Genomic DNA, 57671 nt, shown 5'->3' with positions numbered 1-57671 from the left:
TCATGTCGACAAGCGCAATGGATGCTGCCGTGCCGACCGGAAGCGTTATGCGCTGAGGTGCATCCACTGACCATACTGCCAGGGTAATGTCCGTCCCGGTCTGAAAAAAGTATCCGTAGATGTCGGAGCCGAACCAGGGCAGATCACCGATCGGCGCCGAACCTTCCAGCTGATCGATGCATACCGCCAAGGCCGGTGCCGCTGCCTTGGGCATGACCGCCTGCGGTCTGAAGGAACGCGCGGGGTCCAAGGTGTACGTAAGCCCCCAGCTCTCCTTGTCGTTCATATAATCGAATCCGTAGAAGGGAAAATATACTCTGAGGCCCTCGCCTTTCAGCATGATCGCCGTTCGGACATGCCACTGCGCATGATCTTTACTGCGATCGGTCGGACCATAGAGCGAACGATAGCCGAGCTCGGAACAATACATATCCATGTCTTTTCCATCATTGTACGTACGGATAAGCTCGCGCAATTTTCTGATCTCTTCCGGGAACCTGCTTTTTTCCGGGGGCGGAGCGTTGTATCCGTGGAAGTTGAAACCATCGAGATACTTTCCTATACCCAAACGAAACAGCTCCGCGGTCCAGCTGTATGCCCCGAGACCGGATGCGCATGGCCCAAGCAGTTTCGCTCCCGGTTCGGCCTGCCGCAGGAATGGATGCATTCGCCGGTAAATATCGATCACATCGGACGGCATATACATCGGCTTATGCTCCGCCATTTCCGGGCTGTTCAGATTTATCTCCCAGGCGACATCATACAGATGCGTTTTCTGATGCGGATGACGATGCTTCTCGACGGTAATCTCATCGCGGAAATATGCTTCAAAGTCCTGCCATGGATAATCGGAGGCGGTGTTTGTTACCGCCCACGCGGGGTTGAATTGTTCAAGATTCACGCTGAAGTTTATCATGTTGAAATTCCAAAGCGGCTCCGGCGGTTGATTGAGCGCATTGGTCACCCAGGGTGATACGCCAGCGCGGTCGGGGCGTACCGGCTCTCTGCCACGCCACCGATTCCCTGAAACCTGCCACGTTACGCCGAGCGAGTCGCCGAGGTCCGCGTAACCGCCGTGCAGGCCGAAAAATGCCGCTTCACCGAGCTTCGCTGACCGCTCATGGTTCTCCGCAATCGTGCGGGGCATGACCGCAAAGGTCGCTTTTCCCTGCGGCTGACTGCCGGATGCTGCAATGCAGGAATCAGGCATCATCTTTCGGCCTTGCGTATCCATCGGCCATGCCTCTACCTCATAGTAGCCAGCGGGCAGCGAAGGGAATGCAAGCGTGAACTTCCGGTCGGATACAGCCGCATCTGCCTGTATCTGGCAATTGCTTATTACGCGGTCGAAATAATCGGTTACCCTGACCGACAAAGCTGCCGGCTCTGCCTTCGTGTTGCTTACCGTTACGAACGACAGCAGCACCGGGCTTCCTTTATCAAAGATCGCGGTTCTCGGTCTGTTGCAGGAAAATAATACCTGCACCGGCTGTTCATTGCGTTTGTTGAGCACGGTATCCGTGGTCAAGCGTATATCGTCAAAATAAAGAACGGTATCACTTTTCGGTTTAATGCCCCAGCCGCCGCTTGAAAAATGGAACCACGTGATATTATTCCATCCCCGGGGATTCCCCTTTCGGATGAATTCGCTGAAGGGAATGATCACTTCGTACCATCCCTGCCATTCGACTTTTATGACCTTGAAATAGCAATTGCCATAATCATCACCCTTGCCTTTCTCGTTCGATGCCCCGATCGCGACGGCGATCTGTGCACCGTTATTCACTCCCGAATACATCCAGAATGCGAGAGCATTATAGGACGACCAGTCCGGCACCATCAGCTTCGGCGCCGGGAACGAATTCGCGTTCGCGCTTTTCCAATGGGCGGCCGCTTTCCCGCTCTTCACAAAAGCGGCATCGGCAGTTACGGTGAATGCGCTCCAATTCTGTATGGACTCTTCTTCATCAAGCAGCATCAACGGCTCCGCTGCCCGCGACGGAACGGTGAGCATGAAAAGCATACTTGCGATAATGATCACCACAGCATTGCGCCGGATATCCATGTCGACATCTCCTTGCGGGTTCTTTCCCTGCACGGTATGAACAATAGTATAACCGAAAACGAAAAATATTGCGTTTAATAATTAATCGCCGTAAAATATCGCACATGCCGGCATCCTCAACGAACTATCAGCGCGGCATCAGTGTCTATCTCGGCCGCCGCAGACGACCGGCACTGGTGCTCGCCGATTGGACATTCCCCAAAGCGGTCGCCCCGCGCGAAACGCATGCACATGCGCATCACATCGAGATACACTACACGGTCCGTGGAACACAGCGATATGAGATCCCCGGCAGAATGTACGATCTCAAGGCAGGGGATATATTCATCGCCATGCCGGGTGAGCGGCACGGCACCGGAAAGCACATGCTCGAAAAACGCCGCGATTATTTTATCCGTATCGACATATCAGGACGCGGCCGCCTGCTCGGCCTGCACCCGTCGCTCGGAAGACCGATCTTCCGCGCAATGCGCGGCTTGCGCAGCGGAAAATATTCGATAGGCACCGCAGCCGCGGCGCCGCTCAAGGAATTCTTTTCCCGGCACATCGATGACAAGGACATAAGGGAAGCGCTCGCTGTCGGCGCATGCATACAGTTTCTTTCTGAAATGCTTGCCGCGATCAAAAAGCAGCGCATGGATCCGCCTGCGGATCTTTCACCAATCCTTTCCCACATAGAAACATCGCACGAACGCATCCTGCCGATAACAGATCTTGCCGGTCGCGCGGGTCTGTCCATATCCCGCTTCCGCGAAGTGTTCCGCACGGTCGTCGGCATGCCGGTGCATGATTATATAATGCGCCGGAGGGTGGAGCGATCGAAGCGTCTTCTTGCTGAAAAGGGAAGATCAATAACGGATATTTCGTATCAACTTGGCTTCTCATCAAGCCAGTATTTCAGCACGGTGTTCAAACGTTATACAGGACGTTCTCCCGGCGACTATCGGAGAAAGAAGATGACGCATGCCCGAACACACGAGTAACGCGATTTATAGCTGATCGACCACAAGATTATCGCGGTGGATCACTTCTTCATACGGGGCCTCGCCGAGCACCTCACGAATATCGCCTGAGCGCTTACCTTTAATCTTCTGTATCTCGGCACTGCTGTAATTCACAATGCCGCGCGCGATGACTCGTTTTGATGCATCCGCGACATTCACCGCGTCACCAAGCGAGAACTTTCCGCTCACGGATACTATGCCCCCGGGAAGAAGACTTTTATCATTCTCCACGAGCGCTTTTGCAGCACCCGCATCGACAGTGATGGTCCCTTTTGTTTTTAAATTCACATTGCCGAGTATCCACCGCTTGCGCTGCGAGGCCGCCCCCCCGGGGAGAAATACCGTGCCGACATGCTCACCCGAGGCGATACGGCCGAGCACGTTCGTATCGGCGCCGTTCGCGATGACGCCGGTAATACCCGAATGCATGGTCAATTCCATAGCGCGCATCTTGCTCGCCATGCCGCCCGTGGAGAACTTCGATGTCTTCCCGGAAACCTCTTTCTTTATCGCAGCATCGATACGCTCAACGACGCCGATAAGTTCGCGTTTTTGTGCATCGTCATAATTGCGGTAGAGCCCGTCGGTGTCGGTGAGTATCACATAGATGTCCGCTTCGGCAAGGCAGGCGACGACGGCTCCGAGATAATCATTGTCGCCGAATTTCAGCTCCTCGGTGGCGATGGTGTCGTTCTCGTTTATCACGGGAATGATGCCGTTGTTAAGGAGCTCATGTATCGTATTACGCGCGTTGAGATAGCTCACACGGTCGCGGAGCACGTATTCGGAAAGGAGTATCTGGCCGATGCGCACACCGAGCGCTGCGAACGCCTCGAAATATCTGTGCATGAGCGTTATCTGCCCGACGCTCGCGGCAGCCTGCTTCTTGGGTATGGTGTCGGGCTTCTTTCCGTCGAATATCACCGCACTCCCGGCCGCCACTGCTCCTGAGGTTACGAGGATGATGCGTTTTCCCCTGCGCATAGCGGATACCATGGATGCTGCGAATGCGCGTATGCGGTCCTCGGAAAGCCCGCGTTCGTCAGTAAGCTGCGCTGTGCCGAGCTTTATGACGATGGTCGCTGCACGAGAGAGGATATCGGTTATTGTATCGGCCATGCGGTCATTCTATCACGGTATGCGCTGTGAGGCAATCGTGCCCCGTATCATTTCCGAGCGAAATACGCGGCATAGCTCACTGCATCTTCCTGCCCCAGGTCGGAGAGCGTGAATGCATATACTTTTTCCTTCGGGCAATACGAATAGAGCTGGTATTCAGCGCGGCTTTTGGTGACACCCTGTTCCACCTGCGCTATAAGAAGATCGAGGTATCCGTCCTTCGTTATATCGACGAATATGCTTTCCATGGTCGTCGTGTACACTCCGCGCTTCGTACGTATCTCGTCATAGAACTGCACTACGGTAATGAGCGATATGCCGTCCGTATCGATGCGGAAGAGATGACAGTCCGCATGACGCCGGTCGGGCTTTTCGGTAAGCACATAATATTTCAGCACGCGGAATTCGTTCGTCGCATCACGATGCCCCGAAAGCTCCATCGCAGAGGATACGGCGGTCGTGCCGCTCGGCGTATAGCTGAATACCGTGCTGCCGTTCGTCGCATGGATGGAGAATCCCTCGCGGCCGTCGTTCTTAAGCGCTACGATCTCGTTCCCCGCTTCGGGGAGCACATCGGCGATGAACACCGCGCGCACACGAGCACTCTTCGCGATCGAATCGCGCAGCGCCGCAGCGCGGGCATATTCGGAGGCGTTCACCCGCTGGCTGTTGTAATAGGCGACCGCCCCGCTCTTATAGGAAAAGAGCACATTGATGTTCGTCTCTCCGCACAAGGCGAGCGCGGCGAGCGAAAGTATTATCACGTATCGCATGGATACACCTCGACAATAGATTCTCTCCTATTTATCGGTATTCCACGCGGGAATGTTATGATAAAATCAGAACTTGTATTCCGTCTTCGTGAGCTCTTTCAGCTTCCACTTTTTCCGCGTTTCATTGAGATTCTTCAGCGTAAGCGGGGTGCAGCCGGCATCTTTTGCGATCGTCTGCCCGATGCTTGAAAGTATAAGATCAAGCGCCTCTTTCAGAAGCTTGTTTGACGACGTGCCGGAGGTCGAATTATTTATCATGATCTCATCGCCCCATGCAAAGATCGACCTCGAGCCGTCTTTGAAAATTTCGATATGGACAGCCGGGCTGACGCTCGATTCAAGTTTATCAACATCGCGCTGCGGGAGCATGGGCCCGATAGCAAGCATTTCATTGTCGATCTTGTCCTTGAATTCGCTTTCATCGATCACTTCTGCTTTCGCCTCGATCTTCTTGACCTTCTTCATGTATGCCGCGGCCCATTTCTCAGCAATACCGCTGTAATCCTTCGTGCAGCGGAACGTGAAAAGATCATCATACGTCTCCTCTTCTGCGAACGATACCCCGGCAACGGTGACCGCGAGAAGTGCAGCGAAAGCGAGCAGTGTCTTGTGCATACGATACCTCCGAATTTTATGCCGTTTTGAGCGGGGCAGCAAACCCGTGTGAGAGGACAGTATAATAAACTATTCAATTAATGTCAATTGTCTTAGTAGGAATTTGCACTTTGCGCCTATCGGGACGGATTACTTGAAAAAATCGTCCTTTATAACGGCGGCCGTATGCCGGCTCATATGCACCGACGACGAATACGGCTTTTCACCCTCGCCGGAAAAATCGATGCTGTCGATGATATTCCATTGGCCATTGTTGGTGTAGGTCAGCGCCGAACGCATGATGAGCTTCTTCTCGAACCAGTATTCCCCGCGCATGATGAGCGAATTCGTCTTATCGATGAACAGATAGGCAAATCCCGCATCTTCCTTAAGATCGCGCACTTTCACGCGCCACATATCGGCGGCGTCATCAACGGACGCTATCGCGAATCGTGCAAGGAAGCCTTTATAATCGCGCTGTTCCACGATAGCGAACGGTCCGAGGAACATGAGATGCGGCACGAACCGCGAGAACATCGTCTCATAGAACGAGGACACGCCCGTGAGGACGAGCTTTGGCTTGAACCCCTGCTTCACATACAGGGTGAGTTTCGCCTTGCCCTTTCCCGTCGTCTGGCTTTTGGGTATCGTACCGACCTGCTTATCGATGATGTCGCCGGCAATGTCCGCGGTGAAACTTGCCGGCATGCTTTTCTTGTATGACGCACTGACGGCTGCATAGAGATCGGCCGCGGTAGGAATTTGTGCGTATACGGACGCAGTGACAAGCAGCAGCAGGAGAAGTCTCATCGGGCGGTATGATATCGCCGCTTACTGTTTTCTGCAACTATGAAAGGAGTTTTTATCCGCCACCATCGTTCCACACACACAGCGGCTCTGCCGCCTGGTATCAGTGAGCGCAAAACAAGTGCGCGAACATGCGCCAAGGATGTCGCAGCGAATTCCTCTACGTAGTGTGCATCATCCGATATCGGATGATAGAATACCATCACGCTTTCGTCCGAACTTTTATCGTGCGCGGTATCTGCCCGGTCAGCCGCTTGAACACGGTGGAAAAATACTGGCTTGAGGAAAAGCCCATCGTGAACGCAGCATCGGTGACCGATGATCCGTCATAAAGAAGCGTCTTCGCCTGCGCTATCTTCTGCCGCACGATGTATTCGTTCGGCGCAAGGCCCACGGTCTCACGGAACACATGACGAAAGCGCGGCACCGACAGATGCGCGAGTGCTGCAAGCGTGCCGATGCCGATATCCTCCCGCGCGTGCGCATCGATGTAGCGCAATACCGAACGCATGACGGCGGATCGCCGCGGACGATTCGCCCGCTCGGCAGTGATGATGCGAAGCACTACCTCCCTGAGATGCTGCTGCATCGAAAGGCGCGCCAACGCATCGCGCGAGTGCGCATCATCGACAATGGCGTGGAACAACGTTTCGATCCCCGGCACTATCACATGCCGGTTCGTAATGCCGGTGAAACGGCGATGGAGCAGCCGCGAATCGTCCCCGCTGAGCCCGAGAAAACCATCGGGTCGCGTGATATCGATCCAGAGCATATATGATGTGACCGTTTCATTCGGGTGGCCGGCGCTGCTGTGCCTGTCCTCGGGGAACGTTATGAGCATCTCTCCTGCGTGAAGCGGTGCCGGATAGCCGTTCACCTCGAAGAACTGCTCGCCGCGGCTTACATAATAGAGCTCAGCAAAGCCGGCATGCGTATGCGGCGGTGTCGGCGGACGTATCTGCCGTGCCCGCGTCGCATAGAAATTGAGAAGACCCGCACCTGCCATGCCGCTGAGGTCAAGCTGGAATTTGCCGGACAATCGTCGTCGAACCATGTATAGTATTTTATCGCGGCAAGGGAATGAAAGCAAACATCCCGCAGATGATATATACTTATGATATATCATTGAGGAGCATAGCATGAAGCGATCGACATCCTTTCCGGTATTCATCATCCTTACGGCAATGATCGCGAGTATGCTCGCTGCCGAGGTCCGTACCGGCACCGAAGACCTCCCGATCGATAATTTCGATGCGTATGTCGGTGCACTTCCGCCGCATCCCTGGACGCGGCTCGGTAAGATCGAAAGCGGTGTCGATGTTTCACTGCGCACGAACGGGGAATCGCCGTTCATCAACAACCTGGTCACCGGCAAGGGGATGGTCGTCAGCGATGCATCGGCATCCGCTGGTCCCGGCGCCGGGATCGGCACCGCATTCACGCCGCCCCCGGCGGGCGACCTCTATCTCGGGTTCGACTTCAGGTACCGGACGAACGCAACGGATAAGGGTCTTGATCAATGCTGTGAATTCAAGGATGCCGCAGGGAAAGGATTATCGATCTTTTTCGGCGATGGCGACTCGCTTTCCCTATCATCCGGCGGTGAACGGACACGGCTATTCGCGCTCACTCCCGGCACGTGGTATCACTTCGCTGTTCTGATAACGACGAACGACGGGACCATAATCACGCTCACCGACTTTCCCGCCAAACGTGTGCAGAGTAATACATCGTTCGCCGCTTCGTTCCTCGCCTATTCTCAGCTCAACTTTCTGAGCGCGGGGAGCCGTGAACGCACCGGCGAATGGACCGTGGACAATGTGATGATAGCCGGACGCGTCGACGCACCGCGTACCGCGTGGTGGCCGTTCAAACAGGCGCCGATCGAAACGCTCACACGCACGAAACGGAAAGTCTTCACGTACTATTATCCTATTTTCACCGCCGGCATGAGCGATGAAGACCCGGCATTGCACTGGTATTCGCGTACCGTCCTGAATCCCTCTGCCAATAATAAAAAAGACCGCATCGATGCAGGCACCGAGCTTCTGCTGCGCCCGCTCCCCCGCACACCGCTGCGCGGTTTCGGCACGAACAAGACCGAAATGCTCATCGTCGCGATGATGGAGGAAGTGCGGCTCGCCCGTGCGCAGGGCAATGACGGATTCCTCCTCGACTTCAATTCCGCGCCGACTGCGGCAGGCGGCGGGACCACGTTCAGTATGCGCTCGTTCTGCATGCTTGATGCGGCATCGCGCGTTGATCCCTCATTCAAGATCGTCCCTGCCGTCTATTCGCCGGCAAAGAAAAGCGGCATTAACGGTGAATCCGATGAAGGCGTCGATCCTATCGCCTACGCACGTTCACCGTATGTCAAGCGCATCATCGAACATCCTGCGACGATGAAGCTGTCCGACGGGCGCACGGTGTTCAGCATGTGGCTCACCGAACGGCACAGCACCAACTGGTGGCACAGAGCGATGACCGAGCTTTCCAATCTGGGCATGCCCATCGCGCTCGTTGCGCAGTTCAACAGCTACATTCAGATCACGAACTTTTCACCGCTCTGCTACGGCATGGCACATTGGGGTCCGCGCTCACCGGGGGCATTCGACTGGGTATCGCGCGTCCGCGATCTTACCACCGTGGCGGTCTTTCCCATCGCAGCGCAGGATGTGCGCACACGGGGCTGCTGGCTCTTCGAAGCGTGCAACAGCGAGGCGCTCAGGTCCTACTGGAATTCCGCGATCAACGACAATGCCGACTGGGCTTTCATCAACACCTGGTCGGATTACAGTGAACAGCCGATGGAACCTTCCACCGCTATCGGCTTCGGACCGTATGATATGAACGCATACTACATACAGTGGTTCAAGACCGGCGAGCAGCCGAAGATAACCCGTGATGTGCTTCATTACGTGTACCGCCGTCATCACACCGACATCGATCCCGGAAAAGGAGTGAAATGGACATTCCGCGGACGGGAAGCGGAGAACAGCATCGAAGTAGTCGGCTTTCTCACCGCACCGGGCAGGTTGCGCATAACGATAAACGGTACGATGCAGGAAACCAATTCAGACGCAGGCGTCACATCATTCAAAGTGCCGATGCCGGTAAAGACTGCTTTCGTCCCGCAATTCACTTTGCTTCGCAGCGGTGTACCCGTTGTCGACGGCAAGGGACGCTATGCTGTCGTCGATGCGGTGGAATATCCGAACCTGGTGTACTGCTACGGCGTACTTGCAGATACGAAATAAGTTGCTTGGGAAAATGTGATGCATCACGGGATTCCGCCGACAAATGAAAATACCCTGTTCGGAACGGTTTTCAGGCGATACCAGCGAACGATAAAGAGACAATGGAACTATACGCAGGATACGGTCTTTCCCGTATACACCGATCCATAGCATGCGTTCATCACCCGCACCGCGGCAAGTCCGTCCTCGCCGGTGCTCTCTACGCTCCGGAAACCCCTCACCGCGGCATAAAAACTGCCGAAGCGGCTTTCGGTCACGAATCGCGAAGCGCTCACCACGGGCGGGATGAATCCCTGTGAGATACGCCCCGCACCCTCGAATATGAGACGGTTGGGCGATGGATGCTCCGCGCCAAGCACATACGCCGGTTTATGCCAGTAATCAGCCGCCATGAACGACTTCTCTCCGTAGGCCTTGATGAGCACCTCGAGCGATTTCGGCCAGTAGAGGCGCCGCGTATCGCATTGCTCTTCCAGATGCGAATACGACGGATTGATGAACACTGCAGTGCCGTCGGTGAGCTCGCCGGTAATGGCGATGTGATCTTCGACAAGCAGCTGCGAGCGCATGTTCTTCCCGGAAACCGCGAACACTTTCTTGAATTCCTTTCCCGTCAGCCAGCGTATGATATCGAAAGGATGCGGATGGTCAGTGATCGCCCCGCCGCGGCATACCGATTCGCCCGGACGTATCGATACTTTTTTCCCATACGAAAGCACCGGATCGCCCCAGTTGGGATAATACGTTATCGGCGACTGCGAGATATTGCTCACATAAAGCAATGAAAGTTTTCCAAGCTTACCGCTCCGTATCGCCTCGCGCATGGCGCGGTACTGCGCATTGAAGTGCAGCTCAAGCTCCACCTGCAGCACCACTTTTGCTTTGCGGCAGGCGGCTATCATCTCCTCGCACTGCTTTTCATCCATGGAGAGTACTTTCATGCTGTACACGTGCTTCCCCATTGCGGCGGCGGCAAGCGTCTGTTCATGGTGATGGAAGTTATCGCTTCCGACGACTACCGCCTCCACATCGCGGTGTTTCTCGAGCATGAGCTTCCAATCGGTATAGAATTTCACGGGCAGGTTTTTCTTGCGGAAGAAATCCTCGGCATATTCCATTCGCGCCGGGTCGGTCTCGGTTATCGCTTCAAGTTTGAAAAGTTCAGTATGCGAGAGGTCCTCATAGTAGAATTTCACATGCGGGTTCGCCGATGAGGTGACCACTATCGATAACGGTTTCATCGTGTACCCCTTTTTTTTACGATCGCTGTGCCGGGGCCGGAGCGTTTTCTCTTGAGCCGTGCGCGTATCGATGCCTGCCGGCGCTGTACTTTGTCCATAAGCCGTTTTGCATTGCGATAAAAAATATTATCCGCTTCAAGCGACCATGAATGATTGTATGCGAGATACTTGAAGAAGAGCCTCCACGCCTCACGTTTTTCTTTTCCCCACAGTTCCGAATTCTTATTGCCGATGAAAAGGTCGGTTGCAAGGAGAAGCTTTTCGTGGAAAAATCGTGCGCCGCCGAGGTATGCGCATGCACGTCTTTCGAGCACCGACATGAGCCATTCGAGCGATACATAGCCCGATATATCATGGTGTATGTTCGGGTAATAATACAGATTGTTCTCGGTCTGCTCCGTATACGGGAAACCCATATGCCCGCCGATGAGCTCAAGTGAAGGGAACATATCCGCTATTGTTGCGAGGAACGCGGGCTCCATGTTCGCAGGGCCATAGCCGCGCCGCAGGGGTTCCTTTACAGTGTCGTTGGAGTGCGCGATGATACCCGTGTGGAACAGTATGGGCATTGCGAAATGCGCCGCCGCCTCATAGATGGGAAGGTATGCATTATCGTTATACGGCTTGGGGGGCACTATGGCCTTAAGCCCCGTAAAGCCGGCACGAAAGTACGCCTCCACCTGGCGTTCATCGGCACCCCACTGTATCATCGCAAAAGGGATTATCCTGCCGGGCATATCGTGTGCCGCACGGAGTATCGTTTTCCTGTCGGCATTCTTTGTGTTCAATTGCGGGTGAGAGATATCCATCACCCAGTACTGCGCAACACCGCTTTCGCGGATACGCCGCTTCGTCGCCGCATCCCAGGCGTCCATGTGCACATGCGCTTCGATGTATTGTTCGCTCATTGTGCACCGCCTATCGCGGCCGCTTCACCGGTGCGCAGCGCTTCTTCCGCCGCCGTTCGGTATCGCAGAGCATTCCCGCCGCACGGCATCCCATACGTGCCGCCGAGTATAAGTCCTATCATCCTGAAATAAAGATCGTCGATCTCATCGGTACCGCCCCAATCCATATGCTCATTGACCTCATGGCGAGCATGCTTGTCGTCGGCGATGAGTACTCCTTCATCGTTCTCGAACCCGTAGAGCGGCATGTTCGATACTACACCGGAAGTGAAATAGGTATGCAAGAACCGCACCGGCGCAAGAGAATTCGGGAGCATGTCGTTCACGGTCAGCTCGGCGACGATATTGCCCTCTAGCGTGATAAGCCCGAACACGCCGTTCGTTCCCGCTTGCTGCAGCTGTACGGACACGGCAGGAACGCCGGCAATATATGCGGCAATGTCAATGAACTCGGGCAGCCGCTCAGCGAAGGACGTTCTCCCTTTCGCATATGTCTTCGGCATTTCCCAGAATATACGCATCGATGTCATATCGCCGGGGATGTTCGCGGTCATATACTGCTTCACTTTTTCCACGATGCCCCAGGCGCGGAGCGGATGCGCCTCGACATAGTGCGATGTGTTCTCGCCGGAAGCGGCAAGCTGTGCGCCGACGGCGGGCGATACGATGACCGTCTTGACCTGTTGTGCAAATGCGCGGGCGAGCTGCACATCATCCGACGCGCTGACATCGGCGATATCCGCATCCTCAGGTGTATCGGTAACGGCAGTGTCAGTGTCGAAGAACGCGAACACCTTCGATTTCATAGCACGTTCTTTATCCCGGGTCAGTACGACAGCACGCTTTCTAGCCACGATCGCTTCCATGGAAGTATCCTTCCGTCAAAATTCTTCTATTCTATCACGATATCGGCGTTTACGCTTCGCTTCGCATCCCCCGAAACGATATCCTTTATCGCCGCGGCATCGAGCACCGATGAATACACGCGTATATCCGCGATAAGCCCGTCCTGGTGATAATTCCTGCCGCTCGTCGTCCAGAACATGGCGCCGGGGTAGATATCGGTCTCGCTCGCGACGAACGCTTTTGCGCCTTCTTTCGCCGGGGCTTTTTCGGTGAGCGCCCCGTTCACATACACGCATATCGCGCCGTTGGCGAAGGTGACAGCAAGATGCTGCCATTTTCCGACGCCAAGCCGGACCGCGTTCTTCACCGCGCCGGTTTTCGTGTCCGTGCTCGATTTCATGAACCCCTGCCATACGCCCTTTTCATCCTTCCATTTCAGCTCCGGATATCCATAATTGATGGATAGTGCGTACTGGATGGCTTCCGGGTTCCTGCTTCTATCGCCCTTGAAAAGCACGGTCTGGAAATTCTCATCGACGGTCTTGAGCGCGATCCATGCGGTGATGGCAATCTCGGTTGTCATCGCGTTCAATGCCGCTGACGTCTTTACCGTGCAGTCATTCCCTTTTTTGCTCCGGAACGCGCCGTCCGCTATCGATGCCCCTTTGACGATGACAGCATTGCCGGCCTTATCAGTGCAATCACCCGTAACACCGGTAAAGTCGACCCACAATGCGGGGTTCTGCGCACAAAGCGCCGCAGACGCGAGAATGAAGAATACGATGCGTTCCATACGAATGCTCCTTTCGATTATTTCGTGATCGTTTCGATCATGCGTGCGACCTTTTCGCGGTACGCGCCGAGCACGGCCGGTTCTTTCGTCCAATCACTTGTAGATTTGATCACCTCGTCCGGCATCGCCACGAGCGCTTCTATCTCCTTCACGCGCGAAGCGAATGCCGGGCGCTTACCGCTTTTTATCTCCGCCAAAAGCAACTTGAGCATTGCGCAATAATCGTAATCCTCGATGCCGTCGCGCATATTCTCGAACCGGAGCGACGGCCATATGCGTCCCTCGGGGCCGGGATAGACCATATTGCCCTGCCCGCACTGCGCGTTCGCCCCGCCGGTGATCACATTGACGTACCGACCGTCCCATTCACCATCGACCCATGTTGCTGCATTCTTCACATTGTCCGACCACTCGCGATTTATGCTCCAGTAGAGACAGCCTTCAATATTGTATTTGAAACCGAGAAGCATGAGCATGCGCGAATTGTGCATCGGGAAACCGAGATCGAAACTGGGGAACGGATCGGGCGCGCTTACCCAATACCACCAGAGTTCATTGTCGGCGGTGCGATACTCCGGCTTCATGAGTTCGAATACCTCGAATGGCGGCACCCACACATTGAAATATTTGTCAAAGGGCGGCGCCGGCACGGATGTCTGCATCAGCTTTATGCCGGGGTGGTCCCTGCGAAGCCGTTCGCAGAACATGCGTGCCGAATCGCGATCGTACATCGTTTGTACACCGAACTCGTCGTAGCAATAAAGGTATGCGTCCTTTTCTGCGACTCCCGCGGCTTTCAATGCAGCAAGCTTTTCGCCGTATTCCTGCGATAGTTTCGTCAGTTCTTCATCTGACAGCGGTTTTTTTGACGCGAAATAACCGAGCGTACAGAAATTCGCGGCCGGCAGTTTCGACAGCATATCAACGGACGGGGATACATCCTTGCTGTAAATATTGTTCGGCGTGATGCGGTACTTCATCAGGAACTGATAGACGGAAAGCTGCTGTTCCTCGGAAAGCGCAGTATACCCGTACCAATTCCTGTAGAAGTGCTCGAAAAAACTGAACGCGACCTTGAGCGCGCTCTTCTGCGGAAGCGTGAAGTCGTACACGGTCACCTCTACCGCCACCGTGCGTGAAAAACCGCCTTTTACCGCTGTGATAGTCCCGCGATAGAGCCCGGCTTTTGTGCGCCCATCGGCGTGGATACGGACATACGCGCAAAGCGGTGACTTCGCAGGAATGGCATAGGTTTCGACCCCGTCCTTGATGATATCATACACCGGCCCGCGGTATCGAACTGCTGCTTTGCTTGTACTGTTGTCTATCGTTTTCATGGGAGCAATAGCGATATCCGTAAGCGTCCCTGAACCCGTGCTGTGCGTGAATGCACCAACCGTCATCGTCACTCCATCGACAGAACCGCCGCCGGGGTTGGGGGCCAGGAGCAGCTGAAATCCCTCGTATTCATTCCGGGCAAGTGTGATGACCGCTTTCTCAGGAACGTCGGTAAGGGAACCAAGTATATCCGGCGTTCGAAGAATGGTCACGCCCGAGTGGACCGGCAGCATTGCGAACAGCGCCTCCGCATCGAAATACCGCGACTCACGGACCGTGCGCTTTGTCTGCAGAAGCCAGTCACGGTATGACGAATGAAATGCTGATACGGATGTGCGGATCGTTTCATCAGATTCAAATATCTTCGCGGCTGCGTCCGATGCGTTATCCGCATGAGATGAGAACGATCGTGCGATGGACGCCGCAGCAGAAGAAAGGTCTTTCGTTCGGGCTGAGAACGCTTCTGCATACACCGCCAAGTCCTCGAGCGATGCCTTCACTGTGCGCACATCTGCTTGCGTTGGCAGCGATACAGCGGGAGGTACCTGCACACCGGCCGACTTTGCTATCGCGGAAAGATCATTCGCGCTGAATTCATTGATCGCTGAAAGTGATGCAACACAATTCCCCCTCACTGATGATGCTCCGGAAATGACCGGGGCGGCAACACTATCCCTCAAAGCCTTATAACGCTCCATTTCCTTTAGAACGCGTCTGCTTTCATCTGCGGCCATGCGCATGTCCTGGCTGCTTTCACGGAGCGTATCGGCAAGAATGGTCGCGGCAAGCACCGGTATACGCGCCATCTCCGCGTCGATATCGGTGCCGTTCCGTATCATGATCTCATCGATCAGTCCGCGGAAATTATACGCCGGCGAGCCTCCTGCCCCCTGCGCGGTGCCGAAATAGAGCGGGTGATCGCATGCGACCAGTTCCGAGAGTCCCCCGGCAGTATCGGGAGGGATATTTGTCTTTCGCTTTACGCCATTGACGTAGATAACGCATATGCCGTCCTTGAATGTCATGGTTATTGCCGCCCAACGTTCAGGGTAGGTGCACACATCGACAGTGACCCATGACACCCAGCTGCCGTCGGTTTTTTTTGCTTTGAACTCGACCTTGCCGTCGCGCAGATTGAGATAGTACTGCACCGCCTCCGGCTTTTTCCTGCGGTCGCCTTTCCAGAAAATGGTCCGATATCCTGCGACGTCGAAGGGTTTTATTACGCACGAAAAGGTGAAATCGTTCACGACCGATATCCCGGGAGCGGAGGGCACTTCGACGTAGACCTTACCCTCGTCAAATTGATACGCATTCCCGTCAATACCCTTTTCTATCACCAGTGCATCGATAAAACCGACGATGCTCCCGTTGTGTTTTCCGGTCGTATCGTGCACCGTGAGATTCTCGCGCGTATCGAATGTCCAGCGTGCGATGATATCCGCGGCATTACCGGTCATGGTCAAAACGGCCAATACCGCGATGAGCGTATATGCTTTTTTCACTATCGTACTCCCGCATGTCGCGTGCGACTTCATTCCTTTCTGAAACACCATCCATGCCTAAAGACTCTTGATCCGTGAATTATACTTCTCGATAAGCTTCGCATTGTACGCGTCGCCGCCCGGCACGTTCGCGCTCTTCCACATCGGCGGCTCTATGCCCGCGGCAAGAAGTATCTTCACCGTTTCTATCTCCAGCCGATGCGCGATATAGAAATCAACAATGTTCGATACCGGCGCGATGGGAATGTCCATCTGATCGAATTTCACGACAGCGTCACCCAATGGATTATAATCGTCGATGCATATATCCGCAAGCTCGAAAAGATTCTTCTTGCTCGAGTGCCGTAGGAAATGATCCTTCGGAAGACCGTTCTGCCAATGGCTCGATGATATGGCGATGACCTTCGCGCCCGCCTTCTTCGCCTCAAGCACCGCATCGATGGTCGTCGGGTTCACGCCGATGTTATGGAAGATGATGAACACATCGTCCTTCTTGAGCCGATAGTAGCGCACGAGGCTCGCTCCGTAATTCTCGGTACGCTCCATCTCAAGATATTTAAGCGCATTGTTCCAGGTCGATATGCCGATGTCCATGATCGGATTGATGCAGGCGAAGCCGCCCGCACGGAAGAACACTTCCGCCATGACGAGCGTAGTGTGTCCGCCGCCGCCGTAGACATGGAGGAGCCGGTCCTCCTTGATCGCGTCCGCCATCATCTGTGCGGCCTTGATGATATTGTCGATCTGCTTTTCCTCGACCTCGTAGATGTTCTTCATGATGGCATCGATGTATCGTGCATCGGTCTTTACGAGCTTTGAAAAATCGAACATGCTGTCCTCCCTATCCTATTTTCTTTTCAGTACGCGTTTATAGTTCTCACCGAGGCGATCCCAGAGTTTCAGCGCATCCGGCGCGGCAAGCGATGTGCCGTAACCGCCGCGATATGTCCAGGCAGCCAGGCGGTCGGTACCGAGCGTGGCGTAAAGATCGACGACCTCGTCCATCTGCTTAAAATCCTCCGGCTGTTTGAAATAGTTCATTATCCAGCGCTCGGACTTCTTATTGTATTTCTTCGCCGCAGCGACCGTCCGCGCGGTTATCTCGCGGAAAAAACGCATCGGCAGTTCCCACGCAATGATGGTCGTTGAGAACACATCGAAATACGGCGATGAAGCGACCATATCCCAATTATCATACCCGCGCTGCTCGGTGACATAATAGGTGTTCATCGTCGCGTGAACGCAGCAGGTTATCTCCGACTTCGGGTTGATCTGTTTTATAAGACGCGATGTATCTTCAAGGATGAAAAGCGCCTCTCGCCAGCGGAACTGCTTTACATCGTCGTTCATGATGCGCGGCATCTCATATCCGTAATACGCTTCGAATTTCTTCATGCATTCGGGGCAGCGGCAGGCCCAGTCGTCACCCGCGCCGCCGGTGATGGATGCGTAGGATTTCGGGAGGGCGTAATGCGGCTCATCCCAGAAAAAGCCGTCGGCATCGGTCTCACGGGCGAGCTTGAGACAGAAATTGCGGAAGTAATCGCGGAAGGAATTCGTGTTGAAACAGGCATGCGGGAGCGTTTCGCCGGTGAAGGCCGATACCTGCCGGTGATGGATGTTGTTCTGCAGGAAAAGACTTACCTGTTCACCCCCGAAATACTTGCCGATACCCCAGGGGTCAAGGAGCACGCGCAGCCCTTTTTTCTTCGCCGCATCGACTATCTTCGGTATCGAGGGGGACCAGAAATCGAGGTCGAATTCGGTTATGGCGAGTATCACCGTGGTGCAGCCGTGACCCACCATTTCAGCGAAATCCCGCTCGGCATGCTCTACATATGACATCCCGTAGTAACTGATCGCCGTTTCCCGGATGGCCATGGGCATCTCCTTGTGCAATATTACATATTGTATCGATACAATATAGTCATATTACCCTCAGAAGTCAAATTCCGCTGTGCCGCGAAAAGATCTCGTAAGAATGACCGCTAAGACACGAAGAAGATGAATATTTTTGCATAGGCAACAGTCTGGCAACATAACCCATCAGGGTGAACGATCATCTCGTTAATTCTCTTGGTGTCTTTGCGTCTTGGTGGTTATATTTGGTTCTTACGTAAGAAGGATTGGGTGCCAAGGGTGAACATCCAGGTGGAACCGAGGGATGCGATCATGGGCGAAGGCGATTGCCCTAACCGGGCATATAGGGTATACTGCATCTGTTACGAGACCAGAAGGAAGATTCTCCCTCGGGGGATGCAATGGAATTACCGCATGTCATCCGCGCCAATGATACCGAACTGCGCGCGTACCTTATGCACTCGTTCATCGGCTGCCTTTCCGAGAGCAAATACGAATGGAACGACATATATCAGGACAAGGACGGGAATTTCCGCGTTCTCAAGGTATTGCTCGAATGGGATGAAGTGATGTATGTACGCATTGCCAGTGGCGATGATATTGAAAAAGCGAAGCAGAACAGGCGTGAAACGGACGATTTTGGACGCAAGCGCGACCTTTCCCGCTGACCGCCGCCCATGAAGATACAGCGCATCGTTATGTACGAAGGCGCCTCACGCAACGCCCATTTCCATGACGCCTATGAATTACGTTACATCGTTTCCGGTGACTGTTCCGTGTCCATGCGCGGCACTGTCCGATCGCTGACACCCGGCAGTTCGTTCTTCACCGCACCCTATGAATCGCATACGGTCATCTATGACGAACGCCGCACGCTCGTGCAGTACCTCATACTCTTCTCGCTCGATGCGGAGGAACGCGAGCTTAAGGGACATATCGATACGCTCCTCGCAAAGCGATCGTTCGATCTCGGTGAAGGGAAGCGCTTCTTCTTTGAAACGGTGCGCATGAAGGCGTCATCATCGACACGGATGACCGCGCTCTCCGGCATCCATCTGTTCATATCGTTCCTCTACAGCCTCGGCGATGATGCATCACGGATGTTCGCCGCCGAGCCGCGCATCGAGGAAGCGCTCGCAGTACTCCACCGTTCGCTCACGCAGCGTACGAGCCTTGCCGCGCTCGCACGTCGTGCGGGTCTTGACAGTTCCTATTTCATACGCGTGTTCCGCAAGACGACCGGTCTTTCGCCGATGAAGTATTTCACGCGTTTGAAGGTCGAGGCCGCCTGCGGGCTCCTCTCCCGTACGGATATGCCGATAGCCGATATCGCGGAACGCTTCTGTTTCGCCGACCAGTATCATTTCAGCAGGACATTCAAGCAGATGATAGGCGTATCACCGCTCCATTACCGTCGCCGCGGCGGCGATATGGGCGTATAGCGCATGCCCCATGCTTCTTACCGGCTGAAGGCCTTCACCGTGCGGATCTTGAAATGTGCGCTCATTTTTCTTTTCCGGAACAGGCGGATGAAACCCCAGATTATCCCCACGCCGTATCCGGCATGTATGGCGAAGAACACGAACGGAACGGCAAGGATGCTGAAAGAAAGTTTCCGTATCGAGGGAAGTGCCGAGAACGCCGCCGCCGTGAGGAAGAGCGCATAGAGACCGAGCGGCGCGAGATAGATGAGCGCATAGGGGGAAAGCACCGTCGCGAACGGCAGCGCGGCAAGCGATGCAAGATACAGGACGAAACCGAGCGGGATGAAGAACATCACGTTCAAGATGCGCGGCGCGTGGATGAACTGCTGGAATCGCCCGCGGCCGTAATTGAGGAGCATCTTCACGAACGAGCGCATATCGGTGCGCGGGCTTCGTCTGACCGCGACACGCGGATGATAATAGAGCGCGTAACCGGCATCGCGTATGCGGTCCATGAGCTCGTTCTCCTCGTTGGGATAGAACGCTTCGTTGAACACGCCGACCGTATCGAGGACCTTTTTCCGCACGAGAAGATTACAGAGTATGAGCTCGCGGTCGGTGGTCTCGCGGACATCGCCCTCCGCGTGATAGCGGCTCCTCACCGGTCCCGCACCGAACGGCGAACAGAGACAGAACGAAAAGACCTTCTGTATCGCTGTATCGCTCTCTTTCGGTTCGGCAGGCCCGCCGACGACGGCTATGCGCTCGTCCTTCTGAAAAAGCGAAACGGCATGCGTGATGTTGCCGGCGTGCACCTCGGAATCGTTATCGAGGAAATAGACGATTTCGCCTTTCGCTTTCCGTATGCAGGCGTTCCTCTGCACCGACGGCTGATCCCCGCTCACCGCGAGCACTTCGATGCTCTTCTGCGGATGATCGAGCGCGCGTACACAGCGAAGCACATTATCGATGGATTCCGTCTCGCGATGCGGGATGATGAAGGTGACGCGGGGTGGTCGTCCAGAACGAGACGTATTCATTACGTTTTTCATCAAAGGAATTTGATCGTCGTGCCGGTGCGTGCTGATTCATACACCGCGCAGATGAGCTCCACCGCCCGTTTGCCTTCCGCCCCCGGCGTAGTAAGATGCTGCGCGTTCAGTATCGCATCGGCGAGTTCGGCTATCTGGCGCCGGTGACCTTCGTACGATATCGCCGCGGGGTCGCCCGAGCCGCCGTACATACCCTCGCCCGCAAGACCTATCCTGCGGATCTCGTCATCCCCGGGCAATTCTTTTTTGAACTGCCAGCGAATGATCTTGTCGTCCTCAAGCAGAACGCTGCCGTCGGTGCCCGAGAGCTCGACACGGCGCGGGAATCCGGGCGCACAGGCCGTGCTCGCCTCGATGGTGCCGAGCGAATTGTTCTTGAATTTGAGCATGGCGACCACTGTATCCTCGACCTCGATATTCCGGTGCAAAAGCCGCGCGATGCGTCCGGTCACTTCCGATACGTCGCCGTTGAAATAGAGCAGAAGGTCCACGGTGTGAATGCCCTGGTTCATGAGCGCACCGCCGCCGTCGAGCGCCCATGTCCCGCGCCAGGTGGCATTCCCGTAGTATTCCGGCGTACGGAACCAGCGCACGCTTGCGGCAGCGAGCACCGGCTGCCCGAAACGCCCTTCGTCCACCGCTTTGCGTATCATCTGCACCGAGCGGCTGAAGCGCGACTGGAACACCGCGGAGAGCCGTATATTGCTGCTCTCGCAGACGCGCACGAGCTCGTTGGTCTTGCTCACGGTCACTTCGAGCGGTTTCTCGCAAAGTATGTGCTTGCCGGCGCGTGCCGCGGGTATCGCCACTTCGCCGTGCAGCCCGCTCGGTGTCGCGATGGTCACCGCTTCTATCTCGGATGCGAGGAATTCCTCATATTCTGCAACCGCGCGGCAGCCGTGCTGTGCGGCGAATGCTGCTGCGCGCTCGGTCACTTTGTCGTAGACAAGGACGAGCTCAGCGTTCTCGCAGAGCGAAAGCGCCTTTGCGTGTATCTGCGCAATAGCGCCGGTGCCGATGATCCCGAACTTCACTTTTCTCATCTGTTCCGCCTCATCCAGGAATAATAATGGCCGGTCTCTTCAGTGTCGATACCGCTGCCATGGCCAGACAGTATATCCTGCCGACAGAGACCGTCAATCGGCAATCCTAGCGGCAATCCTAGCGCACGTCCCGCGGCGCTTTGCCGTGGAAGCGCTTGAATGCCCGGGAGAAATGATACTGGTTCGCAAAGCCGAGATAATCACTCACTTCGCCGACGGACATTTCGCTGTGCATGAGCAGGAGCTGCGCACGTTCCATCTTGAAGCGCATGAACGCCTTCTTCGGCGATTCACCGATGATGTCGGTACACTTGTGCGTAAAAGCGCTTTCGCTCATGGAAAGCGCCTCGGCCATATCCGGTATCGAGAGCTGACGTGTTATGCTCCGCTGAAAGAGGTCGTTCACCTTGGCGCTGAACCCCGTCGCAAAGGCGAGCGATACGAATGACGGCGAGAGCGATGTTGCGGGAAAGGCGCGCACCGCACGCCAGAAGAACTCGAGCGCAAGCGCGCGGCCGACATGCGCGGCCACCGCATCGACGGCGGAGGCTTCTTTCGTGATACGATCGACCAATGCAGCGAACGTGCCGTCGGGGTCCGCAAAGCCCTGTCCGTCGGGTGTTATCGCATCGGCGAAGATCGAGAGCGAGCGGCGCTCTGTCGACGACGGAAGGAGCTGAAAGGCGAGCGTAACGTATTTCAGACCGCGGTCGCAGAAATCCTCATGCCAATCGCCCGGTTTCACGATGAGTATGCGCCCCGGGGGGAGCGTGAGCGGCGTGCCGTTGAGCGTTGCACGGTACATGCCGCGGACGACATAGACGATCTCATAATGCTCGTGCTGATGCCTCGTGAACGTATGCGTATCGGACACGGCAACGATGCTCATCTGTATGAAGACCGGTTCGAGGCGCGGTATATGCGCCGTGCGGTATGTCGTCTGTATCGGCGTTACCGATTTCTGAGCCGCCACGATGCGAACCCCCGTCGAGAGAAGAAGACCTGCATTTCGCGGCGAAGTCCCACGCGGTCAAGACGGTACTTCTTGAGGAGCACCTCCCGCGAGGCCGACGGCACGAAACTGTTCGGAATCCCGAGAAGCTTCACCGGCACTGCTGTCTCGTGGCGTGCCAGGACCTCGAGCACCGCGCTCCCGATGCCGCCGTTGACGACACCCTCTTCGATGATCATGAGCCGTTTATATTTCATCGCCGCGCTGACGATGGCGTCTTCATCGAGCGGCCACACGGTGGACAGGTTGATAAGCGCAAGCGAGGGTTTCTGCGACAGGTCATTGATCGCATGGTACGCGGTCACAAGCGTGCTCCCGAAGGACAGCACCGCGCCGTCCTTACCGTCGAACACGGTATGCGCCTTGCCGTACACCATCTCTTTCGGAACAAGGTTCGGCGGGAGATCGGGAACGGCATCTTTCGGATATCGTATCGCTGTCGGTGTGCCGCGCGAAAGCGCGCAGGCGATCGCTTCGGCAAGGTCGTGTGCGCCCGCCGGCGCGAATATCGTCATGTTCGGTATCATCCTGAGGTACGCGAGATCGAAAATACCCTGATGCGTCTCGCCGTCCTCGGGAACGAGCCCCGCGCGGTCAATGCCGATGATGACCGGCAGATTCATGTTCGCGATATCGTGGATGACATTATCGAAACCGCGCTGCAGGAACGTGGAGTAGAGCGCGACGACAGGACGGCAATTGCCGATGGCAAGCCCCGCGGCGAACGTAAGCGCATGCCCTTCGGCGATACCCACATCGAAAAAACGTCCGGGGTAGGCGCGTGAGAACGGCTCAAGCCCCGTGCCCTCGCACATGGCGGCGGTTATCGCCACGATGCGGCTGTCGTCGGCCGCAAGCTGCGTGAGGGTTTCGCCGAACAGCGCGGAGAACGTCTTCTGTTTTTTCTTCTTCGCCGTCCCCGTGGCGACATCGAATTCCCCCACACCGTGATACGATGAAGGATTCATCTCCGAATGTTCGTATCCCTTTCCCTTGATCGTGTTCACCTGGATGAGGAGCGGTCCGCTTATCGTTTTCGCAAGATCGAACGTGGCGATAAGATCGTCAATGGAATGACCGTCGACGGGACCGAGATAGCGGAACCCGAGCTCCCGGAACACGATGCCCGGCGCAATGAACGCTTTCACCGATGATTCGATACGATGGATGATGTCCTTCGCGCGTTCGCCGAAGGGGAGCTTGTCCGCAAGCGCATCGATGCTCATCGCAAGCGATTGTACGCCCGGCGCCTGTATCTTCTTGTTGAGGTACTTGGCGAAAGCGCCGATGTTCGTCCCGATGGACATCTCATTATTGTTGACGATGATGATGAGGTTCGTCGGCAGATGCCCGGCATTATTGATAGCCTCGAGCGCAAGCCCGCCGGTGATCGACCCGTCCCCGATGATGGCGATGACGCGCCCCTCCGCCTTTTTCAGGCGGACAGCGGTATCAAGCCCGAGCCCGAGCGATATCGACGTCGATGCATGCCCGGTATCGGCGATGTCATGCGCGGATTCCGTACGGCGGGGAAAGCCCGAAAGCCCGTGATACGTGCGCACGGTATGGAAGCGCCCCTTTCTGCCGGTCACTATCTTATGCGTATACGACTGATGCCCGACATCGAAGATGAATTTGTCCTTCGGGGATTCGAACGCATAGTGGAGCGCGAGCGTAAGTTCCACCGCGCCGAGATTGCTTGCGAGATGCCCGCCCGTCCTCGATATGTTCTGCAGGATGAACGCACGTATCTCACCGGCAAGTGCGGGCAATTGGTCGGCTGCGAGCTTTTTGAGGTCAGCAGGGGAATCGATCGTTTCCAAGTACATAGAAGAGGCGATTATATCGTACTTTGCATCAACGTCAACGCATATCCATCCCTTGTGTTGACAATGCGGCAAATGCCTCGAATATCGAGGGGAAATAGGGAGGGGTATCTTGACAACGGCCCTGAGATTGCTATAATTGTAACAAGCTTGGGTAGCATCCTCCCTGCGACTACACCTTTATTGATGGTATATCCTATGCATGTATAGCGAGAGAGGAGTACCTCTATGCGAATTCTTATTGTTGCACCGAAAAGCAATTTCCCCGACGATACGCCTGCATGGCTCCGCATACCCCAATTATCGCTCTCCATACTCGCCGCGCTCACCCCGAAACAGCACGAAACGGTATGCGTTGAGGAGAATGCCGCCGAGATACCGATGGATGAGCACTGGGATATCGTCGGTATGAGCGCCATGACCGCAACAATATCGCGTGCGTATGAGTTGGCGGCCATCTTCCGGAAAAAGGGCGCTATCGTCGTCATCGGCGGTATACACGCATCGATACTCCCCGAAGAAGCGGCGCAGCACGCGGACGTCGTCGTCGTCGGCGAGGCGGAAGGGATATGGCCGACCGTCGTCGGGGACATAGAAAGGAAGCAGCAGAAAAAAATATACCATAATCTGCGCCCGGAGATAATCGAGTATCCGATGCCGATACGAAAGAAACGGCTGTCGTTCCTCGGCATACCGCCGTATATCATGCCCATCATGTCCTCACGCGGCTGTCCGCATGACTGCGATTTCTGCAGCGTGCACGGCGTGTATGGAAGAAAACAGCGCTTCGTCCCCGTCGAATCGATAGTACGCGACATCAGGGAAAGTGGATCGAAACTCGTCATGTTCTTGGATGATAATCTCGGCGCGAACCGGGCATACGCCATGAAACTGTTCGAAGCGATGCGGCCGCTCAAGGTGCGCTGGCTCACGCAGACGTCGGTGCGATTCATCCTTGACGATGAGCTTTTCAGCGCGGCACTCAAGGCCGGGTGCGAAGGCCTTTTCATCGGCGTGGAATCCGTCGAGCCGCATGCGATGAAGAAGATACGCAAGTCGCTTTCGGATATCACCCTCTACGAGAAGGCGATAAAAAAATGCCACGATGCCGGCGTCATCTTCCATGCATCGCTCATCTTCGGGCTCGATGAACAGGGGCCGGAGGTGTTCGACAACACGCTTGATTTCCTTCTGGACAATGCCGTCCCGTCGATCAACCCGAACATACTCACCCCGTATCCGGGCACCGTGCTCCACGAACGCCTCAAAAAAGAGAACCGCATACTCCACTTCAACTGGGCGTATTACGATCACACAACGGTATCGTTCCGTCCGAAGAACATGTCTCCTGAGGAACTGAGCGAGCGTTTTCTCAATTTCCGCGACCGTTTCTATTCCTACGCATCGATCGCGCGTCGCGGGATCCATCAGTTCGGCGTGCACCCGCTCATGTATCTCGGGATGAACCTTGCGTACCGCAAATCAACGCGGAACGAAAAAGCGCATGCGAGCAATTATTTCCAGTGGCTCAAGTCGCAGCCGGAACTTGAGCTCGGGCAGACAAATGCATAACGGCTAAGAAAGCACCGCTCGTATACGCCGCACGCCGGCGGAAGAGCTTTCTTCCTTCTGTATCCTGAACGATCCGATCTCGCGCGTGTTCTGTACATGCGGACCGCCGCATATCTCCTTGCTGAAATCGCCGATGGTGAACACCTTTACCCGTTCGCCGTACTTCGATTCGAACAGACCCGTGGCATTGGATGCCTTCGCCTCGTCGTAGGAAAGCTCTTCCATCTTCACATCGAGCGCACGCTGTATCTGCTCGTTCACGATCGCCTCGACGCGTTTCACCTCATCATCGGTCATCTTTGCGCCATGCGTAAAATCGAAGCGCAGCCGTTCGGCGGTGATATTGCTCCCCTTCTGCTTCGCGTGTTCGCCGAGCACGATATGGAGCGCCTTATGAAGGAGATGCGTCGCCGTATGCAGCCGCGTCGTCTGCTCGGAATGATCGATGAGTCCGCCCTTGAATTGCTGGTCGGCGCCCTGCCGCGAGAGCTCCTGATGCTTCTCATACGCGCCGTTGAATTCCGCTGTATCGACGGTGAGTCCGCGCTCTTTCGCAAGCTCTTCGGTCATCTCAAGCGGGAAGCCGTAGGTATCGTACAATTTGAACGCGTTCTTCCCGGATATCACCGTGATTCGCTTTCCTGTTCTCTGGAACGCGATCTCAAGTCCGCTCACAAGCTTCTCGAATTCCTTAAGGCCCTGTGAAAGCGTCTTGGAAAAGCGCTCCTCTTCCTTCTGAAGCTCATCGATAATGACCGCTTTATTCTTCGCCAGCTCCGGCCATTGCTCCTGCATGATGGACACGATAACGTCCGCTATCGTGTGACAGAACGATTCATTGATGCCGAGCTGCCGCCCATGGCGTATCGAGCGGCGTATATAGCGGCGGAGGATATAGCCCGCACCGATATTGGACGGCGTCACACCGCGCTCGTCACCGAGTATGAAACTCGCCGCGCGCAGATGATCGGCGATGACGCGGAAGGAGACTTTTTTCGATGCGTCGGCATACGATGCGCCGGAGAGCGCCTCTATCTTTGCGATTATCGGGGTGAAGAGTTCGGTCTCATACACGGTTTTCTTGCCCTGCAGGAGACAGGTCACTCGTTCAACGCCGAGCCCCGTATCGACGTTCTTCTGTGCGAGCGGTTCGTATCTCCCCTCGGCTGTCTTATTGTACTGCATGAAGACATCGTTCCATATCTCCATCCAGTTCTTCTTGTCATTCTCAGGATTGCTCGATTCCGGCGGATAACCCTCACCGAGCCAGTAGAACATCTCGGTATCCGGACCGCACGGTCCGGTAAGACCGGCGGGCCCCCACCAATTGTCGGATTTCGGGAGCGACGTTATCTTGTGTTCCGGCATGCCCAGTGAAAGCCACACGCGCTTTGCCTCATCGTCAAAGGGTGCGTCCGCATCGCCGGCGAACACGGTGACGGCAAGTTTCTTCGGATCGATGTTCAGCCATTCCTTCGATGTCAGGAATTCATGGCTCATGCGTATCGCTTCGTCCTTGAAATAATCGCCGAGTGACCAGTTGCCGAGCATTTCGAAGAACGTGGTGTGCGTGTCGTCGCCCACGCTGTCGATGTCCTGCGTACGTATGCATTTCTGGACATCGGCAAGGCGCCTGCCCATCGGATGTTTTCCGCCGAGAAGATACGGCACCAACGGATGCATGCCGGCGGTCGTAAAGAGCACCGTCGGATCGTTCTCCGGCAGAAGCGATGCGCTTTGTATCCGTGCATGGCCTTTCGACCGGAAAAAATCGAGATAGTTCTGTTTGAGTTGTGCTGCTGTCATGGCGGTACTATACAATAAAACATCGATGCGTGCAAGAAGCAAGTAGAGACTGCTGCGAAAACGCCATGCATAGAGATACACATGAGAATTGAACGCAAGGTTGCCAGTATTGCATAGAACAAGGGCTCATGAGCCCTTGTTCTATATTTTCGCGACAACCCCAGGCGCTTGTGCACGCGCTCGTGCATTCACTTGTCCGTTCGTATCGATATCTACTCCGCCGTCGGCAATGCCTTCGCGGCTTGTCGCGCCGTTTTTGAATTCCGCTGCTGCGCCGGGAGTATCGTTTTCCGTATGCGTATCGATGTGGGTGTCACTTCAATGATCTCGTCATCGCGTATGAACTCTATCGCCTTTTCGAGCGAGAGGGGCTGCACCCGTGTGAGCGTTACGTTCTCGTCCTTGAGAACGGTACGGATGTTGGTGAGCTTCTTGCCGCGGCAGATGTTCACATCGAGGTCGCTGTCCTTGCTGTGTTCGCCCACGACCATTCCTTCATACACATCATCGCCGGGCTGTACTATCATCCGTCCGCGCGGTTCGAGATTGAAGATAGCGTAGGGAATAGCATTGCCGGTACGGTCGGCGACAAGGGAGCCGGTGAATCGCGTATCGAAATCGCCCGCATAGGGTTCGTATCCCTTGAGGTATGAGCTCATGATGCCGGTTCCCTTCGTGTCGGTGAGGAATTGATTGCGATACCCGATGAGCGAACGCGAGGGAATGAAGAATTCGATGCGTACGCGCGCTCCATGATTGATGAGCTTCGCGAGCTTGCCTTTTCTGCGCGATAATTTTTCCGAGACAATGCCGACGAACGCTTCATCGCAATCGATGAAAAGATGCTCCACCGGTTCGGTGAGCGTCCCGTTCTCGTTACGATAGATGACCGTCGGGCGTCCGATGGAAAGTTCGAATCCCTCACGCCGCATGGTCTCGACGATGATGGCCATCTGCAGTTCGCCGCGGCCCTTCACCATGAACGTGTTATCGGTCCCCTTTCGTTCGAGCTTTATCCCGACGTTGCGAAGCGCCTCTTTCTGCAGGCGTTCCCATATGCGCGATGCCTGGACTATCGTGCCGACACGCCCGGCGAGCGGCGATGTATTGACGCCGAATTCCATCGAGACGGTGGGCGGGTCAACGGTTAGCCGCGGCAGCGCTTTGGGATGCTCTTTCGTCGCGATGGTATCGCCTATCTCGACATTGTCTATGCCCGCAAGTATCGCGATATCGCCTGCGTCGGCCGCCGACGACTCTGCGAACACGACGCCTTCGTATATCTGAAGCCGCGTTATCGTGAGCGGCACGGTACGCGCATCCTCCTTCACGCAGACAAGGTCCTCGTTCACATGCGCGTTCCCATGCATGACGCGTCCGATGGCAAGCCGCCCGAGATAATCGGAATAGTCCAGATCACAGACGAGCATCTGGAACGGCTCATCGGTATCGTACGACGGCGCGGGGATATGCTCGAGTATCGCATCGAACAATATGTGGAGATCGGTGTTCGTATCATCGATGTTCTTCTTCACGATGCCTTCGCGTCCGACAGCGTAGAGCACCGGGAAGTCGATGTGATGGTCCTTCGCTTCAAGGTCGATGAACATGTCGTAGATCTCGCTCAGCACTTCTGCCGGCCGCGCATCGGCCCGGTCTATTTTATTGATGACGACGATGATGCTGATATTCTTCTCAAGCGCTTTCTGCAGGACGAAACGCGTCTGCGGGAGCGGTCCCTCCGCGGCATCCACGAGGAGTATCGCCCCCTCGACCATGGCGAGCGCACGCTCCACCTCGCCGCCGAAATCCGCATGCCCCGGCGTATCGAGGATATTGATGCGCACGCCGTTCCAGCGCACCGAGCAGTTCTTCGCCGCAATGGTAATGCCGCGCTCCTGTTCGAGCGCGAGGTTGTCCATCACACGCTCTTTGACCTCCTGCGAAACGCGGAACGTCCCGCTCTGCCGAAAGAGATGATCGACGAGCGTTGTCTTCCCGTGGTCGACGTGCGCGATAATGGCGATATTCCGAATGGCGGAATTCTTTTCTATGCTCATGGCTTCCTTTTGTGCAGTGCGGTCCGCTGCTGATGTGATGCCGGCGCGTAATGAGAAGGGCTATTTCCTGAAAACGACCGTCGCCGAATAGGATGTCGTGTTGCTGAAAAAATCCTCGACCTCGGCGGAGAACGTGTGCTTATACTTCGTGGGCGTGAACGTCCCCCCGCGATAGAAATACGGATCGACGCCGAAGACCTCGTCGAACGGATACCCCGGGGCGACGCAGTATTCCTGTTTCTTCTTCACGAGGAATGAAAAATCATAATCGCGTACGATCTGCCCGTCGATGTACATGCGCACGCGGCGAAGTCCCGTCTGGTAGCCGTTCTCGGTCTTATCGTACGCCTTGAGGAAGAATTTCATCTCGCCGCGGTTCTTGATGAGGAAATTGTTCCGAAGCGGCTGCAGCTTGAGATCGGTCTTCACATAGAGGCCATCGATACGCGGACGCACGGTATCACGTATCGGCGGGAGCAGCGTGAGCGGATCGACGGCCTTGTTCTGGTCCATGTCCTCGACGGTAAGGTGCAGATGCGCCCCGCCGCTGCGCCCCGTATTGCCGGTGAGCGCAAGGACATCATTGGTGGTAAGTCGCGCTATCTTCTTCTGTATCGACCCCGACGATATATGATAGTAGTAGGTGCGCACCTTATTGGTATGCTCGAGCACGACCGTATTACCCGTACCCGTTATCATTTTCGTGGGATCCTCGACATCGTCGTAATAGAACACGATCTCGCCCGGATACATCGCATGAACGGGAAGCTGGTCCCCGCCGACATCGATACCGTTATGGAAATGGTCGTTCCTGTACTCGCCGAAGGAGCTCGTGAGCCGCTGCGACGCTATGGGAAATTGCGGCACCGGCTCCGGCACAGCGATGAGGATCGCGCTCGCTGCGAACGCAAGTATGAAGAGGGCTTTGCTCATGTCGTCGGTTCGACCACCGTATCGGGTGTTATCTCCTCGGATCCTTCTGCGGCCAGGACCACCCCGCCCATACCGATAGCCGCACGTATCTTTGCCTCCAGATCACTGCGGAATTTTTCGTCCGCTTCGAGCATATCGCGGAGCTTTTCTTTTCCCTGTGCGATCTGCTCACCGTTGAGATAGAACCACGCGCCCGAGCGCGAAAGTATCTTCGTCTCAAGGCCCATGTCAATGAGAAGCCCTTCTTTTGATATTCCCTTGCCGAAGATTATCTCAAGCTCAACGATCTTGAACGGCGCGGAAAGCTTGTTCTTGACCACCTTCACTTTTATTTTATGGCCGATGGTCTCCTCGCCCTTTTTCACCCATTCGGTGCGGCGCACATCGAGACGCACGGATGCATAGAATTTGAGCGCCCGCCCGCCGGTAGTCGTTTCCATGGGGCCGGCGCCGTAGCCGGTGGCAGAGATGTTCGCACGGAGCTGATTGATGAAAATAACAACGGTGTTCGTCGTGCTTATCTGCGCGGTAAGCTTCCGGAGCGCCTGGCTCATGAGCCGGGCGTTGAGCGCCACGTGCGCATCGCCCATGTCGCCGGAAAGTTCCGCGCGCGAAACGAGCGCGGCCACCGAGTCGAGCACGTCGATATCGAACGCGCTTGATGCGACGATCTTTTCGAGGATATCGAGCGCCTCTTCGGCGCTGTCCGGCTGCGATATGTAGAGATTGTCGACATCGACACCGAGGGCTTTTGCGTAGATGGGGTCGAGCGCATGCTCCGCATCGATGAAGGCGGCGTTCCCTCCCATTTTCTGCGCCTCGGAGATGATATGGAGCGTGAGCGTCGTTTTGCCCGATGCCTCCGGGCCGTATATCTCGCTGATGCGCCCTTTCGGTATGCCGCCGATGCCGAGCGCCGCGTCGAGCGTGAGCGCGCCGGTGGGTATGGAATCGATCTTCACCTGCTGCTCGGCACCGAGCTTCATGAGCGATCCGGGGCCGTGTTTCTTATTTATTATCTCGACGATGGCTTCTATCGCCTCTTCCTTGCCTTTTGCCTTTGCGCTGTCGTCTTTCTTCTTGCTTGCCATGACGTGCTCCTTCGTTTCGACCATGCAGTATATCCTTGACACGCAAAAAATGGTAGTGCTAATGCAATGCGTGCTGCTGTTATTGAACACGGAAAATATCAAAAATAGGCCGCGGCGAACCGTGCACTACCCGCGGAGGGTCCGCATTACCATCGTGTAAAGCCGTAGGGGTCGTCCTCACGCATGAGCGGTTCAGCATAGAGCGAACTGACGACCGCGGCGGGTTCTTCAAGGAGATCATCCCCCGGCGTGTCCGGTGTGAACTGCGGCGCCGTTACCGACGGCATTATCACAAGGTCGCCCGGATCGGTCATCCTGCACCAGAAGCCAACCCCTCCCGAACCGGAAGCCACTTTCATTTCCAAGCGGTTCCACCCTGCCGTAAGCGGTATCTTCACTTCAAGCTCGTTCATACGCGGCGCCTGCGAAGGCCGCGGGGCACTCCCATGATCGACCAGGGCGCTGCCGTTCACCTTGAACGTGCACCAGTAATCACAGGAAAGATAGGCTGTCGCCGTCCGCGCACGCGTGCTGTAGACATGGGTAACGGCATAGGTGATGACGCCTTCTTTCGGCGGGAATATGTCCTTGAGGTCCATAAATCCGGCGGTCATGCCGCGGAGTATCCAGTTACGCTCACGCACTTTCGCATCGCCGGACGCGACGGCCGCTTCCGCATCGATGACATCGTTGAGTATAGGCATGACATTCCCTTTCCGTTCACGACCGATGGGGGAGATGAACACGTTCTCACGAAGCACCTGCCAGAGCGCAATATCAGCGAACGATGCGAAACGCCGCGGGCTTAATCCTGCCGTATCGCTTTCACGCATCGCCGCTCCGGCCGCGGTGAGTATCTGGCGGTAAAGCCGCTTGATGTTCCATCGAGTGCGTCTGAGATTCCTGCTCCCGTCGGAGAACTGATCGGCGGAGAGCTGTGAGAAGAACAGTCTGCCTTTTCCTTCGGGCAATGACATCATGAGCCCGTCGGCGAGTATCATACCGCCGGTCGGTGCTTTAACGAACACTTCCGCGTCGATATACGTACGGAAGTGCAGAAGTTCGGGTCCGATGTCCGCAAGGAAACTGTCGCCGCCGATAGTGCGGACAGCGGTCATGCGCTTCTTTTCCATGCCGACGGTAAATCCGGCTTCCTGCATCGTCTGCGGTTTCTGCGCCAGGATGATCGCCGTGCCGCCCTGCGCTGCGAACGCACGCGCCGCCGAAAGCTCGGGGACTTTCGCGCCGGCACCGACGAGAAGGATATCGTTCGCCGCGGAAAGCGATGAGCGCTCATCGGCGGAGATGCGTCGTGCATTGAGCGCCATGTCTTCGAAATAGGCGACACTTGCCGCGTCGGCGCGTATCGCAACGCTTTTCGCCTGCACGCCATGCGCGGGGGCATCGAGATAGCGTATCATATTCTGAAGCAGCCGCTCGGCAACGGGGTCGAGATATATCCTGTCGGTGATGTCCAGCTGCGAGAAGAGGATGATGCCCTTACCATCGCGGTATTCGATGAGCGGGCTGTACGCAAGATCGAATTCGCATTCGATGAGGGGAGAGAACGCCCCGTGATGCGGCGTTTCGATGATGACCGATGCAACAGCGCCGTAATTCCCCCAGTGGAAAATATGCGGCCATGGCCATTCGCGCATGTCCTTCGATGTCCGCGGAAGGAGCGAGCTCTCGCCGCGCCACTGCGAAAGGTCATCGGCACGGATGCCGTCAAGCACAGGGTGATCTTTCTTTCTCGGGTATACGATACGCGGCACGACGTTCTGCACACGGAAGCCGAGCGATTCGAGACTTTCCATATCCTGTTCGAGCATGAGGACGTTCAATCCCTCTCGCACATCCGCGGGCGTGAACGGCAGCGGCTTTTTCGCCGCAAGCGCTTTGTACCCGATGATGAGCGTATCGATGCCGCTGCGGTCGGCCGCCGTACCGACCGTGATCGGGCGGAACGCGCGGCGCGCAAGCACATCGGCCGTACGCCCGAAAGGATCATAGATGCCCCATTTCGATGCGATCTTCTCAATATTTTCCGGCCGCGGAAAATATGAAAGCGACAATGCATCGGTCGTAATGACCGCTCTCGTTGCCGCATCAAGTGCGGTGATAGCGAGAGATCCTGCCGCACGCTCCGTGAGCGGCGGTGTAAGTGCATCGATAGAGCGCTTCTCGACCGTGCCTGGCTTGAGCGCAAACCTTTCCTCTCCTTTCTTGAATATGCGTTCGCCGTTGAGGAATTTCCATTCCACGACGATATTCGTCTGTCCCGGGCCGTCCCATACGACACAGATGGTCTTTTCGATACGGTCCATCGATGCATAGTTATGGTCTTTCGCGGTAAAGCGGTTCGACTGGCCGCCGATGAACACAAGGAGCGGCTGCATCGTCGCACGATACGCATCGTATATCGGGCTTGCCCATGCCGGGCGGGACATGAGCTCCCGTTCCGTTCCCGGGATGTTCTCATAGAGGTACCAGCCCTTCATTTTGCCTTCATATCCCGGCGGGTGTCCGAAACCGATATTGCCGAATATCCACGGGAACAACCCGCCGCCGCTTCCCCACGCGCGGTAGGCCTTGCCGGTGTTGCGAATAAAAAGGTCCATGAACTGATAATACGATGTCCATGTGCCGACATTCGACCAGCCGCCTGCCGCGTTGAAACTGCGTTCGCCGCTGAAGGTATCCGGTTTTTCTACCGGCAACGCCAGCGCCTTGAGCGATGTTCCCACATACCGCTCGTCTTCCAGCGCATACGCCTTGTCGCCGAAATACATCGCTCCATACTCGGTGAACAGCGGCACCGTATACCATTTGAAGAAATTCGCCGAATACGGGGGGCCATGCTCGGCAGTTCCCCACGGCATATCGCCCTCCGCCGCCCATGACGAGAGATATTCCTCGCGCTCCTGAAGCGGCGCGAAGTTGAGATAAAAATTCGGCATCTCGATATCGCCGACAGCGCCGCCGTCATGATGCATGACAAGCCGTGTCGGATCGACGCGCTTTATCGTTTCCGTGCCGGCCGCTTTCCACGCGGGGGCGTTCTTCATCCGCCGCCCTATCTTTTCGGGATCGTAGCTGTCCATTGCGCCCATGGTGTTCATCGATGCTTCCCATATGATGATGGACGGACGGTTCTGCATGTCGTGCCGATGCATCCACAGCTCCATATACCGTTCGTAATCCCGCTGCACCGAAGGCGATGTCATCCCGTCGCGGACATCGTTCATCGTGGGTGCTGACATGAGCACGGCGATGCCGCGTTCATCCGCCGCATCGAGAAGTTCCTTCGAACCCGTCTGCAGGACATTGTCGACGAAAAATCCGCCGCCCCATTCGCTGCAGAACCAGGGGGCGCCGTGCGGCTGCGTGGTGACGGCATTGAACCCCATGCCCTGAAAGAATATCATCTGCGTTACCGTCGAGACGAAATAGCCGCGGCGCAGCTTGAGCGGATGACCGTTCATCATGATGTTGCGGCCCTCGGTCCATATCTCGCGGAACCCGAAGCGCACCGGCGCATACGCATCGATCGTATTCCCGCCCGCGTCCACAAGTGATGTGCGGAGCTGATACAGGTGCGGTGACTCAACTTCCCAGAGTGCGGGGTCTTTCCACGGGATGCTCATGCGTATCCGGTTTGCCGATGCGTCGAGCTGCCTTTGTCCCTGCGGAAGCCCGTCGGTCTTTCCGTTCATATCGACTACTGATGCGGCAACCGATATCCCGCCTGCGGCATAATAATCCGCGATGACGGCGATCTCTTTTTTCCGATAACTCGTCTCGATGCGTACGTTCATAAGCGCGCCTGCCGCCGAAGTCGCTTCGAGCACCACGGCACCGGCGACACCGCCCGCTGTTCTCCGGCGTATCTGCGTCTCGTCCTTCTGCGCGAGCATGCGCTGTATCGCAGCATTACGGAACGGATCGTTTATCCTGCTGTTCGATATCCCTTCCCACCATCGTGTCACCCATATCCGTATGCCGTTGCTCGCCCCTGCGGATACAGCGCCGCTGATATCGAGACGGACATCCGGCCCCTTGACCTCGCCTATCTCGCGATCGTTCACCCACACCCGCGCATCCCACATGAGATTGCTCATGATGAGACTTACGCGCCTGCCGTTCCACGATGACGGTATATCGGCATTGATGAGATACCAGCCGCTGTTGCAGTCGCCCATGTCGTCCTTTGCCCACGATGTCGCAGCACGCTCTTTGGGGAATTGCCCCGATGTCCAGCGGAACGGCAGCTTTACGGATATCCATTCCCGAACCGGTGCGTCGATGCGGACACCCGGCTGGAACAGCGCATCGGCGACAATGATGCGCTCCCGGTATTCCGCGGAGAACAATGCCGATGTGATGACGAACAGAATGGATGCAGTGAATATCCGCATGGTCGACCCCGTGGATTATTTCTTATCGATCACTTGTATGGAAACATTGTCGATATACACGTCTTTCCCCGGCGCTTCAGGGAGCGTGAATCCCGGCGAGCCTTCCGCTTTTGCCGGGAATATTTTTTTTGACGGCGCATAGCTTTTCGGTATGCACAGCGGGATATTCTCGAACGGCATGACACGCGTTGCGTCCGATATGATGAGCGTATACGTGCCGGATTCCCCTTTGGAAAGCGCATCGATGCGCACGCTGATATGATACCAGGTATTCGTCCGTATCGGTACATTGAGCGGGAAAAAACCGTCCCGCCCCTCCGGCGCAGCGCCCGAAGGACCGCCGAGCGCGATGCGTATGTACGGTGTATCAACGGGTCCGCGCATGATGAAGAAGAACGACTTCGCGTCCGCAGTGAACCTGCCCGTGAAGTATACATCGAAATCGACCGCGGTCATGGTATCGCTTCCGCCGCCGAAAACACCGGAGAGATACGGCTTCCACACCGTGCCCGATGTATGGGAAAGCCTGACCGCCCGTGTCCCGATCGCGGGCTGTGCGACCACGGCGATCTCATTGCCCTCATCCGACATGGCCACCCATCCGGCGGGTTTGCCGCCCGCCGCGCTCTTTTCAAAATCATCGCGGAGAAGATATGTTCCCGGGGACGCAGCCGACAGAACGCCGGAAAGCAGCGCACAGATCACGCATAGTCTCGCCATAACGGGCTCCTTGCATCCCTGCCGCAGAGTATATATCGCTTTCCTCTATAATAACAGATTCTCCCGCTGCCGGCACAACTTTTTACACAGCAACAATTATCATCCCCTGCCTTGTCTCCGGCCGAGATGCGCACGCCGATATTCCATGGGGGACAGGCGGTAGCGCTTTCTGAAGAATTTCAGGAAGTTCTGATACGATCCGTACCCGGTCTCGATGAGGATGCGGGTGATCGGCCTGCCGGTGACTTCGAGCAGATGCGCCGCACGCTCAAGACGATGCGACGAAACGAGATCGGTGAACGTTACGCTGAATTCGCGCTTGAACCGCTGCAGGAACGATCGATAGGTCATATCGAAATCCTCAGCGATGCTCTTCAGCCGCGACGGATCGTTATAGTGGTTCTTGACGAACACCCGTACGCGTGCCTTGAACGTATCCTGTTCGGGACCGTTCCCCGCAGGGGAGCGTCGGCATGACGACGCACGGACGACAAGCGTGGGATCGATGACGACAGTGTTCCCCCGCAGCGGCAGCTGCGCGGTAAGCATGCCGTAGAGCAGGCGTACCCCTTCCCGTGCCACCGCAAAACAATCCAGATCGACGGAGGTAAGGAGCGGACGATACTTTTTCGACAGCGCCGGTATGCATTCTATCATCCGGAAATTATCAAAGCCGATAACGGCTATATCCTCGGGAACGGAAAGCCCGCACGCGTTCGCCTCCGCGATCAGATGGTACGCGAGATAATCGTTCTCGCATAGCACTGCCTCCAGCGGCCGCGATGCGAGGTACTCATGGGCGGTCGTACGGATGAACGCGCGTTCGGCCGTACTGTATCGCGGGATGTTCGCCGCCGCGGACGCAATGGCATCGGCACGGCCGCCGACGGTGACCCCGCAGAGACGATCGGCGCGAAGCGTAAGGCCGCGGGATGAAAGTGCGGCGCGGAATGCGGCAAAACGCCTGCGGGTGTGCACATCATCACGCAATGAAAAAAATCCTATCGATCGCGCGCCTTCTCTGACAAGATGCTCAACAGCCATGGCCACGCCCTTCGCATCATCATTGACAACCGCATTGCCGGCGGGGGGAACACGGTGGAACAGCGACACGGCCGGGATCTTCCGCGCAAGCGCCTTCCATCGATCGGTCACCGCCGGGTCGCCCCATGCAAGAAAACCGATGACACCGGCGTATGATCGATACCCCTTCCGCCAGAAGTGCGCGCTGTCATCATGTTTGTCGTAGAAGTGGACATCGAGATCGAGACGGCGCATCTCCTCGCGTATGCCGTGCACCATATCGAACGCCATTTCATGCGCCAACCCGCGTCTGAGATCGAAGTGCGGGAACAGCGCTGCAACGGTATATGTCGCCATTCGTGTGTTCCCTTACCGCTCAGTTTCCGGGCATTGGCTGTATCGAGATGCTGTCATACACGACAGTATAGTCCCGCCATCATGCATCGTCAAGGCGCTTGTATACGCATGCGGACCCGCACCGTTCCGCTGTTTGATAATTACCGCCGTTTTCATATACTGTACGCGCCCATGTTCATCTACGAAACCCACGCTCACACGGCGGAGACAAGCCCCTGCGGAAAGGTCCGCGCACACGATATGGTGTCACAGTATCATCATGCGGGATATCACGGCATCGTCATCACCGATCATTACTTCAACGGATTTTTCATGAACCCGCTCAACGGCCTGTCGCAGCGCACAAAGATCGATAATTATCTTAAGGGGTATCGCCGTGCCCGCGAGGAAGGCGCAAAGCACGATATGGATATCATGCTCGGGCTTGAGCTCCGCTTTGACAGCGACCCGAACGATTATCTCGTCTACGGAGTGACCGAGGAGCATCTCTACGCGTATCCGCGTCTCAATGAGATGACGCTCTCATCGTTCTACACCTTTTCCCGGGGTACGACGATGCGGATATTTCAGGCGCATCCGTTCCGCGCAGGCATCACGAGGGCCGATCCGTCGCTGCTTGACGGCATGGAAGCGTTCAACGGGAATCCGCGCCAGAATTCTTTCAATGAAGAAGCGGCTCGATACGCGGCCGAGCATTCACTCGTACGGATATCGGGTTCCGATTTCCATCAATACGAGGACTGCGCGCGGGGCGGTATGTCATTCCCGGAGCGTGTCAGGGATAGTGTTTCGTTCGCGCACGCATTGCCGACGGGTACATGTATTCTGCCGAAGATCTGATCTAAAAAAAGGAAAGGAGTTTTCATTCGCCACTATCGCCGCCTCGCTTACCTCTCAGTATCCCACCCGCCGAATCCCTGTCAATTCCAACCGTAGCATTGAACGAATGCAAGCGGGAATATGGATCAATCCAGTGAGCGATCAGAATCTCGACATAATGAAAACAGGGACGATCGGTGCAGCGATCTATAAAACAGCACAATAATATTTCACAGCAGGTCAACGGCAATCGTCTTGAGATCCTTCATCTACTATCGCTTCAAGCCATCAATCCATTCGCTGATATATGCCGCAACCTCTTCCCAATTCTCTTGCCCGCATATGTAATGAGTTCTGCCTGCGAACTTCTTGAAGTCAATTTTGCTCGCCTTATCGGTATACGCCTTGTAGTTCTTCACATTCAATGCTGCTGGTATGATGTTGTCTTTTTCGCCTGAAATAAACAGCAATGGCGCATGCGGTTTCTTGAAATCAATTTTCCCTTCGATCGTCGTGCTGCTTCGAGGGATGTTGCGGCTTTCAGGCACGACATACTTCTCATACTCGACACTCGTCTGAGCCATGGTCATAGTATTGCAGAAAGCATACTGGAACCACGCGACATCCGGCAGACATGGTTTATCACCTTCGAATGGATTGATCGTCGGTAGATTCGCTTTCAGGAAACTCCACGAAAAGCTGGTAATGCCTTGTGGCGGTGCAGAGTCAATGCAGATTCCCGCAGTCCCTTTATCCATTTCGATCAATTTCTGGACGACAAGCCCTCCCATAGAATGGCCGATGAGTATCGGCTTTTCGGGTAGTGTATCCATGTACAATGCCAATGAACTGACTACTTGCTCAAATCGCAGAGTGCCAAGGCCGGGATTAATGATTTTTCGCAGGTCTGATGGATTGCCATCGTGAAACGGGTATGCCGGAGCATGGCACTTATATCCCTTTGACTCGTAATATTTTATCCAACCATCCCAGCTTTTCGGATTCATAAACATTCCGTGAATAAAAACAATGTTCTTGGATGCCTTGTCCGCTTTTGCCATAGTCGCAGTATTGTCATTGTATGCTGACAACGATAGCACCATCGCAGCCGTCGATAAGAGTAAAACATACCTTCTCATTGGAATTCTCCTTTACGCTCCATTGGGTTGCTGCAAAAACGGATATGACTTTTCATTTCTTACCGCTGCTGTCCGTAGCGGCTTCGCCGCCAGGCTGCGCCACAGACGCACGCATGCCTGACAGTATATTCCCTCCCCCGGATAGCGTCAATCCCCCGCATCGTCCCCTGTGCGAACGGATTCCAACCACGTCTCTCCGCCCACCCCCGGCATGCGCATCGATGCGCCCGTCGTGTCCGACGGCATCTCGCATCCGGCGGATACTATCGTGCGGCCACGTGTCGAGCGGGAACATGGGCAACAGCTATTTCCACATTTTCGGAAGTATTTTTGAGGGCGGCACTCGAAAGTATCGCTTGAATGCGCGGGAAAACGTGGCCTGATCAGAAAACCCGAGCCGGCGTGCGATCTCTACGACAGAATAAGAACCCTCGCGCAGCATCTGCTGCGCCGAATACAGCTTGATGCGCATGAGATACTGCAGCGGCGAGACGCCGAACGTCCGTTTGAAAGAATTGCAGAAGTGGCTTTCCGTGAGCCCGGCTGCCGCAGCAAGATCGCGAACGGTCAGGCGTTCATGGTAGCGTCGTCGTACGATGTCAAGCACGGGGGCGAACTGCCGCATGGCGCGGGTATCCTCTCCTCCGCTTCTTGAGGCACGGCGAACGTCTGCGCACGTGGATGCCGCGACAGCGAGCGCACCGTTGAGCGTCGCGCGCGCGAACGGTTCTGACGCGAGCACTCGATCGACCGCTGTGGAAAGCGTTTTTCCCTCATGCGTACGAAGGAAACCGGGCATTACCCGAGGCGAGATTATCTGATACCCGAGCGATCTGCTGTCCGAGATGAAGATATCGAATTCTATATACCTGAATTTGCAGCCGCTTCTGCTCGCGGTAAAATAATTTGATCCCATCGGGACTGTGACAAGATCGTCCGACGATGCACGCATCGTTCTGGTCCGGATGTCCATCGACGCCGAGCCGCTGTCGATGAGCACCATCAGATTCGCGTCCGTACGACGCTCGCGCCGTTCACCCGGCGGTAGCCGCAATGCGCCGATACTGTTGGCCCGAAAATGCGCATGCTCGAGGAGCGCATCGATCACCGCTGTGCTGTGCATGGAATGATTCTATCAAAACGATCAATACTGTCAACAAAAATATCATACGAATCGATAAAAATGCGCTGGACGATCACCCCCGTCATGGATACATTGATGTGCATAAGGAGTAAAGACAATGAAACCATGGGACCCGTATTGCATTCTGCTTTTGACATCCTTCGCGGCCGCAGTGATTTCGTGCTCGGTGAATACGCCAACAGCCCCCATCACGTCAACGGGGACACCGCCGCAGCGTTTATTTTCAAGCGATTCGTTCTGGAATCGACCAGTGCCCTCCGATGCGGTATGCGCGAACATTCAGGATATGCTCGTGAATAATCCAGGGCACACGATCACGAAACTGTATCTTGAGACCATCACCATATTGACCGCGGATTCCCGCGCACCGCTTGTGGACCTGAAACTCGGATCGGGATGGGCATATCCTGCTCGATCAACGCCCACGGGTAGTGTATTGGCACAATTCCGTCTCGCTGCGGATGCGGGCGTAGCCGAGACCACCTATACTGGGAACGGTCATTTCGGCATTTTTGAACCATCGACCGGAACATTATATCAGGGTATCGCACTGTGGCGAAGTTCCGGAAGCGGCACGATGCTCACGCATCATTTTCTCGCTCAATTCAATGTCAACGGAATATCCGACTATGGCAGTAACGGTTACCGCGGCGCAGGCTTTTCCGGACTCGGCGGGATGATACGCAAGGGCGAGATCAACAGCAGGATAGGTCATGCCCTCGCGGTGCTTGTCGATGCGCGCTGTCTGTATTCGGGTCGTTACTTCACCTGGCCGGCTTCCAAAGCCGATGATAATGCGACGAACACGATCACGGGATATCTCGGCAGTAACCCGAACTATATGATGGGAAGCTTTCTCATCATTCCGAACTCGGTGAATTTGAACGCATACACATGGAAGACGATGCAGGGAAAAGTGATCGCGACGTGCGCGCAGGAGTATGGGTTTTATGTCAGTGATGATAACGCGACCACGAACGCGTTCGCATTCGCCATGGACTACCAGGCGAACGCTGATATCGGACTTATCGTGAATCAGGTGACCGGCGCACAGACCATAGACCCCGCAAAGCTGAATTACTATTCCTTTTTCGATGATGTGTGCCAGATACTCACCCTGCTCCAGGCAGTGACCAATAATCATCCCTGATACCGTATTTGCGTTGATGATATTTTTGCGTGCACCGATCGATACCGTGTACATCAGGAACACTATATTCTTTCGTGCACGGAATGCGATATTCCATGCGTACGATCCATGGAGAGGATACGATACGCTCACGCTCGACAATAACTGCCGGCGGCAGCCGCCCGGTACGCCGATGTATCTCTTCGGGAAAGGCGTAGAACACACTGTGGGATCATGCTGTTCCTTGTTTCAACATGGCGATCGATATTCTGTTGACTTCACTTTGTTTTGCTGTACAATGCCGTCGTCCGCAAAAGTCGTTCCGAGGAATAGTATGAAGCGATCGTGCGCTGCTTTCATCATTTTCACCGTACTTACCGCGCTCTCGTTCGGACAAGTGCTGCCGATAGCGGTGCTCGAGCTCGCCGCGAACGGCGTATCGCCCGCTGACGCAAAAGCGGTCACGGGCCTTCTGCAGAGCGAATTCGCGGCCAATAAACGCTATCGCGTGATCGAACGGGGCAATGTCGAGTCCATCCTGAAGGAACAGGAATTCTCCCAGACCGGCTGTACCGAAAGTTCCTGCGCGGTCAAGATAGGGAAAATGCTCTCCGTACGCGCCATGGTTTTCGGGAGCATTTCGAAGCTCGGCGAAAGCTTTTTCATCGCGGTGAACATCGTCGATGTGGAGAGCGCCGCCGTCATAAGCACATCGAAAGCGAAGGTGTCGAAGCTCGACGACGCCGATGATGCGGTACGCGAAATAGTCGCCGCCCTCGGCGAGGGGAGATCCAAGACGACCGAGAGCGGCATACGCATCGATATCGCCTTACCCGATGTGGGCGCCATAGTCTCCAACGCGATAGCATCGTCAACACGGCCGCTTGCATCGGAGAAGGCCGCCTCGACAGCAATATCGGCGTCCGTAAGGCCGCTCGTCGCCCATCCGGGATACGCGGTATGGCCGGTCAATTTCTCGATCGTACACCCGATCAGCATTACCGGTTTTGAGCGCCGCGGCACCATAGTCTTCTTCTCCGTCGGTGTGATAACCACGTTTACCTATCGCCTGTACGGCCTCAACGCGTGCGGTATCGTAAGCATTATGGAAGAAGACCTCGCAGGGCTGTCTGCTTCGGGCATCGGCAATGTTGTCAAGGAATACGGCTGGGGTATGATGGCTGCCGGCATATTCAATGCGGCGACCGATGCCGGGTTACTCGCGCAATTCGCCACGGTGAATGTGTGCAGGAACGGCGGCGCTCTGTTCCAGGCAGGGGCCGTCAATGTATCAAAGAACGCCCGCGGTGCCCAGATAGGCGTGGTCAATGTAGCCTCCGGAAGCCTTATCGGCGTTCAGATAGGCGTGGTCAATGTCGCAGGCCGGCTGGGGGGCGTGCAGATAGGCGTGGTCAATGTGACCGGCGAGGGCGGTCTGCCGTTCATGCCGATAGGCAATATCGGGTTCGCGTTCTGACCATGGGAATACGCATCAGAACGGACGCGGAAATGCCGCAAAAAGTCGTCAAGCAAGCGATGGATCGCCTCGATAATGGATACGTGTACCTGCATTAAGGTACCGGGAGGCATCGTATGGCACACGCTTCATTCAAGAACATGGTAAAGCGCTTTGCCGGTGTACAAGGGCTTGATGTGGCGCTTACGCTGAAGAGCGGGAACGTCATCCATCTCGGCGACTATTCGGTACAGGGCGACAGGATACTCGGCAGCCGCTCGACAGCGCGGATGAACGATGTCACATTCATGGAAGTTGAAAGCATCGAGTAGCATACGGAGCGATACGATGAACAAAGGACTGGAAAGCTACAAAAAGACCGATGTCAACACATCGTCGCAGGGAAAGCTCGTCGTGCTCCTGTACGACGGGGCGATAAAATTCCTTGAGAGCGCGCTTGCCGTCCTCGGTCAGAAGCACAAGACGGAAGAAGTACATACGAACATCATCAAGGCGCAGGACATCATCGTCGAGCTTCTCGCTTCGCTCAATTACGAAGCGGGTGACATTGCGCAGCGCCTCGCATCCATCTATACGTATATGAACAAACGCCTCCTCGAAGCGAACGTGAAAAAAGAGCGCGCGCCCATCGCCGAGGTCGTCGGATACCTGAAAGAGCTCCGTGAGGCATGGGCAAAGGCCGCCGATCAGCCGACGAACGAGGATAAGCCCACGGCCGCTGCGGTTAAGACCGGCAAGATCAATATCAGCGGCTGAACCGATGCAGCATCTCACCCATTTCGCCCTCATCATTCTTGCTGCAGCATCGCTCATGGCGAGCGGCGGCGGGTCGTCAGCGCCGAAAAGCACACCATCGTCGGGATCGTCCGGCGAATCGAAAGGGTCATCATCAAGCTCATCATCCGGTCCGTATATCCCGAAAGCGAGAACGCCCGCAGAACAAGCCGAATTCGACCGATTACGACCGCAATTCGAATTCTATTACTTAAAAGAAGTGGGCCCCCCGCGCGTCATCCCGAACAAGGGCATCCTCTTTACCTATAGCGAACGTGATACGCATGCAGCGCGTACCGCATCGCATGACACATCCGCATCGAAAAAGAGCGGTCATGATGCTCATGGACACATGCCCACGGCGAAGCATCGCAAGCCCGATGAAAAGGTCGTGGAGGTATCCGGCGACTTCATGAACTGGGAAGGCGCGGTGCCGATGATAAAAGGGACGAACGGTATCTATTTCTATCTGCATGAGCAGCCGTTCAAGAAAGAACGGTATGTGCTGAAACAAGGCCGATATTTCTACCGCTATCGTGTCAACGGCGTATGGGTGAACGATCCGTCGCAGACGAACGTCGACTATGACAATGCCGGCCAGCGGGTGAGCTATTTCAGTGTTGCGAAGGATACCCGGTTCTTGCGGACGAACCCGCTCTATCATGACGACGACCGCAATGACAGATCGGTCACGTTCTTCATGAGCAATGCCGCCGCACGCACGGTGTATTTCACCACCGACCGCCACGATTTCGATCCGCGCCGCTTCACGATGACGCTTGCCGACGGCGTGTGGAGCATATCGTTCAGCGAAGAGGACATGCCCGACGGCGGCTACTATTATAATTTCCTCGTCGACGGCGTTTGGACGCTCGATCCGAAGAACAGGAACACGTTCGAGGACAAACAGGGGCGCAAGCATTCCTTCGTGCTCATCGCGCGCACCGTGCGCCCCAACGAATAGAACCCTATATCCGAAAAGTTACATTCCTTTTCATTGCACCCTTTCCCTCCCCGTATGATATGTTGACCTCAACGCCGCTGCGAGAACATCTGTTCCGCGTGCTGCGTCGGCTGCCGTTGCGCAGACGATTGACAATCGTGCAAAAGGTACATATCATAGTGTGGACACGGTACTACAGTACAAATAACATTCACAAGGGGCAGATATGAAATTCGAACGCATCGTCCTCATCGTCCTTCTCGCGGTCGTCGCCGCATTCGGCGTCATCATCGTCATTCTCCTCAAGCCGCAATTGCCGCAGCAAGCGGTCACACCGACAGTGCAGACGAATATCGTGGGAACAGAGCCGGTACCGCCAACGGGAAAGAAACCGCCCGTACGCACCGATGTGAAACCAGCGGTCGCCGGGGAGTTCATCGTCATCAGCAAGACCGACGGCGTGGTGAAGGACATCAACGACAGTTCGTCCTATCTGTTCAAGGTCGGGGCGGGCAATGAGCGCACCTCCGCTCTTGTCATCACCGCAGGAGGCGCAGCATTCGCCGAGGTGCCGCTTGTCCGTGAGGAAGCGTTCCTGGTCTCAGAAAAACCCGTTTCAGGGTTCAAGGCCGGCACGACCTATACATTCAAGCTCAAGAAAGGCGGAAAATCGGTGGTCAAGATATGCCGCGAAAGCGATTCTCAGGGACCTGTCATCGATGCGAACGCACCCAATACGGTGAACGGTTTCTATGTCAAAGGAAAGCCGTATTCGATAAAGGCGCGTATCGTCGATTCTTCGGGGATAGCGAAAGCGTATGTGTCCTATTCCACCGGCACGACCGCCGCGATGTCACCCGCCGGGAGCCTATGGTCGTCGACACCGGTAACATTCGCCGGGGACCCGGAAAGCGTAACAGCGACGATAACGGCCGTTGATGCGTTCGGTCGCGGCAATAAGTCGCAGAAGACACTCGCCATCAAAGCGGCGAAGCCGTTCATTGCAAAGATAACGGTAAAGAACAACGGCCGTGCTGCGCCCGGTATATCGTTCATGGACGAGAACGAGAAGGCCTACACGACGGACGGTACGGGCAGTTTTTCGGTAAAGCTCATCGACGGCATGCCCCTTGAGATATGGCCGGTCGACGATGAGGATAAGAAGACGGTGCTGAAACTCACCAGCGCCGACCCCGATAAGGTCATCGATCTTACCTCAGCGCCGATTGTACCCGATCTTGTCATCAATTTTCGTTTCCTTGACAATATTCCCGCGGGCGAGATCGATATGAAGATAACGGCATATGTCATACCGCATTCTGACCGCATCATCAAATTCTCCGCTGCAAGTGCGGCCATGCTGGACGGGGTGACCGTGTTCTCGCGCACCATCGCCGGGGCCGATGTAAAAAAGGGCGATGCGCAGCGCGTGCTCTATACGCTCAAGGATTTCTTCACCGGCGCTTCACAGACGCTCTATAAGGGGGAAAGTTACGACTGGGCGTATACCGTCGAGGCGAGTTCCGCCGGAAAGGTCATCATCGAGGGCAATTCGACGCGCTTCGGGAAGGTATATTTCCCCATCGACCGCGCAAGTGCGCCGGAGATGATCATACGCTACGAACAGCCGACAGCCTCCGCCGTCGAGGGACTCTAGCGTGAACGAACGGATGTGCTGATGCGCCTCTTGATCCCCGCCGCCCTCCTCTGCGCGGTCATGCTCGGTGCCGAAAAGGAAGTGGCGTATTTTGAAAAAATGCCGCTTACCTCCATCCGTGAGATGCGTACCAAGGTCATGCAGTCGCGCTGCTACAGCGCCTTCCGCGTTCGGTCGGCTGACGCCGAGCGCATACACGTCTTCGAGAACGGCGCGATATTCGCCTCGTTCACCGTAGTAAAAGCCCATTTCCTCGAGGACGTGCAGGATGAATACGCCGATCTCTTCGTGAGCGGGACAGCGGGCACGTTCTTCTATAAGACATCGAAGAACAACTGTTATGTCATGCCGATCGCGAAAGGCGATGATGTGACCATCGACATTGACCGCATCAACGGCCTCAATGCGGGGAAGACGATGAACTCGCTCATACACATGACCGGCCCGCGCGGGGCATGCGTGACGAACGGGATCGTGCAGGCGTTCCGCTATTCGTTCGATCGCGCCGGGCGGCTCATCTACCGTGTGAAAACGGATTCCTCGTACCGCATCGTGCTCATCGATCCTCCGCATACGCTTCTCGCTTATACGAACATAAAGCCGAACAACATCATCAATGCGACCGGTCGATCGCTCCCGGTGTTCGAGAACATCGACGATGAAGTCGCCGCGCGTCTTATGGCCGTGAACGTGGACCGCATGGTCTGGTCGCTCGCTCGCGCGTCAGCCGATCGCATGCTGTCGCTGTTCGATCCCTCGCCGAATGCCGCCATCGCCCTCCTCACGAACGGGGCGAACGCCGCTTTCACCGGAAATGCCGCCGAGCTTGCCGACACGTTCAACAGCGCGCTCAACTATGTCGGCAATGATGATGAGCGCCTTTTCATACACGCGCGGTATTCCAATCGCCTTGACATCATCGCATCTTCGCCGTTGTCAAAAAGCATGGGCGAACGGTTCAGGATACCGCCGAGCAATCGCATAGACACGAAGCGGCAATCGTACCTTGATGTGTACGGCACGGCCGCTTCCGAGATCCGTTCCATTGCGGGTGATCCGACGAACTATCTTTCGCTCTATTCGCGGAGCGCTGTCGCCGACGCCGTCCTCCCTTTCACGCGCATGCCGAGCGTTCCCGACCTTACCTCGATGATGATAGCAGAGTCGGACGATGACGGCAAGCGTGTACGCATCGGCCGTCTTTCCTTCACTATCGAGGACCGCGAGCGCACGGCCTTCGAGATTAAAAAAGCGCTTGTCATCGGTACGAAGCTCTGGCTGCTCATGTCAACGACATCGCGCATACCCGAGGCGTACCTCGACTGCATCGACATGGCGAAAGAACATGGCATTGCCGTCAGGAAGCACGACGACCTCCTTGCAGCCGGACGGATCATACGCGGCGATTACTACGACGATCTCGTCGAGGTGGCGAGCAATAAGCTTCTGGTGTTCCGTCACGAATCGGGCCGCGATGCCGAACAGAACAGGTTCATCTCTGTCGATGTATCCTCAGCAGAGTTCAAGCAGGAGCGTACATCGCTCGGCTCTACCGTTCCCGCGGAAGAAGTATTCGACATCAGCGTAACGCCCATGGATGCCAGGAGCGTATACCTTGCGATACGCGCACGCAGCCGTACGGTGCATTTCATGTATAACGGTACGTTCGCCGAGCAGAAGAACAGGGAAAGTGTAACGCCCGTCATCGCGGTCCCATGCCGCGGCGAGCGCTATCTCTATAAATACACGTCAGCAAAAGGAGAATGATATGCGCACCATCACACGAGCGATAGTCCTGTTAGCGTCGGCGGCACTCATGTACCCGGCCGCGTTCCGGTTCAATATCGATTACACGCCGCGGCTGAACCCGGTCACCGGTCTTGTCGGCGATGATATCGACCGCTCATCCTACATCTTCCATATCCTTGTGTTCAATTCGCTCTTCGCGCAGATGCAGGACCCGACCTACAACGTCGAGTACACGGTCGACGCGGACCTGGGGCTTGCCAAGGACAATTACATCGATGTCATCACCGGCGGCGGGAGCGAACGCGTGTACATCAAAAGCCCGCAGGCGGGAAAGCTTAAGGCGGAAAAATTCACGGTGAAATTGAAACCCGGCGTCACCTGGCATGACGGCACGCCCCTTACCGCGGACGATGTGGTGTTCACCTTTCGTGTCGTGCGGGGTACGCTCCACAACACCTCGGTCGTAAGCGACATCAACACCTACCTCAAGTTCAAAACGCTCAATATCGAGGACATCACCGCGAGTGACGAGCTTACGCTCACGATAACCACGAAGGAAGAACTGCCGGCGAGCGATCTCGCGAAAATGCTCTCGTTCATGTACGTGCTCCCCCGGCATAAATTCATCGGTTCCAACGAGACGATGGCGCCGAACTATAATTTCTACGAACTCGAAGGCGATGCGGCAAAGCGTCTTGATGCGTTCAACAAAGCCCCCGTCGGTACCGGCGCGTTCAAATACGTGAAGCGCACCGACAAGGGCGACGGTTACACCTTCGTCCACTATCTCGAAAAGAACACCGCCTACGGAGCGGTAACGCCCGGTATCAAGGACTACAAGGGGAATATCGACGCGCTGCAGGTGTATGAGATCGGTCAGCAGGACGACCTCGCGAAGATAAACCTCCTCGGCAAAGGGCAGATCGATATCATCTTCAACATCATACCGCGCCTTTCGCTCGTACAGAAGCTCAAGGACAGCACGTTCTTCGGTAAGATCGACTACATGAAAATGCCGTTCCCGGAAAAGATGTACGCGCTCGTGTTCAATCTCGACGATGCCAATGCGGGTAGCAAGGGCGGCGCGAAGTTCGCATCAAAGGACACTCGCCAGTTCTTCAGGAATGCCCTTAACTTCGAGGACTTCTCGTATCAGGTACTCGAGGATGCCAAGGGCTCACGCATCGACGTGCTTTTCAATCCGATATTCTCCCCGTACCTCATCGAGAAGTACAACACCTCGTCGGGCGAAAAACGCCTCTACGACCATCTCGGCGATTGGGATAAAAAGAAATTCCACGGTGAAATAAAGCCCAAGGATTTCCAGATGCGCCTGACGGGCGACTACCGTAAGCTCATTTACGGGAAAATAGACAGCGTGCAGATATCAGTCGAGGGGATGGACTCCAAAGAGCAGAACATGGACTATCTCCTTGCGAACATCCTTAAGGAACATCTGAACGCCATCGGACTCGGGAGCATTTCGATAAAGAACATACCGAACAAGAGCGAGTTCAGGAAGAAGATAGTCAATAAGCAGTTCGATATGGCCATTTACTCGTGGCGCTATACGCTCAATGTGTACCGCGACTTCTACATATCGAAGAAAAAGCAGACGCTCCCGCTCGACAAGCTCACCCACCTCAACAAAGAGATCATCGACGTGGTGAAATCGATAAATGCGCTCGACGCGGAGACCGCGCTCTGGCGGCTTACCACGCAGTTCTACGACAATGAGACGATGGGGTGGCTCTTCTGTTTCGGTGTCAACTCCTATTACCGCAAGGACATCATGAAGAAATTCAATATCGGCAGCGAATTCAACCAGAACCCGGGGCTCTGGCTCGTGCAGGAGATAACCGGTGCTGCGGATGATGTGAAGAAGAAATAGAACACGGTGGCTGATAACTATCGATAAACGGATGATCGATGCGTAATAGTAAAAATGTCATGAGCATGCTCGTTTTCTATGCGGCGGTGTATTGTGTCGCCACCGCGGCGGTGACGTTCATGCTCCTCTATTTCGCCGACATGTTCCACATCGAAGAGGGGCAGAACTATTTCGCCAATTACCGCGACGCATGGGGCGCGGGGCTTGCGACGCTTTTTGACAGCGACAATTCACTCGCCTCGTCGTTCATCAATACAACGGTGTTCTGCCTCTATTCCTATGCGATGATATTCATCATCACCATGCTCGTGCCCATGCTCGTCGTCGTCATTCGCGCGCATTTCGTCAATCATCCGGTCATGGTGTGGCTCACGCGCATCGTCGGCGTCACGGTATTCATCGCATCGTTCCTGCCGTTCGTCGTGACAGCGACGCTCGTGGAATTCCTCACGGACTTCTATGCGCTCAAGGTCATCGTGGTCGTCTTCGGCGTGGGCATTACCCATTCGATAATACGCCAGATGGAGATAAAGTTCGGCTACGACATCGACAACGAAGGCTATGTGGAATATCTCGAGTATGAGGGCTACTCCACGCTCGCCATCGCGTATCTCATCATGCGTAACAATGTATCGTTCCTCATCAACATCCTCGCGAAGAACCTTACGCTCCTCATCTCAACGATAATCTTCATCGAGATGATACTGAAAGGGAATTCCGGCTTCGGACCGGCGATACTGCGCAATCTCGAAGTGCTGTTCAATAAGCCCAACGAATTCTTTTTCGCCCTCGGCAATCTCTTCGTCATCTGTGTGGGCATCATGGTGATCTCGTTCATTCTCCAGACCGGGTCATTCCTGTTCTGCTACGCCTTCGATAATAAATTCCGCGGCATCACCGACAGCAATGTAAAACGATTCTTCCCCTGGGCGAGGCATTGATGCGCCGCGCATTGCCGTTCATACTGTCAGGGGCACTCATCTGTGTGCTTGTCATCGCTCCGCTCATCGTCTATGCGCTGTATTACAACGACCTGCGCGTCGAGGCCTCGGGGTTCCAGAAACCGCGCCGATTCCTTGAGAACAAGGAGATACTCGTCATACGCCCCGCCGTCATCACCGCCGAATACGATATCATGCTCACGATATGCGACTCATGTGCGGCGCTCAATAACGGCAGCCGCTCGCAATGCAGAACATGCGGCAAGCCCATCAATAATTTCCTGTTCGGGGTCACCGAAAAGACGACGAACATAACGATACGGGAACTCAATCTCGGGGCCATCGATTCGTACGACGGCTATCGCACGGTGTTCTCGGCATTCGTGCTGTCGACGCCGACGACGATAGCCTTTCTCTCATCGATAATCGGTGTGTCGCTCCTCACGCTCATCCTCTCATCGATATACGGGATAAACAAGGTGATACCGCGCCGCTACCGGAGAAGTTCAGCCACTCCGTTCACAGGAACGCTCGCCTTCATCGGTTACGGGTCACGCATATTCTATCAGATACTTCTGTCAGTGCCGGCCATTCTCACGATACTGCTCATCGCGGTCGGTTTGAAGGGAACATCGGTATCCTCCGCGTCGTCGATATACTTCATCGTCGGGGGCATCGGCTTCATCGTCACCTCGGAATTCTTCTTCTGGTTCAAGGAGCGCATCGAGAATAATCGTGTGCGCGAGGATGTGTCGTATCTCGAGGTCATCGGCTATTCGAAACCGCGCATCGTTCTCTATCTGATACGCCATTACTGCTTCGAGGGCATCGTCACGCGCGTGGCCTACGCGGTCATCGCGGGATTCATACTCGAATCGGGATTATGGTATCTGCGCGAGAGCGGGAACCTCAAAAGCATGGACCTCTACCCCTTCTCGATCGGCAAATTCCTCGTGCAGATAGTGCGTTCGTTCGCGGCGGATATCGGCGGCGGAACGTTCCTCTTCCATCGCGAGGTCATCTTCATTACCGCGTACTATTTCTGTCTGTTCATGATGATATACACGCTCGGCAAGGCGGTGTCGTCATTAGCGCGAAGCGGAGAGGCCCATGAAATTAAGCATTAAGGGGCTCACCGCATCGCCGCTTGCCAACCGCGGCAAGGTGATACTGTCCGATATCTCCCTCGGGCTTGACCCGCATGAGATACTCTTCGTCGTCGGACAGAGCGGCGCGGGAAAATCGACGCTCATCAAGGCGATATTGAAGAACAACGACCGCCATGTAGTGCACTCAGGGAACATCGCCATCACCTCGGATGCCGGTGATCATGTGGATCTCCTGAACGAAAGCGCGTCCGGGCTCTACACGAAGAACGCTCGCGTCATCGGAAGCCGCTTCGCGCGCCACCTGAAACACCTTGAGAACGTGCGCAAAAAATACTTTGCCTACATTCCGCAGAACTTCCATGTGTTCCACAAGCTCGTCCCCGTGATAAAACAGATATACAATGAACCGGCACCCGCGCGCGGCGTGCTCTCGTCACTCGCTGAGACGGCGCGATTCATACTGCCGTCACGGGCGAGCGCGCATAAAGCCGAAGTGATGCGCCTGTTCAAGGAAGCGGCGCTTGAGCTCGACTCGCTCACCGGGGATACGCTTACCATACGCAACAATGAGCGGCTTTTCACGGGAAAATTCCAGGACGATTTCTCCGTCGGACAGGTGCAGCGACTCTTCCTCTCGAAGATATTCAAGAAAAAGGGCCGCATACTCATCGTCGATGAATTCATCCGGAACATCGACCCTGATACCGCCGACATCATACTCGACACGCTCTTCGGAAAATTAGCCGACGGCTATTTCAACTCCTCTATCATCATCAATCACGATCTCGATTATCCGAGCATACGCAGCCTCCCCGACCGGCTTGCCGGCACGAAATGCACCGCGAGCGTGGTCATCATGTACGGCGGGCGCATCGTGGAGCGCGCTCACCTTTCCGATTTTCTCGCGAGCCGCAACATAAAGCATTACTACGCGCAGCTCTTAAGCGATTCGTTCTTCAACAAACGTCTCGACCGCGGCGAAGCGGTGTTCACCTGCGTCAATACGTCCTGCACGAAATACGAAACATGCACGGTGAAGCTCGATATCAACGAGTGCCCGTATTATCTCGACAAGCAGTACTGCCCCTATTTCGCGAAATGCAGCACCGAGGGCGCGAAGCAGTGCAGTGCTGTCGAAAATTTCGTCTGCCCGTTCGATGAGGGCATGGTGCGTACGGCCCCTGTGAACGACCCCTCGCTTGCCCTCGTCATACCCGATCATGGCGGCACACGCGGTACGCACGCCGCGGGAAAGCCGATACTCACGCTGGAACACATCGATTTCCGCTACGGGAACAATGAGCGAATCTATGAGAACTGTTCGCTCACTGTACATGAGAACGAATTCATCTTCCTCTCGGGGAATTCCGGTGCCGGAAAATCGACGGTGGTGAAAATAGTCACCGGTCAGATAGCGCCCGAGGGCGGCACGGTCACGTATTCCGACGGCACCGTCTATTTCGAGGACGGGCGCTATATCCATAACAGGCGCATCAGCCCCTATTTTCGCTACATACCGCAGCTCGTCAATGAATCGTTCGGCAATGCTCGCATGACCGTCGCGGACTACCTCACGCGCTCGTTCCGCTACTATAGGAGCGTGTACCGCGGGATGGATTGCCCGCCGATAACCGATGCGCTCATCGGAGAGAAACTCACCTTCGTGAACCTCGACCGCTCCTTCCTGACGAAAATGCTCTCGGAACTCTCCGGCGGCGAGAAACAGCGCCTCGCGATAGCGCGTCTCCTCTACTGGCCCGCGGCGATGCCGCCGAGCGTGTTCATCTTCGACGAAGCGCTCACCTCGCTCGATGTGAACGTGAAATACAAGCTCCTCAATCTCATACTCGACGTCGTGTATTTCGGGCTCAAGGTGAGCATACTCATGATATCGCACGACAAGGAGACCGTCGGCATCATCCGCGATGAGATGGACCGGCGCGGCGGACTTTTCAGCCAGTACGTCGTCAACAGCACGGCTAAAAATCTCGATAAAAAAATATGAACGGGAGGACATCATGAATCACCTGAGGATCATCTGTGCGGGGGCATTGCTCGTCATCATTTCCTGCGCCACACCGCCGGTATGGCGGGAGGTGAACGGCGTGCGCCGTAATCTCGCCGAGGGCAACAACTATATCTCCGACTGTGCCGTACGGGAGTCGCGCGATGACCTTTCAGAGACCGTGACGCTCGCGCTCGAGGCGGAGAACGACCGCAATAATTTCCGCTACGAGGGGGACAGCCGCTGGTATTATATGCAGGTCGATGAGAACGTCTACGCGAAAATAGCCGCCGCCGATGCGGACGCGCGGCATATCATGCTCGGCAGAACGTTCGTGTTCGCGGACGTGTACATCGAGAAGGGAAGGCACAGCGTCGAAGCGATACGGTCGATAACGAACGTGAAGACCGCAGCGGAGGACATACTCTCCCCGGTATCCGTTGTCGTCAAAAAGCTTGCCGTACCGCCCTCCGGCACCAACGCCGATGTCAACAATGAGCATCGCTTCTTCATCATGTACCGTGTGAGCGATCTTACCTGGATAAAGTCGACCAATACGAGCGTCGGCCGTACCGAGCTCATACGGAAGATGTTCGATACGAAGATCGCCGGCGAGGGCTTCTGTACAACCGTGTTCGATTTCGCAAAGTCGCTCTACGCCGCGAAAAAGTACGATACGATCGATGCAGTATCGACCTATCTTACCGCGAACGTGAAGCGCGATGTGAACGATGTCTATCAATCCGATAAAAGCAATCCCTTCCGGAAGAACAATGCGTATTACATCAACGCGCTCGCGTTCTGGCGGCTCGCGGCGTACGCGAAGGAGCGTTCGCTCTATGCGTCCGCTGCTCTCGAGTTCAAGCGCGCAATAGCGAGAACACCCGATCATGAGCGCATGGTGAACCAGAAGTATGCGCTCATCGCGGGAATGCTCGCCAGGGACGCCGAGGATATGGCGGCTGACACAAAAGGGGCGATGCTCCGCTTCCACCTTTTCAACCGCTCGAAGATCTCCGATCTGTCGGAGTTCTAGCCGCGGGGCCGCCAATGCGTTCTTTCGGGATCGCCGTCTGCCTGTTCGCAGCCCTCTCTCTCACTGCGGACGTTCAGAAGGTCGGCGTCATTACGTTCCGCGCCGATACCTTCACGGATGAAACGGCGATAACTTCGTTCAACGACACCCTGTCCGAAGAAATGGACAAGGTGTTCAAGATATTGTTCGATTTTGAATTCTCCTACGCGCCGATACACGGTCCGTATCCCGATGCCGCGCGGGCTATCGCCGCCGGTACAAAGAACGGCTGCCAGTTCCTCGTCTATGCGCAGTTCGCCGTGAGCAACGGTGCGCCGAACATAAGCGCATATCTCGCCGAAGGCCAGCGTATCGTCGGCATGACGAATATCGCCGCCGAGAACGCTAAAAGCGCGGCCTATGATGCCGCCATGTATGCATGCGATATGTTCAACGGCGCGCTCATCGAGAAAAAATACAAGCGCTCCGAGAACAAATTGTCCGAGGCGCAGCGCGCGGCGATGGGACGGAACTACAAGGAGGCCAACCGCCTCCTCATGCAATGCGATCAAATGGACCCGAAAGTGGCCAATCTCCGCAAGGAGCTCGCCGTCATTGAAGCAGAGGAAAAATACCGCGAGGCGAAAGAATCGTTCCAGCGCCGGGAATACGACAAAGCGCTCTCCCTCCTCTCCGATGCGCGCGAGCTTACCACCGATGGCGCGGTAAAACGGGAAGCCCTGGAGGATGATATACGCTTCCGCCGCGGTGCCGAGGATCGCTATCTGCAGGCGACGAACGCCTTTGAGAACGGCAGTTTCGATGAATCGAAACGCATCGCTACCGACCTCCTTGCCGCGGACAGGGCGGAAGCGAACCGCTATAACGAGCTGATACGCCGTTCCGACAACGAGTTGCGCTCCGCCGAAATTTTTCGCAGTGCCATAGCGCGGGTTGACGAGCGTAACTATAGCGCCGCACGCGACCTCATCGGGCAGGCACGCGGATACTCCAGCCGCGATGCAAAAAAGTACGATGAGCTCGATAGCCGCATCACCCGCGAGATAGGATCGGCGGAACGATACCGCCGCGCCGAGGAACTCATCCGTGAAAGCCGCTATACGGAGGCGAGGGAGCGCATCGCCGAGGGAAAGGACCTGAACAGCGCTGCTGTGGGGAAATTCGAGGAGCTGGAAAAACGCATCGAGGAAAACGTTCTCCGCGCCGATGCACTGTTCACCCAAGCGACCAATGCGTACCTCAGATATGATCATTTCGCCGCGAAGAACCTCCTCGGCGATGCGAAACGGCTTAACCGCGATAATAGCACCGCATACGAGGCCCTTGAACGGCAGATAGAGAACGAGGTGAGTGCCGAGGACAAATTCCGAAAAGCGGAATTCTTAATAGACGCTCTAACAAGAGCTTTTTG

General features: G+C 55.6%; 45 protein-coding genes (1 of these 45 running past the window's edge). 19 read left to right on the top strand and 26 right to left on the bottom strand.

What is annotated here, in order from left to right:
* Positions 1-2065, bottom strand: the 5' portion of a protein-coding gene (locus tag AABZ39_02145; protein MEK6793551.1) for a sugar-binding protein. It extends 1136 nt beyond the left edge of the window; only the first 2065 of its 3201 coding nucleotides appear in the window; the start codon lies at positions 2063-2065; its stop codon lies off the left edge, out of view.
* 104 nt (positions 2066-2169) lie between these two features.
* On the opposite strand from AABZ39_02145, the gene AABZ39_02140 reads away from it, so the two are divergent.
* Positions 2170-3048 (top strand): AraC family transcriptional regulator, encoded by an 879-nt coding sequence (locus tag AABZ39_02140; protein MEK6793550.1) that lies wholly within the window; start codon positions 2170-2172, stop codon positions 3046-3048.
* A gap of 6 nt (positions 3049-3054) precedes the next feature.
* Here AABZ39_02140 and proB read toward each other — a convergent pair whose 3' ends face one another.
* From proB to AABZ39_02115, 5 genes are all read right to left on the bottom strand, one after another.
* The gene (gene proB / locus AABZ39_02135) at positions 3055-4188 is read right to left on the bottom strand and encodes a glutamate 5-kinase (protein MEK6793549.1); all 1134 of its coding nucleotides are present in this window, start codon (positions 4186-4188) and stop codon (positions 3055-3057) included.
* Positions 4189-4235: 47 nt separating this feature from the next.
* Positions 4236-4961 (bottom strand): hypothetical protein, encoded by a 726-nt coding sequence (locus AABZ39_02130; protein MEK6793548.1) that lies wholly within the window; start codon positions 4959-4961, stop codon positions 4236-4238.
* Positions 4962-5027: 66 nt separating this feature from the next.
* A complete protein-coding gene (locus AABZ39_02125; GenBank protein ID MEK6793547.1) occupies positions 5028-5576 on the bottom strand; it encodes a hypothetical protein in 549 nt (182 codons plus the stop codon).
* Positions 5577-5705: 129 nt separating this feature from the next.
* Positions 5706-6365, bottom strand: a complete 660-nt coding sequence (locus AABZ39_02120) for a hypothetical protein (GenBank protein ID MEK6793546.1) — start codon at positions 6363-6365, stop codon at positions 5706-5708.
* A gap of 199 nt (positions 6366-6564) precedes the next feature.
* On the bottom strand, positions 6565-7416 hold the full coding sequence (locus AABZ39_02115) for an AraC family transcriptional regulator (GenBank protein ID MEK6793545.1): 852 nt from the start codon (positions 7414-7416) through the stop codon (positions 6565-6567).
* 85 nt (positions 7417-7501) lie between these two features.
* Between AABZ39_02115 and AABZ39_02110 the strand changes: the two genes are divergently transcribed.
* Positions 7502-9619 (top strand): endo-1,3-alpha-glucanase family glycosylhydrolase, encoded by a 2118-nt coding sequence (locus AABZ39_02110; protein MEK6793544.1) that lies wholly within the window; start codon positions 7502-7504, stop codon positions 9617-9619.
* 107 nt (positions 9620-9726) lie between these two features.
* Here AABZ39_02110 and AABZ39_02105 read toward each other — a convergent pair whose 3' ends face one another.
* From AABZ39_02105 to AABZ39_02075, 7 genes are read right to left on the bottom strand one after another with little or no spacing between them, the layout of a single operon-like run.
* Positions 9727-10860 carry a Gfo/Idh/MocA family oxidoreductase gene (locus tag AABZ39_02105; GenBank protein ID MEK6793543.1) on the bottom strand — a complete coding sequence of 378 codons (1134 nt, stop codon included), beginning with the start codon at positions 10858-10860 and terminating at the stop codon, positions 9727-9729.
* Positions 10857-11768: an amidohydrolase family protein gene (locus AABZ39_02100; protein ID MEK6793542.1), complete on the bottom strand. Its 912-nt coding sequence runs from the start codon at positions 11766-11768 to the stop codon at positions 10857-10859. Before AABZ39_02100 ends, AABZ39_02105 begins: the two co-directional genes overlap by 4 nt.
* Positions 11765-12634, bottom strand: coding sequence for a hypothetical protein (locus tag AABZ39_02095; GenBank protein MEK6793541.1), 870 nt, complete (start codon positions 12632-12634; stop codon positions 11765-11767). The genes AABZ39_02100 and AABZ39_02095 overlap by 4 nt, the downstream gene beginning before the upstream one ends.
* Before the next feature lie 26 nt (positions 12635-12660).
* Positions 12661-13407 (bottom strand): LamG-like jellyroll fold domain-containing protein, encoded by a 747-nt coding sequence (locus AABZ39_02090; GenBank protein MEK6793540.1) that lies wholly within the window; start codon positions 13405-13407, stop codon positions 12661-12663.
* 17 nt (positions 13408-13424) lie between these two features.
* Complete coding sequence (locus tag AABZ39_02085; GenBank protein MEK6793539.1) at positions 13425-16250, bottom strand: LamG-like jellyroll fold domain-containing protein; 2826 nt, start codon at positions 16248-16250, stop codon at positions 13425-13427.
* A gap of 57 nt (positions 16251-16307) precedes the next feature.
* Positions 16308-17081, bottom strand: a complete 774-nt coding sequence (locus AABZ39_02080) for a sugar isomerase domain-containing protein (GenBank protein MEK6793538.1) — start codon at positions 17079-17081, stop codon at positions 16308-16310.
* Between the two features lie 15 nt (positions 17082-17096).
* Positions 17097-18131 carry a hypothetical protein gene (locus AABZ39_02075; GenBank protein ID MEK6793537.1) on the bottom strand — a complete coding sequence of 345 codons (1035 nt, stop codon included), beginning with the start codon at positions 18129-18131 and terminating at the stop codon, positions 17097-17099.
* Positions 18132-18511: 380 nt separating this feature from the next.
* Between AABZ39_02075 and AABZ39_02070 the strand changes: the two genes are divergently transcribed.
* Both AABZ39_02070 and AABZ39_02065 read left to right on the top strand, forming a co-directional pair.
* Entirely contained in the window at positions 18512-18778 is a 267-nt protein-coding gene (locus tag AABZ39_02070) for a hypothetical protein (protein MEK6793536.1), read from the top strand.
* Positions 18779-18787: 9 nt separating this feature from the next.
* Positions 18788-19552, top strand: a complete 765-nt coding sequence (locus AABZ39_02065; GenBank protein ID MEK6793535.1) for an AraC family transcriptional regulator — start codon at positions 18788-18790, stop codon at positions 19550-19552.
* 17 nt (positions 19553-19569) lie between these two features.
* Here AABZ39_02065 and AABZ39_02060 read toward each other — a convergent pair whose 3' ends face one another.
* The 4 genes from AABZ39_02060 to dxs all read right to left on the bottom strand — a co-directional run bounded on the left by AABZ39_02060 (position 19570) and on the right by dxs (position 24470).
* Entirely contained in the window at positions 19570-20574 is a 1005-nt protein-coding gene (locus tag AABZ39_02060; protein MEK6793534.1) for a glycosyltransferase, read from the bottom strand.
* A gap of 11 nt (positions 20575-20585) precedes the next feature.
* Positions 20586-21629 (bottom strand): Gfo/Idh/MocA family oxidoreductase, encoded by a 1044-nt coding sequence (locus AABZ39_02055; protein ID MEK6793533.1) that lies wholly within the window; start codon positions 21627-21629, stop codon positions 20586-20588.
* Positions 21630-21747: 118 nt separating this feature from the next.
* Entirely contained in the window at positions 21748-22602 is an 855-nt protein-coding gene (locus AABZ39_02050; GenBank protein MEK6793532.1) for an AraC family transcriptional regulator, read from the bottom strand.
* Entirely contained in the window at positions 22581-24470 is a 1890-nt protein-coding gene (gene dxs / locus AABZ39_02045) for a 1-deoxy-D-xylulose-5-phosphate synthase (GenBank protein ID MEK6793531.1), read from the bottom strand. The genes AABZ39_02050 and dxs overlap by 22 nt, the downstream gene beginning before the upstream one ends.
* Before the next feature lie 225 nt (positions 24471-24695).
* Between dxs and AABZ39_02040 the strand changes: the two genes are divergently transcribed.
* A complete protein-coding gene (locus AABZ39_02040) occupies positions 24696-26039 on the top strand; it encodes a radical SAM protein (GenBank protein MEK6793530.1) in 1344 nt (447 codons plus the stop codon).
* A gap of 3 nt (positions 26040-26042) precedes the next feature.
* Here AABZ39_02040 and AABZ39_02035 read toward each other — a convergent pair whose 3' ends face one another.
* The 7 genes from AABZ39_02035 to AABZ39_02005 form a co-directional block, all read right to left on the bottom strand.
* A complete protein-coding gene (locus tag AABZ39_02035) occupies positions 26043-27845 on the bottom strand; it encodes an alanine--tRNA ligase (protein MEK6793529.1) in 1803 nt (600 codons plus the stop codon).
* 212 nt (positions 27846-28057) lie between these two features.
* Positions 28058-29905 (bottom strand): translational GTPase TypA, encoded by a 1848-nt coding sequence (gene typA / locus AABZ39_02030; protein ID MEK6793528.1) that lies wholly within the window; start codon positions 29903-29905, stop codon positions 28058-28060.
* Between the two features lie 60 nt (positions 29906-29965).
* A complete protein-coding gene (locus AABZ39_02025) occupies positions 29966-30838 on the bottom strand; it encodes a M23 family metallopeptidase (GenBank protein ID MEK6793527.1) in 873 nt (290 codons plus the stop codon).
* Entirely contained in the window at positions 30835-31929 is a 1095-nt protein-coding gene (recA, locus tag AABZ39_02020) for a recombinase RecA (GenBank protein MEK6793526.1), read from the bottom strand. Before recA ends, AABZ39_02025 begins: the two co-directional genes overlap by 4 nt.
* 146 nt (positions 31930-32075) lie before the next feature.
* Positions 32076-36347 carry a sugar-binding domain-containing protein gene (locus AABZ39_02015; protein ID MEK6793525.1) on the bottom strand — a complete coding sequence of 1424 codons (4272 nt, stop codon included), beginning with the start codon at positions 36345-36347 and terminating at the stop codon, positions 32076-32078.
* A 15-nt stretch (positions 36348-36362) separates the two neighbouring features.
* Positions 36363-37067, bottom strand: coding sequence for a hypothetical protein (locus AABZ39_02010; GenBank protein ID MEK6793524.1), 705 nt, complete (start codon positions 37065-37067; stop codon positions 36363-36365).
* Between the two features lie 99 nt (positions 37068-37166).
* Entirely contained in the window at positions 37167-38447 is a 1281-nt protein-coding gene (locus AABZ39_02005; GenBank protein ID MEK6793523.1) for a substrate-binding domain-containing protein, read from the bottom strand.
* 108 nt (positions 38448-38555) lie between these two features.
* On the opposite strand from AABZ39_02005, the gene AABZ39_02000 reads away from it, so the two are divergent.
* Entirely contained in the window at positions 38556-39287 is a 732-nt protein-coding gene (locus tag AABZ39_02000) for a PHP domain-containing protein (protein ID MEK6793522.1), read from the top strand.
* A gap of 251 nt (positions 39288-39538) precedes the next feature.
* On the opposite strand, the gene AABZ39_01995 is transcribed toward AABZ39_02000, so the two are convergent.
* On the bottom strand, positions 39539-40405 hold the full coding sequence (locus AABZ39_01995) for an alpha/beta hydrolase (GenBank protein ID MEK6793521.1): 867 nt from the start codon (positions 40403-40405) through the stop codon (positions 39539-39541).
* Between the two features lie 304 nt (positions 40406-40709).
* Complete coding sequence (locus AABZ39_01990) at positions 40710-41528, bottom strand: helix-turn-helix transcriptional regulator (GenBank protein ID MEK6793520.1); 819 nt, start codon at positions 41526-41528, stop codon at positions 40710-40712.
* A 118-nt stretch (positions 41529-41646) separates the two neighbouring features.
* On the opposite strand from AABZ39_01990, the gene AABZ39_01985 reads away from it, so the two are divergent.
* The 13 genes from AABZ39_01985 to AABZ39_01925 all read left to right on the top strand — a co-directional run.
* Positions 41647-42699 carry a hypothetical protein gene (locus AABZ39_01985; GenBank protein ID MEK6793519.1) on the top strand — a complete coding sequence of 351 codons (1053 nt, stop codon included), beginning with the start codon at positions 41647-41649 and terminating at the stop codon, positions 42697-42699.
* 313 nt (positions 42700-43012) lie between these two features.
* Positions 43013-44155 carry a CsgG/HfaB family protein gene (locus AABZ39_01980; GenBank protein MEK6793518.1) on the top strand — a complete coding sequence of 381 codons (1143 nt, stop codon included), beginning with the start codon at positions 43013-43015 and terminating at the stop codon, positions 44153-44155.
* A gap of 116 nt (positions 44156-44271) precedes the next feature.
* Positions 44272-44466, top strand: coding sequence for a hypothetical protein (locus AABZ39_01975; GenBank protein MEK6793517.1), 195 nt, complete (start codon positions 44272-44274; stop codon positions 44464-44466).
* Positions 44467-44482: 16 nt separating this feature from the next.
* A complete protein-coding gene (fliS, locus tag AABZ39_01970) occupies positions 44483-44911 on the top strand; it encodes a flagellar export chaperone FliS (protein MEK6793516.1) in 429 nt (142 codons plus the stop codon).
* 4 nt (positions 44912-44915) lie between these two features.
* The gene (locus tag AABZ39_01965) at positions 44916-45893 is read left to right on the top strand and encodes a hypothetical protein (GenBank protein ID MEK6793515.1); all 978 of its coding nucleotides are present in this window, start codon (positions 44916-44918) and stop codon (positions 45891-45893) included.
* Positions 45894-46098: 205 nt separating this feature from the next.
* The gene (locus tag AABZ39_01960) at positions 46099-47529 is read left to right on the top strand and encodes a hypothetical protein (GenBank protein ID MEK6793514.1); all 1431 of its coding nucleotides are present in this window, start codon (positions 46099-46101) and stop codon (positions 47527-47529) included.
* Positions 47530-47550: 21 nt separating this feature from the next.
* Positions 47551-49296 (top strand): hypothetical protein, encoded by a 1746-nt coding sequence (locus tag AABZ39_01955; protein MEK6793513.1) that lies wholly within the window; start codon positions 47551-47553, stop codon positions 49294-49296.
* Between the two features lies 1 nt (position 49297).
* The gene (locus AABZ39_01950) at positions 49298-51169 is read left to right on the top strand and encodes an ABC transporter substrate-binding protein (GenBank protein ID MEK6793512.1); all 1872 of its coding nucleotides are present in this window, start codon (positions 49298-49300) and stop codon (positions 51167-51169) included.
* A gap of 38 nt (positions 51170-51207) precedes the next feature.
* Positions 51208-52110: a hypothetical protein gene (locus tag AABZ39_01945; GenBank protein MEK6793511.1), complete on the top strand. Its 903-nt coding sequence runs from the start codon at positions 51208-51210 to the stop codon at positions 52108-52110.
* Positions 52110-53237 carry a hypothetical protein gene (locus AABZ39_01940; GenBank protein ID MEK6793510.1) on the top strand — a complete coding sequence of 376 codons (1128 nt, stop codon included), beginning with the start codon at positions 52110-52112 and terminating at the stop codon, positions 53235-53237. The genes AABZ39_01945 and AABZ39_01940 overlap by 1 nt, the downstream gene beginning before the upstream one ends.
* Positions 53221-55224, top strand: coding sequence for an ATP-binding cassette domain-containing protein (locus tag AABZ39_01935; protein MEK6793509.1), 2004 nt, complete (start codon positions 53221-53223; stop codon positions 55222-55224). Before AABZ39_01940 ends, AABZ39_01935 begins: the two co-directional genes overlap by 17 nt.
* Positions 55225-55237: 13 nt before the next feature.
* Positions 55238-56260 (top strand): hypothetical protein, encoded by a 1023-nt coding sequence (locus tag AABZ39_01930; protein ID MEK6793508.1) that lies wholly within the window; start codon positions 55238-55240, stop codon positions 56258-56260.
* Positions 56261-56274: 14 nt separating this feature from the next.
* Positions 56275-57671 (top strand): hypothetical protein (locus tag AABZ39_01925; protein MEK6793507.1); only part of this gene is annotated, 1397 nt, incomplete at its 3' end.

The sequence above is a fragment of the Spirochaetota bacterium genome (assembly GCA_038043445.1).
GTDB lineage: Bacteria > Spirochaetota > Brachyspiria > Brachyspirales > JACRPF01 > JBBTBY01.
Note: the sequence above shows the minus strand (reverse complement) of the source record. Positions and strands in the feature narration are given on the sequence as shown.

Coding starts and splice junctions, on each gene's coding strand:
- AABZ39_02075 (MEK6793537.1), bottom strand. CDS start 18,131: ATGGCCATCCGGGAAACGGCGATCAGTTACTACGGGATGTCATATGTA.
- AABZ39_02040 (MEK6793530.1), top strand. CDS start 24,696: ATGCGAATTCTTATTGTTGCACCGAAAAGCAATTTCCCCGACGATACG.
- AABZ39_02035 (MEK6793529.1), bottom strand. CDS start 27,845: ATGACAGCAGCACAACTCAAACAGAACTATCTCGATTTTTTCCGGTCG.
- AABZ39_02115 (MEK6793545.1), bottom strand. CDS start 7,416: ATGGTTCGACGACGATTGTCCGGCAAATTCCAGCTTGACCTCAGCGGC.
- AABZ39_02120 (MEK6793546.1), bottom strand. CDS start 6,365: ATGAGACTTCTCCTGCTGCTGCTTGTCACTGCGTCCGTATACGCACAA.
- AABZ39_02025 (MEK6793527.1), bottom strand. CDS start 30,838: ATGAGCAAAGCCCTCTTCATACTTGCGTTCGCAGCGAGCGCGATCCTC.
- AABZ39_02010 (MEK6793524.1), bottom strand. CDS start 37,067: ATGGCGAGACTATGCGTGATCTGTGCGCTGCTTTCCGGCGTTCTGTCG.
- fliS (MEK6793516.1), top strand. CDS start 44,483: ATGAACAAAGGACTGGAAAGCTACAAAAAGACCGATGTCAACACATCG.
- typA (MEK6793528.1), bottom strand. CDS start 29,905: ATGAGCATAGAAAAGAATTCCGCCATTCGGAATATCGCCATTATCGCG.
- AABZ39_01975 (MEK6793517.1), top strand. CDS start 44,272: ATGGCACACGCTTCATTCAAGAACATGGTAAAGCGCTTTGCCGGTGTA.
- AABZ39_02060 (MEK6793534.1), bottom strand. CDS start 20,574: ATGAATACGTCTCGTTCTGGACGACCACCCCGCGTCACCTTCATCATC.
- AABZ39_01995 (MEK6793521.1), bottom strand. CDS start 40,405: ATGAGAAGGTATGTTTTACTCTTATCGACGGCTGCGATGGTGCTATCG.
- AABZ39_01960 (MEK6793514.1), top strand. CDS start 46,099: ATGAAATTCGAACGCATCGTCCTCATCGTCCTTCTCGCGGTCGTCGCC.
- AABZ39_02070 (MEK6793536.1), top strand. CDS start 18,512: ATGGAATTACCGCATGTCATCCGCGCCAATGATACCGAACTGCGCGCG.
- AABZ39_02100 (MEK6793542.1), bottom strand. CDS start 11,768: ATGAGCGAACAATACATCGAAGCGCATGTGCACATGGACGCCTGGGAT.
- dxs (MEK6793531.1), bottom strand. CDS start 24,470: ATGTACTTGGAAACGATCGATTCCCCTGCTGACCTCAAAAAGCTCGCA.
- recA (MEK6793526.1), bottom strand. CDS start 31,929: ATGGCAAGCAAGAAGAAAGACGACAGCGCAAAGGCAAAAGGCAAGGAA.
- AABZ39_02105 (MEK6793543.1), bottom strand. CDS start 10,860: ATGAAACCGTTATCGATAGTGGTCACCTCATCGGCGAACCCGCATGTG.
- AABZ39_01980 (MEK6793518.1), top strand. CDS start 43,013: ATGAAGCGATCGTGCGCTGCTTTCATCATTTTCACCGTACTTACCGCG.
- AABZ39_02130 (MEK6793548.1), bottom strand. CDS start 4,961: ATGCGATACGTGATAATACTTTCGCTCGCCGCGCTCGCCTTGTGCGGA.
- AABZ39_01940 (MEK6793510.1), top strand. CDS start 52,110: ATGCGCCGCGCATTGCCGTTCATACTGTCAGGGGCACTCATCTGTGTG.
- AABZ39_02090 (MEK6793540.1), bottom strand. CDS start 13,407: ATGGAACGCATCGTATTCTTCATTCTCGCGTCTGCGGCGCTTTGTGCG.
- AABZ39_02125 (MEK6793547.1), bottom strand. CDS start 5,576: ATGCACAAGACACTGCTCGCTTTCGCTGCACTTCTCGCGGTCACCGTT.
- AABZ39_02055 (MEK6793533.1), bottom strand. CDS start 21,629: ATGAGAAAAGTGAAGTTCGGGATCATCGGCACCGGCGCTATTGCGCAG.
- AABZ39_01965 (MEK6793515.1), top strand. CDS start 44,916: ATGCAGCATCTCACCCATTTCGCCCTCATCATTCTTGCTGCAGCATCG.
- AABZ39_01955 (MEK6793513.1), top strand. CDS start 47,551: ATGCGCCTCTTGATCCCCGCCGCCCTCCTCTGCGCGGTCATGCTCGGT.
- AABZ39_01935 (MEK6793509.1), top strand. CDS start 53,221: ATGAAATTAAGCATTAAGGGGCTCACCGCATCGCCGCTTGCCAACCGC.
- proB (MEK6793549.1), bottom strand. CDS start 4,188: ATGGCCGATACAATAACCGATATCCTCTCTCGTGCAGCGACCATCGTC.
- AABZ39_02065 (MEK6793535.1), top strand. CDS start 18,788: ATGAAGATACAGCGCATCGTTATGTACGAAGGCGCCTCACGCAACGCC.
- AABZ39_01950 (MEK6793512.1), top strand. CDS start 49,298: ATGCGCACCATCACACGAGCGATAGTCCTGTTAGCGTCGGCGGCACTC.
- AABZ39_02140 (MEK6793550.1), top strand. CDS start 2,170: ATGCCGGCATCCTCAACGAACTATCAGCGCGGCATCAGTGTCTATCTC.
- AABZ39_01990 (MEK6793520.1), bottom strand. CDS start 41,528: ATGCACAGCACAGCGGTGATCGATGCGCTCCTCGAGCATGCGCATTTT.
- AABZ39_01985 (MEK6793519.1), top strand. CDS start 41,647: ATGAAACCATGGGACCCGTATTGCATTCTGCTTTTGACATCCTTCGCG.
- AABZ39_01945 (MEK6793511.1), top strand. CDS start 51,208: ATGCGTAATAGTAAAAATGTCATGAGCATGCTCGTTTTCTATGCGGCG.
- AABZ39_01930 (MEK6793508.1), top strand. CDS start 55,238: ATGAATCACCTGAGGATCATCTGTGCGGGGGCATTGCTCGTCATCATT.
- AABZ39_02005 (MEK6793523.1), bottom strand. CDS start 38,447: ATGGCGACATATACCGTTGCAGCGCTGTTCCCGCACTTCGATCTCAGA.
- AABZ39_02080 (MEK6793538.1), bottom strand. CDS start 17,081: ATGTTCGATTTTTCAAAGCTCGTAAAGACCGATGCACGATACATCGAT.
- AABZ39_02000 (MEK6793522.1), top strand. CDS start 38,556: ATGCGGACCCGCACCGTTCCGCTGTTTGATAATTACCGCCGTTTTCAT.
- AABZ39_02015 (MEK6793525.1), bottom strand. CDS start 36,347: ATGCGGATATTCACTGCATCCATTCTGTTCGTCATCACATCGGCATTG.
- AABZ39_02095 (MEK6793541.1), bottom strand. CDS start 12,634: ATGGAAGCGATCGTGGCTAGAAAGCGTGCTGTCGTACTGACCCGGGAT.
- AABZ39_02110 (MEK6793544.1), top strand. CDS start 7,502: ATGAAGCGATCGACATCCTTTCCGGTATTCATCATCCTTACGGCAATG.